The 57,671-nt window shown below is 45.0% G+C and carries 53 protein-coding genes, 2 tRNA genes and 2 pseudogenes (1 of these 57 running past the window's edge); 8 read left to right on the top strand and 49 right to left on the bottom strand.

Annotation, left to right across the window (positions count from 1 at the left end):
- From DW743_RS18485 to DW743_RS12030, 29 genes and pseudogenes are all read right to left on the bottom strand, one after another.
- Positions 1 to 263 (bottom strand): annotated as a pseudogene (locus DW743_RS18485) (hypothetical protein); the annotation flags it as partial.
- A gap of 111 nt (positions 264 to 374) precedes the next feature.
- Complete coding sequence (locus DW743_RS18490; protein WP_243004577.1) at positions 375 to 1,163, bottom strand: hypothetical protein; 789 nt, start codon at positions 1,161 to 1,163, stop codon at positions 375 to 377.
- A gap of 23 nt (positions 1,164 to 1,186) precedes the next feature.
- On the bottom strand, positions 1,187 to 1,570 hold the full coding sequence (gene gloA2, locus DW743_RS11895) for an SMU1112c/YaeR family gloxylase I-like metalloprotein (RefSeq protein WP_117761656.1): 384 nt from the start codon (positions 1,568 to 1,570) through the stop codon (positions 1,187 to 1,189).
- A gap of 144 nt (positions 1,571 to 1,714) precedes the next feature.
- Entirely contained in the window at positions 1,715 to 2,044 is a 330-nt protein-coding gene (locus DW743_RS11900) for a hypothetical protein (protein ID WP_117761657.1), read from the bottom strand.
- 77 nt (positions 2,045 to 2,121) lie between these two features.
- Positions 2,122 to 2,628, bottom strand: a complete 507-nt coding sequence (locus DW743_RS11905; RefSeq protein ID WP_117761658.1) for a dTDP-4-dehydrorhamnose 3,5-epimerase family protein — start codon at positions 2,626 to 2,628, stop codon at positions 2,122 to 2,124.
- 74 nt (positions 2,629 to 2,702) lie between these two features.
- Positions 2,703 to 3,452 carry an AraC family transcriptional regulator gene (locus tag DW743_RS11910; RefSeq protein WP_243004578.1) on the bottom strand — a complete coding sequence of 250 codons (750 nt, stop codon included), beginning with the start codon at positions 3,450 to 3,452 and terminating at the stop codon, positions 2,703 to 2,705.
- A gap of 379 nt (positions 3,453 to 3,831) precedes the next feature.
- Positions 3,832 to 4,377 (bottom strand): annotated as a pseudogene (locus tag DW743_RS11920) (nucleotidyltransferase); the annotation flags it as partial.
- 150 nt (positions 4,378 to 4,527) lie between these two features.
- Positions 4,528 to 5,367 carry a hypothetical protein gene (locus DW743_RS11925; protein WP_117761661.1) on the bottom strand — a complete coding sequence of 280 codons (840 nt, stop codon included), beginning with the start codon at positions 5,365 to 5,367 and terminating at the stop codon, positions 4,528 to 4,530.
- A 60-nt stretch (positions 5,368 to 5,427) separates the two neighbouring features.
- Positions 5,428 to 6,354 carry an ATP-grasp fold amidoligase family protein gene (locus DW743_RS11930; RefSeq protein ID WP_117761662.1) on the bottom strand — a complete coding sequence of 309 codons (927 nt, stop codon included), beginning with the start codon at positions 6,352 to 6,354 and terminating at the stop codon, positions 5,428 to 5,430.
- Positions 6,355 to 6,385: 31 nt separating this feature from the next.
- Positions 6,386 to 7,699, bottom strand: a complete 1,314-nt coding sequence (locus DW743_RS11935; RefSeq protein ID WP_117761663.1) for a flippase — start codon at positions 7,697 to 7,699, stop codon at positions 6,386 to 6,388.
- A gap of 13 nt (positions 7,700 to 7,712) precedes the next feature.
- Positions 7,713 to 8,909, bottom strand: coding sequence for an O-antigen ligase family protein (locus DW743_RS11940; RefSeq protein WP_117761664.1), 1,197 nt, complete (start codon positions 8,907 to 8,909; stop codon positions 7,713 to 7,715).
- Complete coding sequence (locus DW743_RS11945) at positions 8,906 to 9,940, bottom strand: glycosyltransferase family 10 domain-containing protein (protein ID WP_117761665.1); 1,035 nt, start codon at positions 9,938 to 9,940, stop codon at positions 8,906 to 8,908. Before DW743_RS11945 ends, DW743_RS11940 begins: the two co-directional genes overlap by 4 nt.
- A gap of 22 nt (positions 9,941 to 9,962) precedes the next feature.
- Positions 9,963 to 10,940 (bottom strand): polysaccharide pyruvyl transferase family protein, encoded by a 978-nt coding sequence (locus DW743_RS11950; protein ID WP_117761666.1) that lies wholly within the window; start codon positions 10,938 to 10,940, stop codon positions 9,963 to 9,965.
- Positions 10,937 to 12,118 (bottom strand): glycosyltransferase family A protein, encoded by a 1,182-nt coding sequence (locus tag DW743_RS11955; protein ID WP_117761667.1) that lies wholly within the window; start codon positions 12,116 to 12,118, stop codon positions 10,937 to 10,939. The genes DW743_RS11950 and DW743_RS11955 overlap by 4 nt, the downstream gene beginning before the upstream one ends.
- Complete coding sequence (locus DW743_RS11960) at positions 12,115 to 12,789, bottom strand: CatB-related O-acetyltransferase (RefSeq protein WP_117761668.1); 675 nt, start codon at positions 12,787 to 12,789, stop codon at positions 12,115 to 12,117. The genes DW743_RS11955 and DW743_RS11960 overlap by 4 nt, the downstream gene beginning before the upstream one ends.
- A 17-nt stretch (positions 12,790 to 12,806) precedes the next feature.
- Positions 12,807 to 13,127, bottom strand: coding sequence for a glycosyltransferase (locus tag DW743_RS11965; RefSeq protein ID WP_243004579.1), 321 nt, complete (start codon positions 13,125 to 13,127; stop codon positions 12,807 to 12,809).
- 31 nt (positions 13,128 to 13,158) lie between these two features.
- Positions 13,159 to 14,058 (bottom strand): glycosyltransferase, encoded by a 900-nt coding sequence (locus DW743_RS11970; RefSeq protein ID WP_117761670.1) that lies wholly within the window; start codon positions 14,056 to 14,058, stop codon positions 13,159 to 13,161.
- Positions 14,039 to 15,217 carry a glycosyltransferase family 4 protein gene (locus DW743_RS11975; protein ID WP_158568565.1) on the bottom strand — a complete coding sequence of 393 codons (1,179 nt, stop codon included), beginning with the start codon at positions 15,215 to 15,217 and terminating at the stop codon, positions 14,039 to 14,041. Before DW743_RS11975 ends, DW743_RS11970 begins: the two co-directional genes overlap by 20 nt.
- Positions 15,217 to 16,005, bottom strand: a complete 789-nt coding sequence (locus tag DW743_RS11980; RefSeq protein ID WP_117761672.1) for a WecB/TagA/CpsF family glycosyltransferase — start codon at positions 16,003 to 16,005, stop codon at positions 15,217 to 15,219. Before DW743_RS11980 ends, DW743_RS11975 begins: the two co-directional genes overlap by 1 nt.
- 27 nt (positions 16,006 to 16,032) lie before the next feature.
- A complete protein-coding gene (locus DW743_RS11985; RefSeq protein WP_117761673.1) occupies positions 16,033 to 17,283 on the bottom strand; it encodes a nucleotide sugar dehydrogenase in 1,251 nt (416 codons plus the stop codon).
- Positions 17,284 to 18,494: 1,211 nt separating this feature from the next.
- The gene (locus tag DW743_RS11990) at positions 18,495 to 19,724 is read right to left on the bottom strand and encodes a peptidase U32 family protein (RefSeq protein ID WP_117761674.1); all 1,230 of its coding nucleotides are present in this window, start codon (positions 19,722 to 19,724) and stop codon (positions 18,495 to 18,497) included.
- Entirely contained in the window at positions 19,721 to 20,386 is a 666-nt protein-coding gene (locus tag DW743_RS11995; protein ID WP_117761675.1) for an O-methyltransferase, read from the bottom strand. Before DW743_RS11995 ends, DW743_RS11990 begins: the two co-directional genes overlap by 4 nt.
- 30 nt (positions 20,387 to 20,416) lie before the next feature.
- Complete coding sequence (locus DW743_RS12000) at positions 20,417 to 20,830, bottom strand: solute-binding protein (protein WP_117761676.1); 414 nt, start codon at positions 20,828 to 20,830, stop codon at positions 20,417 to 20,419.
- Between the two features lie 26 nt (positions 20,831 to 20,856).
- Positions 20,857 to 21,192: a YlbF family regulator gene (locus tag DW743_RS12005; RefSeq protein WP_158568566.1), complete on the bottom strand. Its 336-nt coding sequence runs from the start codon at positions 21,190 to 21,192 to the stop codon at positions 20,857 to 20,859.
- 5 nt (positions 21,193 to 21,197) lie between these two features.
- Entirely contained in the window at positions 21,198 to 22,862 is a 1,665-nt protein-coding gene (locus tag DW743_RS12010; RefSeq protein ID WP_055218756.1) for a ribonuclease J, read from the bottom strand.
- A 178-nt stretch (positions 22,863 to 23,040) separates the two neighbouring features.
- Positions 23,041 to 23,301: a DUF1292 domain-containing protein gene (locus DW743_RS12015; RefSeq protein ID WP_022461718.1), complete on the bottom strand. Its 261-nt coding sequence runs from the start codon at positions 23,299 to 23,301 to the stop codon at positions 23,041 to 23,043.
- 15 nt (positions 23,302 to 23,316) lie between these two features.
- Positions 23,317 to 23,760: a Holliday junction resolvase RuvX gene (gene ruvX, locus DW743_RS12020; RefSeq protein WP_022461717.1), complete on the bottom strand. Its 444-nt coding sequence runs from the start codon at positions 23,758 to 23,760 to the stop codon at positions 23,317 to 23,319.
- Between the two features lie 11 nt (positions 23,761 to 23,771).
- Complete coding sequence (locus DW743_RS12025; protein ID WP_022461716.1) at positions 23,772 to 24,035, bottom strand: IreB family regulatory phosphoprotein; 264 nt, start codon at positions 24,033 to 24,035, stop codon at positions 23,772 to 23,774.
- A gap of 206 nt (positions 24,036 to 24,241) precedes the next feature.
- Positions 24,242 to 24,724, bottom strand: coding sequence for a glycoside hydrolase family 3 N-terminal domain-containing protein (locus DW743_RS12030; RefSeq protein ID WP_243004580.1), 483 nt, complete (start codon positions 24,722 to 24,724; stop codon positions 24,242 to 24,244).
- A 136-nt stretch (positions 24,725 to 24,860) separates the two neighbouring features.
- Here DW743_RS12030 and DW743_RS12035 point away from each other — a divergent pair, with 136 nt between their 5' ends.
- The gene (locus tag DW743_RS12035) at positions 24,861 to 25,103 is read left to right on the top strand and encodes a hypothetical protein (protein WP_055265060.1); all 243 of its coding nucleotides are present in this window, start codon (positions 24,861 to 24,863) and stop codon (positions 25,101 to 25,103) included.
- 225 nt (positions 25,104 to 25,328) lie between these two features.
- On the opposite strand, the gene DW743_RS12045 is transcribed toward DW743_RS12035, so the two are convergent.
- Positions 25,329 to 25,604 (bottom strand): hypothetical protein, encoded by a 276-nt coding sequence (locus DW743_RS12045; RefSeq protein WP_117761680.1) that lies wholly within the window; start codon positions 25,602 to 25,604, stop codon positions 25,329 to 25,331.
- Positions 25,605 to 25,753: 149 nt separating this feature from the next.
- On the opposite strand from DW743_RS12045, the gene DW743_RS12050 reads away from it, so the two are divergent.
- Positions 25,754 to 26,389, top strand: a complete 636-nt coding sequence (locus tag DW743_RS12050) for a helix-turn-helix domain-containing protein (protein WP_117761681.1) — start codon at positions 25,754 to 25,756, stop codon at positions 26,387 to 26,389.
- Positions 26,370 to 27,191, top strand: a complete 822-nt coding sequence (locus tag DW743_RS12055) for a hypothetical protein (protein ID WP_117761682.1) — start codon at positions 26,370 to 26,372, stop codon at positions 27,189 to 27,191. The genes DW743_RS12050 and DW743_RS12055 overlap by 20 nt, the downstream gene beginning before the upstream one ends.
- Positions 27,192 to 27,275: 84 nt before the next feature.
- Here DW743_RS12055 and DW743_RS12060 read toward each other — a convergent pair whose 3' ends face one another.
- From DW743_RS12060 to DW743_RS12070, 3 genes are all read right to left on the bottom strand, one after another.
- A complete protein-coding gene (locus DW743_RS12060; protein ID WP_117761683.1) occupies positions 27,276 to 29,303 on the bottom strand; it encodes a glycoside hydrolase family 31 protein in 2,028 nt (675 codons plus the stop codon).
- Between the two features lie 88 nt (positions 29,304 to 29,391).
- The gene (yicI, locus tag DW743_RS12065) at positions 29,392 to 31,710 is read right to left on the bottom strand and encodes an alpha-xylosidase (protein WP_117761684.1); all 2,319 of its coding nucleotides are present in this window, start codon (positions 31,708 to 31,710) and stop codon (positions 29,392 to 29,394) included.
- Positions 31,711 to 31,986: 276 nt separating this feature from the next.
- A complete protein-coding gene (locus DW743_RS12070) occupies positions 31,987 to 32,937 on the bottom strand; it encodes a phospho-N-acetylmuramoyl-pentapeptide-transferase (protein WP_117761685.1) in 951 nt (316 codons plus the stop codon).
- Between the two features lie 167 nt (positions 32,938 to 33,104).
- Here DW743_RS12070 and DW743_RS12075 point away from each other — a divergent pair, with 167 nt between their 5' ends.
- Both DW743_RS12075 and DW743_RS12080 read left to right on the top strand, forming a co-directional pair.
- The gene (locus DW743_RS12075) at positions 33,105 to 33,980 is read left to right on the top strand and encodes an AraC family transcriptional regulator (RefSeq protein WP_022463035.1); all 876 of its coding nucleotides are present in this window, start codon (positions 33,105 to 33,107) and stop codon (positions 33,978 to 33,980) included.
- 45 nt (positions 33,981 to 34,025) lie between these two features.
- Entirely contained in the window at positions 34,026 to 34,667 is a 642-nt protein-coding gene (locus DW743_RS12080) for an endonuclease III domain-containing protein (RefSeq protein WP_022463034.1), read from the top strand.
- Between the two features lie 90 nt (positions 34,668 to 34,757).
- On the opposite strand, the gene DW743_RS12085 is transcribed toward DW743_RS12080, so the two are convergent.
- The 12 genes from DW743_RS12085 to tadA all read right to left on the bottom strand — a co-directional run bounded on the left by DW743_RS12085 (position 34,758) and on the right by tadA (position 50,357).
- Positions 34,758 to 35,195 (bottom strand): MarR family winged helix-turn-helix transcriptional regulator, encoded by a 438-nt coding sequence (locus DW743_RS12085; RefSeq protein WP_022463033.1) that lies wholly within the window; start codon positions 35,193 to 35,195, stop codon positions 34,758 to 34,760.
- A gap of 163 nt (positions 35,196 to 35,358) precedes the next feature.
- Positions 35,359 to 36,708 (bottom strand): MATE family efflux transporter, encoded by a 1,350-nt coding sequence (locus DW743_RS12090; protein ID WP_022463032.1) that lies wholly within the window; start codon positions 36,706 to 36,708, stop codon positions 35,359 to 35,361.
- Positions 36,692 to 37,156, bottom strand: coding sequence for a MarR family winged helix-turn-helix transcriptional regulator (locus tag DW743_RS12095; RefSeq protein WP_022463031.1), 465 nt, complete (start codon positions 37,154 to 37,156; stop codon positions 36,692 to 36,694). The genes DW743_RS12090 and DW743_RS12095 overlap by 17 nt, the downstream gene beginning before the upstream one ends.
- Before the next feature lie 173 nt (positions 37,157 to 37,329).
- On the bottom strand, positions 37,330 to 39,471 hold the full coding sequence (locus DW743_RS12100) for an ATP-binding protein (protein WP_117761708.1): 2,142 nt from the start codon (positions 39,469 to 39,471) through the stop codon (positions 37,330 to 37,332).
- Between the two features lie 146 nt (positions 39,472 to 39,617).
- On the bottom strand, positions 39,618 to 41,462 hold the full coding sequence (locus tag DW743_RS12105) for an ABC transporter substrate-binding protein (RefSeq protein WP_117761686.1): 1,845 nt from the start codon (positions 41,460 to 41,462) through the stop codon (positions 39,618 to 39,620).
- A gap of 58 nt (positions 41,463 to 41,520) precedes the next feature.
- Entirely contained in the window at positions 41,521 to 44,739 is a 3,219-nt protein-coding gene (locus DW743_RS12110; protein ID WP_117761687.1) for a response regulator, read from the bottom strand.
- A gap of 517 nt (positions 44,740 to 45,256) precedes the next feature.
- Positions 45,257 to 46,042, bottom strand: a complete 786-nt coding sequence (locus tag DW743_RS12115) for a Cof-type HAD-IIB family hydrolase (protein ID WP_022461306.1) — start codon at positions 46,040 to 46,042, stop codon at positions 45,257 to 45,259.
- Between the two features lie 99 nt (positions 46,043 to 46,141).
- A tRNA-Pro gene (locus DW743_RS12120) sits at positions 46,142 to 46,215 on the bottom strand.
- Between the two features lie 236 nt (positions 46,216 to 46,451).
- On the bottom strand, positions 46,452 to 47,747 hold the full coding sequence (locus DW743_RS12125) for a PcsB-like coiled-coil domain-containing protein (protein WP_117761688.1): 1,296 nt from the start codon (positions 47,745 to 47,747) through the stop codon (positions 46,452 to 46,454).
- 190 nt (positions 47,748 to 47,937) lie between these two features.
- Positions 47,938 to 49,371: an RsmF rRNA methyltransferase first C-terminal domain-containing protein gene (locus DW743_RS12130; protein WP_117761689.1), complete on the bottom strand. Its 1,434-nt coding sequence runs from the start codon at positions 49,369 to 49,371 to the stop codon at positions 47,938 to 47,940.
- A gap of 172 nt (positions 49,372 to 49,543) precedes the next feature.
- Positions 49,544 to 49,629: transfer RNA gene (locus DW743_RS12135), tRNA-Ser, on the bottom strand.
- A 179-nt stretch (positions 49,630 to 49,808) separates the two neighbouring features.
- On the bottom strand, positions 49,809 to 50,357 hold the full coding sequence (tadA, locus tag DW743_RS12140; RefSeq protein WP_022461309.1) for a tRNA adenosine(34) deaminase TadA: 549 nt from the start codon (positions 50,355 to 50,357) through the stop codon (positions 49,809 to 49,811).
- 107 nt (positions 50,358 to 50,464) lie between these two features.
- On the opposite strand from tadA, the gene DW743_RS12145 reads away from it, so the two are divergent.
- Complete coding sequence (locus DW743_RS12145) at positions 50,465 to 51,646, top strand: DUF6128 domain-containing protein (RefSeq protein WP_117761690.1); 1,182 nt, start codon at positions 50,465 to 50,467, stop codon at positions 51,644 to 51,646.
- Positions 51,647 to 51,654: 8 nt separating this feature from the next.
- Here DW743_RS12145 and DW743_RS12150 read toward each other — a convergent pair whose 3' ends face one another.
- The 4 genes from DW743_RS12150 to DW743_RS12165 form a co-directional block, all read right to left on the bottom strand.
- Complete coding sequence (locus DW743_RS12150; protein ID WP_022461311.1) at positions 51,655 to 52,350, bottom strand: anaerobic ribonucleoside-triphosphate reductase activating protein; 696 nt, start codon at positions 52,348 to 52,350, stop codon at positions 51,655 to 51,657.
- Positions 52,351 to 52,452: 102 nt separating this feature from the next.
- The gene (trpS, locus tag DW743_RS12155; RefSeq protein WP_022461312.1) at positions 52,453 to 53,538 is read right to left on the bottom strand and encodes a tryptophan--tRNA ligase; all 1,086 of its coding nucleotides are present in this window, start codon (positions 53,536 to 53,538) and stop codon (positions 52,453 to 52,455) included.
- 163 nt (positions 53,539 to 53,701) lie between these two features.
- Entirely contained in the window at positions 53,702 to 54,466 is a 765-nt protein-coding gene (locus DW743_RS12160) for a YlmH family RNA-binding protein (RefSeq protein ID WP_022461313.1), read from the bottom strand.
- A gap of 66 nt (positions 54,467 to 54,532) precedes the next feature.
- Complete coding sequence (locus DW743_RS12165; RefSeq protein ID WP_022461314.1) at positions 54,533 to 56,677, bottom strand: Tex family protein; 2,145 nt, start codon at positions 56,675 to 56,677, stop codon at positions 54,533 to 54,535.
- Positions 56,678 to 56,886: 209 nt separating this feature from the next.
- Between DW743_RS12165 and DW743_RS12170 the strand changes: the two genes are divergently transcribed.
- Positions 56,887 to 57,363: a DUF4190 domain-containing protein gene (locus DW743_RS12170; RefSeq protein ID WP_022461315.1), complete on the top strand. Its 477-nt coding sequence runs from the start codon at positions 56,887 to 56,889 to the stop codon at positions 57,361 to 57,363.
- Between the two features lie 19 nt (positions 57,364 to 57,382).
- Positions 57,383 to 57,671: the start of a DUF975 family protein gene (locus tag DW743_RS12175; RefSeq protein WP_022461316.1), read on the top strand. 530 nt of this gene lie beyond the right edge of the window; 289 of the gene's 819 nt are visible here — the first part of the coding sequence; the start codon lies at positions 57,383 to 57,385; its stop codon lies beyond the right edge, outside the window.

Here is a 57,671-nt window from a genome sequence, read left to right on the forward strand (position 1 = left end):
GGTGCGCGATAGGTGCGTCCAGTTGACGCCGGCAAATCCACACAACCTTTCTGGCGCAGTCTTTTTACCCAGTTGTAGTCATCTACAAGCCTATCCATACCATCTAACTCTCGCAGCCACTCTTCCAGTTCCTTTTCCTTGGCCTTTGCTGCTTTCCCGGCATCTGTGTTTTTCTCTACTGGGTTATTCTCCGTGTAATGCTCGTAGATCAGATCAAGCAGGTTCTCCACTGGCTGGTAATACTCCGGCTCTGTTTTCTTCAAATACTCCTCCAGCATTTCCTTCAATTTTTCTATAATGCTACCATCCTTCCCAACTGAGATTCACATCCTCAGTTACGGCACATATTACCGCGCACTTCTGTACATAGCAACCTATTTTTTGCGGTTTATCGGACATCCCATCTTCTCCTTTACCTCATCCGGCACGTCGATCAGCCCGAACCGATAGAACATCCCGTAGATGTAGGTCATGCCTCGAATATCGCCCAGTGCTTTCGGTCGATCTACCACTTCGCCTTTAATATTCTTCAGTGCCAGCAGCACCGAGCTCCACGCCAGACTTTTGCTGTTTTCCCGGCGGTCGATCCAGAGTTCCTTTGTGTATTGCCCGTTTCTGCCTTTTTTAATTTCGTAAGAAAATGGTAAGCCAGTGTAAGTTTTGAATTTCACACCAGCATAAGCCAAAACTACTCCCCAGAAGTTTTCTTCTGTCGGATCAGCTCTCCACCGCTTCATTGCTCTGTATCTCCTCTGCCGTTCTGCTCCAACACTGATTTTCTCTTTGGATGCAGTACTCGGAAAGTACACGCCTTTTTTATAAGGCAGGTATGAGGTGACGGAGGCTTTGGAGAGTTGAAGATTATTGGCGGTTGAGCGGATTGCATCTTTATAACTCTGTGCTTCTCGGTATTCTTCAAAGGTATCCTGTACCTTCTCTGCCACTTCTGATTCATACACACTTGCTGTGATAAGCAGCTTTCTTACTTTAATAGGATTTAGAACTAGAGCATCGGCGATGGATTGGAGGGAGCAATCCTCCTCATAAAGCGCCACAGCAGCATCCATCTGCTCTTTCAGATTCTTCCCAGCATCGAACTGCGGCTTCGACTTCTTCCGGCCACCACCGGGCTTTCTGGCTTTATATGCTCTTTTCTCTCCCATAGTTCACATTGTCTCTCCATCCCTTACTCATGTAACTCCAGCGGCAGTCCGTCCGGGTCATGGAAGAAAGTCATCTTCTTTCCGGTGTAATCATCCACACGGATCGGCTCACATTCAATTCCGACTGTTGCCAGGTCTTTCACCGTCTGCTCCACGCTCTCCACACAAAATGCAAGGTGACGCAGACCGCAGGCCTCTGGGCGATTCACACGCTTCGGAGGATTTTCCTCAGCGAAAATCTCAAGTTCCGTAAGTTCATTGACACGAAGATCCAGCTTCCAATCCTTGCGCTCCGGGCGATAATTTTCTCGGATAACAGAGAATCCCAGCTTGTTCACATAGAAATCCTTTGCGGCTTCGTAGTCAGATACGATAATTGCGATGTGGTGTATTTTAGATAAGTTCATTTTGTGTCACGCTCCATTTCTTTTATTCGCATTTCATTCCCATTTTATTTTCGTTTTAAACTATGTAACAGCCTTCGAAAAACACCGTGTGAACTCCTGGAGTTCAATTTGTCCACACGGCATTTATTTTTTTTGGTTCTTGTTTTATTTCAGTTTTTCAAGGATCTCATCTGCGCTCATGCCGCTGGCTAATAATTTCTTAACCACACTCTCGGCTTCAGCCTTCTTAGCTTCTTCAGCGGCTTTAGCATCTGCCTTTGTCTTTTTCGTTTCCAGCGTTGCCACTTCTTTTTCGACCTTCTTCAAAGCTGCCTTTTTTTCTTTCAAGTCTGCTTTAAAAGTGTCAATGTTTGCGGTAATGGAAGTAATCTCATTATTTAGAGACACAATAGTCTCCTGCTTCTCTATAATCTGAGATGCAAAATCAGTGGTCATAGCTTTGGGCTTATTCTTGCTACCTTTGGTTCTGGGCATAATCAATCAGCCTTTCTATTATGTATTGTGGTTTAAGTATAACACTGTAGAAAACAGATGGCAATATGCTGGGAATATTATAGTTCCAGCTTCACAGCATTCCTGTCTTTCTCTGAAACAATGTACTCCCTGGCAGGCCAGCTCTCGCTTTCCCAGACAAAATCCGAATCATACCGTACAGCTTTGGCAGCTTCACCGCAGAAATCATTATCTACACACCACTGCATCAAGGTATCATCTTCCAATGTCAGGTATCCATGAGCAAAGCCTCGTGGTATATACATCTGCTTTCGATTTTCAAAAGACAGCACCGCACTGTAAGCATGACCATAGGTTTCCCCCGGGCGCAGATCCACAGCCACATTGAAAATCGAACCATGCAGGCAGGACACCAGCTTCGCCTGTGCGTGTTCCCCTTCCTGAAAATGCATACCACGCAGCGTGAACGCTTTCTTGCTGTATCCCTGGTTGATCTGTCGAACAGTGAAATTTATAGATTGGTCGTATGGCACGGCAAGATATCCTCTGAAGTCTTCAAAGGCCGGGGCTGTGAGTATTATTGGCTTCGCCTGTCTTGTATTCATCGTTGCACCTCTTTCTTTATTTTCGTTTCAAACTATATGCTTTTTAGGAAAACACAGGGTGTTCTCCCCTGTGTTCACCACTGCTTCCGATATTCTCTTGGACTGATTCCCTCTACTTTTCGGAACATCCGACTAAAATAGTTTGCATCTCCCATGCCGACCGCAACACCAACTTCATCCACAGTCATATCTGTGAAGCGAAGCAGCTGCTTGGCTCTGGTGATCCGCTTTGAGATCAGATAGTTATTGACTGTTGTTCCGTAAGTCTCTTTGAAGATTTTGGATAGATAGAACTTGTTAATAAAGAACTTTTCTGCCAACTCTTCCAGCATAATTTTCTCTGTAAAGTGTTCGTCCAGATATTCCTTCACGGCTGCCAGTTCCATTCTCTTCCGGCTCACCGTCACGCTCTCTGGATGCCAGGACTGTTCCATCAGTAAGGTGAGTAAAGTCCCCAGTTTCTCATTAATTCGCATATCCCGGATATAATCGGAAGATGATGCCAGATTGTAGAGGTCACTGAGCAGACTGGTAAACGAAGCTATGTCATCCGGATGGAACACAGGCCGACCGCCTCGCTCTTTGTACTTCTCATATACAGCCGGAAGGGACGGTGCATAGAAATGGCACCATTGGAGAGACCAGAGATTGTCAGAAGTCGAATGGCTATATGCTTTCCGACAATCAATGAACACGCAGTCTCCCTGGCCTAGCTGATAAGTCTGCTCCTCGTAGGAAAGTTCTCCCTCGCCAGACAAAACAATAAAGCAAAGAAACGACACCAAATCCTCTCTCTGGGATACATGTGGGTGAACAGCCTGCAAAGAGCCGACCTCCTGCAGATGCAAAAGAGACGTTCTAGCAAAGGTTGATGGGGTGTAAATGATTCGAGAGGAGCTTACTGAAGAAGACTGTGGGTTGAATAGTTCTTGGTCCATAAGTTGCTCATTTCCAACATCACTTTTTCCTTTGCTTATATCCAACTGGTGGAACTGCATCCTTGGGAATATGCCACGGCGATCCTTTTCCATCTTGATTGCAGTTTGGAATTTTACCTTCCCTGCACCACTTGGAAACTGTAGCCTATGTCACGCCGTATTTTTCAGCAAATTCTCGTGTTCCAATTGCTTCACTCATTTATGTAGCCCTCAAATTGATGCATTCAAATATTACGCTGTTAATCTTTCAAGCAAAACTCTTCTATTACAGATCTGCAAATAAATCAGCTTTGTACACGCCGTCCTCCAGCATCTTCTTGAAGCTGTCCTTTACTGCTGCAACATCCTCATGGTAGGTCATGCCGTACCATGTATCATTGGTCTTCAGAACCTTCACGGACATTTTTCCCTGCTCCAGCAGATCACCGATGAAGATAGGAATCAGATACTCTGCTTTCAGCGGATTTTCAGGTACTTCCTTCTTGAAAAACTCTTTGAAGCCCTGCTCCAGAATATCCAAGAACTCTGGAGTTAATCCCCACATACTCATGGAAACCAGAGAATTTACATCAACAGCCACACCGTCTGTTTCTGCTCCAGTTGCAGTCTTTACAATATTCTTGGTTTCCATAACCTCAGTCAGGTTGTTCTGTTCGTCCATCTTGCAGATGCCACGAGTCACACCACCATTGTCGGACAAAGTGTTCTTCAACACAAAACCTGCCATACAGGACTTACCGCCATTCACCAGATACTCATGAACAGCCTTGAAGCCTTCTTTGCCATAGTAATCGTCTGCATTGATCACAATATTCAGCTATAACCTCCACTCGCAGCGAATTGTCTTCCATCACAGGAGATGTCACTGTGAAACAAATCCCTGAATTTGGAGTTTCAAAATCGGATATCTCATAGCACACATTAATTGTAATTTTTCACCTCAAAATGCGAAAAAATCAACTCACCCAAGCTTTTTTCTGGATTTGCTTATAAAATTGACAATCAATAGTTTCATACCACGAAACCATCCAACTGTTCTTAATAAAAAAATTCTTTTTGAATACCCCCCCATCGGAGCATTTTTCATCAGATGTTCAAAAATTTGCTTATCGCATGTTAATATATATGGAAAATTAAATCCGTAACAAGTTTCCCCATGCTTTGAATTCGAAAATGGTATTGAAATAACAAAATTATTGTTGTTTACCAAATCTGCCTGTTGTTTATCCCATTCACACAAAGCCGGATATAAATATATCACTGTAGTTGAGGTAATGGTCCTTACTATATTTATATATTTATAATTTTCCTCTGCTGCTTTCCTAACTACGGGTTGACGGCTAATTTGATCAGCAATATCAAACTGCCCAGAAACACAATAGGCCATTTTAGCATTCAATTTTTGGGCTACTAAGGTTGCCATATAACCACCAGATGAATTTCCAACTGTGGTAACCCGCATATTTTCAGTTTCGGTTCTCAAAAATTCAATAACTTTTTCTACCGAATCAATTTTTTGATTTATTCCATTGATGTACCATTGCTTCCACATATCTCTTACAAAAATCATTTTTCCATATTTTGTAAGAATACTTTTAGATTTTGCAATATTTTCCCATTCAAACTTATTTTTCTCAATGGTATCTTCTAACTGATCCTGTGTATTGGGATAATATATGTTATTGCTCGAAAAAAAAATAATACACTCATCTTTTTCTCCAAGCGAGTTATATAAAATTTTATAATTATCTTGTTCTAGAGCCTTTTTTAATCGATTTGAATCCCTTATATCTCCAAACACTTACTTTCTCACCTTCCTAGTCCTCGGTAAAATGAAATCGCCTTAAACCTATATAATCTTTTAATTTTTAGGAAGTGTTAATAATTTTCCAAGCATTGTATCTGCATCTTCCTTTCCTCCTGGAGGAACAAATTTAAAATCAGAATCCAATCCTGCTGCCGGTGTAAATGTTAATTCGCCAAAGTAAATTTTTTCGCCAATAATATAAAGATCCACCCGCACAAACGGAAAGTTCTTGGATAGTTTCTCCGCCAAATCGAATGCCTGATCTATCATTTTAGGTTTTTCAATTACAAGATCCGGGTATAAAAACCTCTCTTTCGTATATGGCAATTTATTCCACTTTCGATCGAGGAAGAAAAATTTAGGATGCTGACCATCTTTTCGATCAACACAAACCATAACTGAACTAGCTTTTCCATTCATGCAATAGAACTTATAGTCCACAGGAAGTTCTCCTGACTCAGTTCCTAAATACTTTTCTACAATAATACATGGTTTCACATCTTTATACTGCATTTCTGCAAAACGCTTATAATAATCTTGTTTAAACCATTTCCTTGCGTTTTCAATAACCTGTTCTTCATCTAATTCATTTTTATCTTTGCACACTAAATTGCATCTACAACCAACATTGAGTTTCATTGCAAATTGATTAGGTAGATCTTTTAAGCAAATTTCTTCTGGACTTTCATAGTAACGAATCAAATCATTCAGATATTCTCCAAAGCCATTATCTAAAAGCCATTGCCGAACCAAAAACTTATCCGCACATTTTTTTACAGTATCATTTTTCCAATAAGTATGATATTTTAACCACAGCACTTTATCATTAATAGTTACCGGATTATTCTCATCCCATTTTTTCCCAAATGTAACGTGATATAAAATCCGTGTATTAAGTTTCGGTGATATACAGGTTGCATACTTTGCTGTCGTATACAATCCCCACCATCCTAAATCTTTTACCTTCCGAATAATATTCATATTAAACCATCCTTATTTTTAATTTTAGAATTTATCTGCTAATAGCTCTTTTTATTGTGTCAACAAAGTCTGGAAAGCGTTTAAACGATTCAAAATAAATTTTTACAAATCCTCTCGTTTTTTTCCAAAAAAGCGGAGCAATTAGTGAAACCACAATTTGAGAAATCAATGTAGTAACTGCTGCTCCAACAATTCCCCACCATTGGATAAAGAAAAAGTTTAAAACAAGATTTACACCAGCACCAACAAACACCATATATTTTGTATACTTGTTATACCCTTCTGCTACAATCCATATTCCTCTTGCTGTACCTATTATTGCAAATCCAGTTGACCATATTAGAATGCTTAACGGATAAACCGCATCTAAATATTTTTTTCCGTATAAAATTAAAACAGCTATTTTTCCTAGAAGCATCATCGCAATAGATACTACCACAAATAAAATTGTAACCGCTAACAGTAGCTCTTCAAAAAGACGTATATAACCATCATAATCTTTCTGCCTTTTTTTCATTATGATGGGACCTGCCGAATTGATCAAAGCTGTCGGAACAAATTCCCATAATGCGGCCACCGTAGTAGCAGCAGTGTAGATACCCACTGAAGTATGATCCATCATTTTACCAATCATTATTTTATCTATCTGCATATAAAACGTAACTGCAATACCAGAAATAATGAAATGATAACTATTTAGTAATAAGCATTTTCCATCTAAACAGTTGAACTTTAATTTTATGTTTTTATTTCTTTCTCTTTGAAAAAAGAAAAGAACGACTGCACCACAAACAAAATATTGAATCGAATACGAAAAAGCGAAATAATATACTGATGCCTTTGCTGCCAAAAGAGAAACTCGCCATACTGCAACCACAGTTAACGCTATCATAGTTGCAATCGAAACAAATTTCATCTTCAATTCCATCTGGAACCAATATGTAAGTACTTCATATGTCTGCATAATAATTGCAATCGACTGAAGCAATGTCACAATATAAAGTTCAATATTTCCCGGCTCAATAACTCGAATAATCCCCATCACCATGAATACAGAAGCGATAGAAGTCAAAAGTCTAAGCACTAATGCTGAGCCAAGATATGTTCCTTGTTTTTCAGGTGCTTTCAGCATTTCATTAATAATAACACTATCCATCCCAAGACGGCTTATTATTGTAAAGAATGAAATTATTGAAGCTCCATAATTAATCAATCCATAATTGGATGGTCCTAAATATCTAGCAGATAACGCACCAACTACAAGGGACAATAACATACTATAGATTTGTTGTGCCATCATCCATCCTGAATTACTAAAAAAAGCGCGAGACTTATTTGATGCCATTTTATCTCCTTTCTTAGTCTAGCAAAGTCATTTTCTCTTTTTGTTCAGTAACTGCATAATACGTCAAGACAAAAATAGGGTTAAATAATATTGTATAAAAATTGATATTCGTTATGCCAGTAAAAAAATATAAACCTATAACAAACGTAAGTGCATATGAAACAAAACCTTTATTTTTCAATATATGTTTTACTATATTTATATACATATATATATGTTCGATCAGGCATATAGTGCCTCCCATTATAAGGATGTTCAATATATAGTTGTGCGCATGTGTCCCACCTGGAATCCCCGATGCTCGAACAAATTCATTTGAATCAATAATACCATAACCGATTATGGGAGACTTCTCTATGTATTTAATAGCAGCATTCCAGATAGGAACTCTACCACTTACAGAACTGTCTCGTCCCATAGCGGTCATAAGATTAGAAATATCTCCAGTAAAGAATGAACTATTCTGGAAAAAGACCATCACAAACCATATAATCAACGTAGCCACAATAATTCTTCTCACGCTCAAAAAATCCAATATACGTCTTACTGGTTTTAAATTACTATAATTAATTAGTAAAATAGCCATTACAGCATATATTGAGCAAGCGACAAATGCCATCACCGAGTCTACCAAGTACAATCCTACACATGCAACCACCAAAAAAGCATTATTCCAAAACGTCAATTTTTTATTTTTTTCGTAATCTTGGATTGTCACACTAGCCAACGCAGCCATAACATACCCAAAATGCGAATTCTTATAGCCCAATATCCAATTTGCCTTATATAAGGCGGTCTCATACATTCCCTGCGGAAATACTAGTATAGTTACAAAATTCAATAATATTAGCGCAACCAAAATTAAATTCAAGACTTTCAGAAAGTCACTATATTTTTTCCGTAACCAATAATCAAATATCAAGCACATTGCAAATCCACCAATATAATTCAGCAGTGCATTATTTAGAACATGATGTAATCCTGCCGATATAAATATCGTTATGTATATCAAAACAATCGTATTAATGCACCAATTGGTTTTTCTTTTACAAAAGCTATATAAAAAGATGCTAAAATATATACAAGCTTCAATTGCTATGAGCATTGCTAAATTGCGACTTGATATTTTCAAAATATACTGTATTCCATCACCAATCATCAGTGGAATTAGTGATATAAATATTAAAATAGAACTTATTTTTATTTTCATTTAGCCAACACCCTGACAAACTTATTTTTTGCTTTTTTTAATTTTTTTACTGCCGTCACTTCAAGTTTATTTTGAAAGAAAAAGACATAAAAATCACGCATCTTTTCATATAGTTCGCAATATCTTTCTCCCCAAAAAACCCTATTTCTTCTATATGCCTGTTCTTTCTCTACTGAAAATATATTCACCAAGAATTTTTCCAACTCGCATTGTTTGTTTTCCCATATATTGCTGTATTCTTCATTAAGTGCTGGCTCTGATAACATGGATATATATTTTTCATTGTCCAAATCAACAGCTTTAACCTTTTCGATCATTTCATCAATAGATTCACAATCTGAAAGATTAATAAATGCATTTGGATTAAAGATTTCTTCTATGTGCGGATCTCCCCAATATATAGGAACTGTCTTAGCTGCAAATCCTTCTATAAGTTTTTCTGTATAATAACCAGGGTGTGATGAATTTTCAAAACAAAATGAAAATCTATATTTTCTCATGAATTCAAGTTTATCAGGAATCCCATTAGGCTGACCAATATTATTTCTATATTTTCCACCAGATGAAACAAATTGATACTGTAAAAGTTTCTCAAAGAATTCGTCCCTTATCGGATCAGCATCTTTGTTTGAGACAACCATTCCACAAAATTCTCTATTGATATACTTTTCAGCATTGCCCTGCACATCCATATGTTTCGTTTTCATCTTCCGCCACGCATTACCATAGCGTTCATCTATATAACATATAGGAAATTGCAAATATCTATCACCATAAGTCAATTCTTCAAATCCAATCCCATAATCAGCGAAATTGAAATCTGGGCAAAGATTTTCTTGTGTATAGAAAATTTTTACGGCATTCTTATATTTCATATGGTCTAGTCTTTTTGAGAAATTTGAGTAAAAAACATAATCCGGATTCTCTGAAAACTCGACCTTAAAAAATTTTTTTAGGGTATTTACTATAAAGTTATCTTCTTGATTCCAATGCTCCCAAAAATCCACAAATTTAATTTTAACGATCTTCAACTCAACCCCCTCCTTTTATACCTTATTCCGAAACATAAGTAATTCCAAACTGACCGAGAAACTTTTTTATCGCTTCCGTTGGAAGCTTAATCTCTGTTCCCCATGTATCATTAATTAAGTTATGCAAGTCTGAAAGATTCTTTTGCTCAATAACCGGAATATTATAATCCTTGTTTAATTCTATTGCCCTATTATCAATTCCAAGAATAATCGTTCTTTTTTCATGTTGTAAAGCTCTCATTCCACCATGAAGCCGTGTTCCAACATAATCAATATTTTTAGTATTCTCTAAAAAAGAATCATATCCTTGCAAAGACGGTGAAACAATTTTTATTGATTCAATATTATCCAAAGTTTTCAGATATTCGTAGTCTCTGCTACCTTGCACCCAAAAATAAATGTCTTCATATTCTTTCCGTAAAACATCAATAAGATACTGGTCTCTTTTTCTATCTGGTTTATAATCAGTTAGTGTGAAAATAACATCTTTACCTTTTCTACTTGGAACTTTGCTACACTTTTTACTTGTCAGCCCCCACATTGTTGGACACCCAGTATTGATTACATTGTTTATCCCAACAGATCTTAGCTGTTCCTCTGTAAAGCTATCTCTGACTGAATGCATAAATTCGGATGACAATATTCTTTTATATATGTGAGCTGTATAGGCACCTATATGTTGTCCATACTTCTGTGCCCCCACGCCAACCAGAACACAAGGTTTTAAACTTTGAGCAGTGTATAAATTGATTGGCCATTGTCTAAAATGAAGATATGAGCCTAAATTTCCAACCAACAAATTGCTTCCGCAGATTATCTTTAAGTCAGCTTTTTCACAGTGTTTCATGTGACGATTATAAATCGGCATATGTGTCGAAATTTCAATTATAAATGCCCCATCCATAATCTGTTTAAAAGCAGCTTTCACTCCATCTACAATTATTTGATCGCCCAAGTTATCTGTTGATAAGCCCGGCTCAAAAAGCATTATCTTCTTCATTTTTTATACTTCTTCCTTTTCTGTATAATTGCTATATGTACATCCTCAATAATTAATTTAAAACATGTTTTTAGCAATAGTCGAGTATTCCCATAGATTCTGTGGTAATAAATATAATGATTTTCTTCATCATTTCCTTGTGACTTACTTGCTTCGATTTCTGTATCATAAAGGAATATGTCGTTTCCCTGTACGTCATATATAATATTCTGTTCTTGAGGTCTCATTTGAAGCGCAAAAGTTTTAATGACTTTATACGGTAAAACTCTAGATGACAGTAAATATTTTCTATTCTTTACCTGTCTAATTTTTTTTCCATATATATCAACTGTCAATTCACCATCGTGTAATCTAAAAAACTTTTCCAGCCCTTGTCTCTCATAAAAAATGTCGTACTTGATTGCATCATTTGAATTAAAATCTGGCAATCTAAGCGTTTCTATATTTCCAAACATCATTGGTACTTGAAAATTAGAAACACTTACAACACTATGTTCTCCGGCTTCACTAAAACAAGTCGTATAGCTGTTATAGGGATACACAAAATATTTATTCTGTGTCACGCAGTACTTGTTATGGTATTTAAGCCACGACTTTGTCCAATTTGTCATAAAATCCGGAAAATCATCCGCTCTATCAAATTCTTTATTCTCCTCATACCATCTTTTAAAATCTTTCCATTGACTCTTAAGCCATACCTGACCCCATGATTGCGCCATTTGCAAGAAATATACATCGTACATACTAGGACAAGGTGTAAATGGTAGTCCCGCATTATGATTCCATAAATGTGTATACAGGGAAATTCCTGCAATATTATTATTCTCTATATACTTATTCACCGTCATTAAAACATACATATAAAAAGAGGGCGCAACAACTAGATCATCTTCCAATACCACTAAAGCATCATAAAAATCTAAAAAGTCCCCACATTTTAATATATGCTTCCTTAAGCCCAATCGTTCAGGATATGTATATATTTTTTTTCTTCCGTGTAGCCATTTAAAACTGTTTGCAGCATTTTCAACATCTTTAGTTCCTGAATTATCAATACTAATCAACAAATCAACATCATCTGTCGGAAAAGTTGCTGCATTTATCGAATTTAACAGCCTAAGTAAATTATTAGCTCTGTTATATCCTATTGTTAAAATTCCAATCTTGTAATCACTCATCTTTTTTCCTTTTCAAACTGTTCAAGCATTTGTTCTACATTTTCAAATAATTTCGCATTCTTTTTAATGATTGATTCATCATATTCCCACCATTTAATTTTTTTAAATCTTTCAATTATCTCTGGTGAGAAACGCCATTTAATCAGCTTTGCAGGAACCCCGCCCACTATTGAATATGGTTCAACATCTTTTACAATAAGTGCATCCGCTGCTACCACAGCACCATCTCCAATATGAACTCCAGCCATAATTTTGGCACCGTTACCAATCCAAACATCATTTCCTATAAATACTTGATAGTGTTTCTCATTATCAATATAATCATGTTCTTCATATTTTGTTATGTCTACATAGCTTTCTCCAATTTGATTCTTTTTTGCATAGAAAAATGGGTGCATCGCTGCAAACTCAATCGGATGTTTTCCCGTTATTGTCCTCACATATGGTCCTATACAACAGTATTTTCCTATTTGACAGTGCTCAATATGACTTTCATATGCCACATATGAAGCAAATCCTATCTGACAATCTTTTACAACTGCATTTTTTCCAATAAAATTGGAACCTTCAAACACATCTTTAGAATCCACTATCGCACTCTTCGCACTTCGAAGCTTTTCTTTATTTTTTAATTTTACAAAAGTTGCTTTTATAATATTCAGTATATTCATTTACCTTCTCCACAGTTCTATCTTAATTTACTCTGGATTTTCGTTTGTAGAATTTCCATTTTAGCCTCATTTTCGTAGTATTTTCTTACTCTCACCAAGGATGCTTCAGCCATCTTCTTTCTTGTTTCTTCGTCAATATATATTCTATATACCGAATTTTTCAAATCATTTACAATTTCTTCACTAGAAGAAGCATCAACTTTAAAAGCGTTAGTGGTATCTGTTAAAACTCCCGGACCTCCTGCATTTATGCATATAATTGGAAGACCATGTGCCATCGCTTCTAAAACCACTAAGCATCCCGAATCGTGGAAGGATGTATTTAAACACACATGCATTTCACCGTAAGCTTTCTGTAATTCTTCTCTTTTAACATTTCCATGAAATACAATTTGCCCCCCCTCCGATCAGATTTGCCAATTTTTGTAGCTTATCCAATTCAGGACCTGATCCATAATAATGTAATTCAATATTTTTTCCCTCACCTATCAATTCTCCCACGGCTTTAATTGCAAAATCAAATCCCTTCCAATACAAAGAACGACCTGCCATTAAGACTTTTAATGGTTCATGATTTTTTCTATCTGAAACTTTCAAGCTTATTTCATCTGCTGAAATACTTATTGCCTGGTTAACTACAACTTTTTCACTATACTTACAAGGAATCAATTTTTTTGTTTCTTCAGTTGTTACAAAAATCACTGTGGCTTTTTTGCAACAGCTATTAAACCAGTTTGAATGTGTGGCCATTTTAGCAACGAGATTTCGCACACATTCCTTTAATCTATCCTTTTTTTCAAATCCTTTTTCAACAGACTGTGGTGTCTTTTCACCCCCTCCAACAGGCCCTATAATCAATGGTGCATTTAATTTATACAGTTCAATTTTTTGCACAAAGCTTGCCCAAGATACATGATGACAATAATAAAATTCGATTTTTTTCTCTAGTTCTTTTCCTAAAATCACACACTGCTTTTGAAAATATCTATAGCGTACTAGCATACCAATACGACCTTTAATTTTCCACAATGTATTTGGAATCGATACATAAACAAATGACAAATCATCTTTTAATCTTGTATCATCATGTTCTTCAAACCATTTCTCTATCTCTTGTTTCGTTTTATCTATCGTCAACACATATGTTCTGTATCCATAATTTGCTGTTGCTACGGCACTACTCCACCCCAAATACTGTTCTGATCCAGCATATGGAGAACAGTTAAATGCTGATATTAGAACATTTTTCTTATATTCTTTCTGCTGCATTATATATCTCCATTAATTTATTATAGTTTTCTTCCTTGGTATATCTTTTCTGATATATTCCATAAGTCTTTTCACACAATCCGTAGCACATATTCGCCGACTGAATCAGTTCATCCACTGATTCGGCATTAAATTTATATCCTGTAATACCATTTTCAACAACAGCTCCAGCATTTCCCAAGGCCGAGCAAAGCACAGGTGTTCCCACACTAAATGCTTCAACAATACTCATTGGAAATCCCTCATACCATCGTGTTGGTAATATCAATGCACGACTTATTGCTATCAGCTTTCGTGCTTCAATATTAGAAACAAAGCCCTTCATTTCAATATTTACTTTATGATTAGTAAGAAATTTTTTGCACCATTCCTCCATAGGACCAGTTCCACATACAATCAATTTAGGTGCTCTTTCTCCCAATTTTTCCCACGCATTAAAAAGAGTATCAATACCTTTCAACTTATCCAGCCGACCGACAAACACAAATTGATTTTTTCGTTGATCCTCTGGAATATATTTTCCTATACTTTCAACAAAATTAGGTTTAACAAATACTTTATCGGATTTAACTTGCTTCAATTCTAATAGTTTATTCCTATTAAAATCAGTTAAACAAATATAACTTATTTTTCCGTATATTCCAGTCATTCGATGAAACCAAGTGCTCAACACGCAAGCCAACGTTTGAGCCTTGCTTCCTCTGTAGCAACTATGTTTCACAGCACATTTTAACCCATGCTCAACACAGTCCTCACAAATATGTCCGTCTCTATAAAAAGTTGCACCGGGACACAATAAACGAAAATTGTGAATAGTTTGTACTACAGGTACCTTCATAGCTTTTGCTGCATAATAAACCGCAGGACTAACCAGATTTAATGTGTTGTGAACATGAACAACTTCTATGTTCTCCTTCTTTATCAACTGTTTGATTTCTTTGTAACTTTTCGGATTAAACACTGTTGTTACTGGAAGAAAAAGTTTTCTCAATTTTGACATTCTTTTTAATTCTGCATTATTCCTAGTATACAAAATCACCTTATGTCCATGCTCTTCCAGCATTCTCTTTTCATTTTCCACAACAGTATCTTCGCCACCAGGGATCTGATAATAGTTATGTACAATCAATATATTTTGTTTTTTTGATTTTGTACCCATCATTTTCCCCTTATCATGGCATTCCAAATAAATTTTGTATTTGTATGCCAGTATCTTCTAAATAGCCGCTTTGGATCTTGCAGAAGTCTATATACCCACTCCAAATTGCTTTTCTGCATCCACTCTGGTGCCCGATCAATATTTCCTGCATGGTAGTCAAATCCGGCTCCAACACCCACCATTAATCCATTGATTTTTCCCTGATGGGCGGCCATCCACTTTTCTTGTTTTGGCGCACCAAGTCCAACCCACACAAAATCCGGATTGGTTTCATTGATTCTCTCGACAATTGCTTTATCCTCTTCTTCTGTCATTGATCGAAAAGGCGGACTATACATTCCTGCAATTTGAATTCCAGGATATGTCTCCATCAGCACTGAGTAAAGTTTTTCGAGTGTTTCATCGGTTGATCCATAGAAATAATGCCGGTAACCTTTTGATGCAGAAATTTTGAAAATTTCACCCATCAAACTGGGCCCGGTAGTACGTTTCATATTTTTAAATCCACGCTTTTGACCAACTGAAGAAAGTGGTCCACCATCCGGGATAGCCATAATTCCACCATTCTGAACCTTCCGATATGCCTCTTCTTCATATGCAGTAACAGTGGTATGTACATTGGACACGCAAATATAATCACCAGCCAAGGCCTTAATATTATTATTCAGATATGCCAACAGCCACTCCATATCAATAGCTGCAATATCCACTCCTAAAATATTACAAGTTGGGATTTCGGCTTTCTTCACAGTGCGATGAAAATCCTTATTATATGTCGCTGTGTTCATTTTCACCCTCCCTTTATCTATAATTTCTTAGTCACGCTGGAAAATATCGCGTGTGTAAACCTTATTCTTCACGTCATCCAAGCTCTTGTCATAGCGGTTTGCGATGATGGCATGGCTCATTTCTTTGAACTTAGCCAGATCATTCACAACAACAGAGCCAAAGAATGTCTCACCATCTTTCAGAGTCGGCTCATAGATGACCACAGTTGCGCCCTTCGCCTTGATGCGCTTCATGACACCCTGAATAGAACTCTGGCGGAAGTTGTCGCTGTTGCTCTTCATAGTCAGGCGGTAAACGCCGATAGTCACAGATTTTTCCTGTTCCTTGTCGTACTCGTTGTCCTCGTCATAGCCGTAGTAGCCAGCCAGCTTCAGGACACGATCAGCGATAAAGTCTTTACGAGTTCTATTACTTTCGACAATCGCCTCAATTAGATTCTCCGGCACGTCTGCGTAGTTCGCCAGCAGCTGCTTGGTATCCTTCGGCAGACAGTATCCGCCGTAGCCGAAGCTGGGGTTGTTGTAGTGACTACCAATACGCGGATCAAGGCAAACACCATTGATGATTTGCTGAGTATTCAGTCCCTTGCTCTCTGCATAGGTGTCCAGTTCATTAAAGTAAGCAACACGCAGAGCCAGATATGTATTGGCGAACAATTTAACTGCCTCTGCCTCGGTGAAGCCCATGAACAAGGTATCAATGTTCTCTTTGATTGCACCTTCCTGCAGCAGACCAGCAAACTCATGGGCTGCTTCTACCAACCGCTCATCACTTAAATCAGTGCCAACGATGATACGAGAAGGATACAGGTTATCATAGAGAGCCTTGGACTCACGCAGAAACTCCGGGCTGAAGATGATGTTTTTGCTGTTGAATTTTTCACGAACAGATGCAGTGTAGCCCACAGGAATGGTGGACTTGATGACCATAATGGCATCCGGGTTGTACTCCATGACCAGCTTGATCACAGCCTCAACCGCAGATGTGTCGAAGTGCTGCGTGTGGCTGTCGTAGTTCGTAGGAGCCGCAATTACAACAAAGTCTGCATCAGAGTATGCAGCCTTTGCATCCAGAGTTGCGGTCAGGTTCAATTCTTTTTCTGCGAGATACTTCTCGATATAGTCATCCTGAATCGGGGACTTACGGTTGTTGATCATGTCCACCTTCTCCGGGATAATATCCACAGCAGTCACCTGACGGTGCTGGCTGAGAAGCGTAGCAATCGACAAACCAACATAACCGGTACCGGCAACCGCAATTTTATAGTCCTTTTTCATAATCCTATATCCTCCTGAAATTCATCTTACTTATATGGAAGGCTCATATCGAGCCAATCAATTTATATAAAACAGCGTGTTCATCATCCACATCGGATGATTTATCACACTGTAGTTATCATTTTTCTCACAGTGGCCATCTTCCGACCACCACTGAATCTTTTATGTAGACCTGCCATGGGCTACTCACTTATTTCGCTTCAACTGAAACTTTATGGTAAACATCTTCATACCAACTCACCAACAAAGTGCTGTGTCTTATTGTCATAACTCGCTGTCGCACTTCTCTATTTTTCAAAGTGCTGCCCCTTATTGTCATAACCTTCGCACCAGCTTACTTTGTTAAAACTGTACAAGTTCATACTGTTTCTTTGTTGCAACATGAAACAATCATCTCCCCCTCACTACCTCTAATTCCCCGGAAAAATGCAGTTATCATGTCCGTCTTTTCTCTGCAATAAACTTTTCCAGAAAAATAGATTTTGGGCTTTTCAACACTTTCAACCTCCACCTCTAATTCTTCGGAAAAATGAGGGTTTCATGTCCGCACCTTGCTCTGCAATAAAACAGGCTCGTAATAGGGGTATTTTGCATGAGTTTTATACGCCACCGTAGACCATCATGCCGCCACTGAAAGTTTGAGGTAGACATTTATTCTGTGCTGCAACGTATTTTTTAGTGCATTTTATATATTTTATTGAGTGTTTTTCAAAAGTATGTTGTTTAACTTAACAAAAATTTTCATTAAATGATTTTTTCACTTCATTCTCATGCAATATTTCCAGTTAATTAGAGGTATACATATCTCTACACGAAACCTCGTTTATCTGTATCAGGATGTAGTGAAAAGCTCACTTATTGCCCAAAACCATGTTTTTAGAACTCCACCCTTGACCATTCTATTTTTCCGGAGAATTAGACCTAGACATTGCCAGTTATATACATTCCGTTTATAATGATACTTACCATATTTTTGTGACTTATGGCCTATTAAAACAGCATTTAGCCTTAGTCCAATAATATCATGTACATTCTAGCTTATTTGCTCCAGTTTGTAAACATTATGAAGCAACTTTCTTCACAGAATGTCGAACTTTTTCCTATTTGTTTCTTTTATCATTACCATTGCTTTACATAATCTCTATTCGCACAAAAAAGGATTAGCAACCTTTCGAAAATGACACGTTCCTAATCCCTTTTATTTTCCTATCCTATTCCATTTCTTTCCTTCTCAAAATATCAAACCTATCCAATTCCACGCCAAGATCAATCCACAATTTCTGCTTCGGATGCGGAGCACTCTCCATCTGGTTCCCTTCATCATCCCAGATCCCCTTCACCGTAACGCGGACATTCTCCCCATCCGGTTTCATCACTTCAATCTCTTCCCCAACCGAAAACTTATTCCTCTGCTCAATCGCATATCTGCTTTTTTCATTCTTCTCCCCAACAATCCCCAGATACGTATACTCCTTCACATACGTATTACTATCATAAATCTGGCTCTCATGATCCGGCTTCCCATAGAAAAATCCCGTAGTAAACTGCCTGTACGTACAGTTCGAGATCTGATCCCGATACCACTCCATATTCTCCTCATACTTCTTAGGGCTCTCCAGATAATCATCAATTGCCTTCCGATACGTCCTTGCCACCGTCGCCACATACAGCGCCGTCTTCATTCTTCCTTCAATCTTATAACTGTCAATCCCCGCATCCAACAAATCCGGGATATGCTCAATCATACAAAGATCTTTCGAGTTAAAGATATACGTCCCTCTCTCATTCTCATACACCGGCAGATACTCCCCCGGTCTGGACTCTTCCACGACCGCATACTTCCACCGGCACGGATGGGTGCAGGCGCCCTGGTTCGCATCTCTTCCCGTGAAATAATTGGACAGCAGACATCTTCCCGAGTACGAAATACACATCGCCCCATGAATAAACGTCTCGATCTCCATCTCCTCCGGAATGTACTCCCGAATCTCTTTGATCTCCGCCAGCGACAGCTCCCTCGCCGTCACGACGCGCTTCGCACCCTGCTCATACCAGAACTGATACGTCCCATAGTTCGTATTATTCGCCTGTGTACTGATATGCCGCTCAATCTCCGGGCACACTTCCATGGCGATGCGATAGACTCCCGGATCGGAAATAATCAGTGCATCCGGCCCGATCTCTTTCAATTCGGCAAAGTAAGCCCGCACACCCTCCAGATCCTGATTATGTGCCAGAATATTCGCGGTGACATACACTTTCACTCCATGCGCATGCGCAAACTCCACGCCTTCTTTCATATCTTCCATCGAAAAGTTCTTCGCCTTCGCGCGGAGTCCGAAGACTTCTCCGCCGATATATACGGCATCTGCGCCGAAGATCACTGCTACTTTTAATACTTCCAGACTGCTGGCTGGAACCAGTAATTCCGGTTTTCTCATGTTGTTTCCTCTCTCTTCTCATGGCTTTTCATCGTGATCGCGATTCCATCTCCCAGCGGCACGACCGATGTCAGCAGCCCTTCATTGTGTGTCAGTTCAAATAAGTATTCCCGCATCCGTTTGTGGATCGTGCGGTTCCGGCGTTCCACGGCGAAGCGGGATTCGATGACGTCGCCGTCCTGCAGCACGTTGTCGGTGATCAGTACGCCGTTCTTATCAAGGACACGCAGGACTTCCGGCAGGAAGTGGATGTACTGTCCCTTAGCGGCGTCCATAAAGATAAAATCGTATGGGCCGTCCAGGGTTTTTAAGACTTCTGCAGCGTCTCCCGGGATCAGCGTGATGCGGTCGGCGAAGCCGGATTTTTCGAAGTTCTCCCGTGCGATCGGGATGCGTTTTTCGTAATTTTCTATTGTGGTAATCTCTGCGTCCGCTTCACCGTACTGTGCCATGAAAACAGCAGAGAATCCTACGGCAGTTCCTACCTCCAGGATTCTCTTTGGCTGTTTCATCTTTAAGAATACTTTTAAAAAGCTCTGCATTTCACGGCGAATGATCGGCACTTTTGTCTGTTTGGCCGTCCGCTCCAGATTTTCCAGAAACGGGGTGTGGCCGGTGTCCAGGGAATTGATGTAGGTTACCATTCGTTCGTCTATTATCATGTAAGATTCCTCTTGTTTTGCAAACGTGCGTTATTCCGCAGACGGCTGTCCTTCGGTGTTGATGCCCGCCAGAATTTCCAGCATTTCATCGACGGTCTGTGCGGTGTTCAGCACGTAGGAACCGTCCTTGATGCCGCCGTAGTAGCCGGACAGGCGGTACTGGACTTCGAAAACCAGAAGGCTTTCGTCGATCAGTCCGTTGTCTTTCAGGAGTTCGCCAAGTTCTTTCGCCTCCATGCCGGAACGCACCTGTACGGTGACTTCCTTTCCTTTTCCTCTGGATGCGACTGGCTCCTCAGCAAACACGTCATGTCCAAACTGATATGAAGTTTTCGCTGCCAGAATGATCACAAGAATCACGCAGACGTAAATGAGCAGGCGCACGGTTCCTTTCGCACCTGTCAGCGCTGCGCGGTATCCGGCATCCCTTTTCTTTTCGGACATGGGCGCTCTCCTTTTGATTTTCGGTTTTAGATTTCCGGTACTCCGATGCGGATTGCCTCTGAAATGCAGTCCTGCACCTTCTGTACCATCTTACAGACCTCGAGTTCCGCTTCAAGATAGGCGTTTGCTTTCTCGCTTTTGCGGAGTGCGTAGGAATCCCGCTCGAGGGAATCTACGGCGTCGTAGAGGTCTACGTTTTCTGACTGCTGCAGTCGATAATTGCGGATTCGATAGTCATCGACCCGGCTTTTTAAGTCCGGGTCTTTTTCGAGTTCCTGTTCCATACATAAGTAATTCTGATATGCCCTGCTCTCCCGCATTTCTTCGATGAGCGCGTTCAGGCACTCTGTTACTTTGTCCATGGTATTTATGCCTCCATGATGATCGGAAGGATCATCGGTCTTCTCTTTGTTTTCTTCCATACATAATCGCCGAGGGCATCTTTGATCGTGGATTTGATCTTGCCCCAGTCGGAGATATTTTTGGAAAGGCAGCCATCCAGCGCCTCTTCTACAACTTCTCTTGCCTCGCCCATCAAATCCTCGGATTCGCGTACATAGACGAAACCGCGGGATACGATGTCCGGGCCGGCCAGAAGCTGGTTCGTTCTCTTTTCGAGAGTCAGTACAACGACCATGATTCCGTCCTCGGACAGATGCTGGCGGTCACGCAGGACGATATTTCCTACATCACCAACGCCGAGTCCGTCGACCATGATGGCTCCGGTGTGGACTTTGCCAGTTACTGCTGCGCCGTCCTCATCGAGTTCCATGACATCACCGGAATACATGAGGAAGATGTTCTCTTTCGGGATGCCGAGACTCTGTGCTACTTCTGCGTGTGCTTTTAAGTGGCGGTACTCGCCGTGTACCGGGATCGCGTATTTCGGTTTTACCAGGGAGTAGATCAGTTTGATTTCCTCCTGGCAGGCATGTCCGGATACGTGAACGTCCTGGAATACGACGTTGGCACCCTGTGCAGACAGTTCGTTGATGACGTTCGAAACGGCTTTTTCATTTCCCGGGATTGGGTGGGAACTGAAGATCACGGTGTCGCCCGGCAGGATCGAGATCTTTTTGTGCAGGTGTGCCGCCATACGGGACAGTGCTGCCATGGACTCGCCCTGGCTTCCGGTGGTGATCAGGACAAGCTGCTCGCCGGTGTAGTTTTTCATCTGCTCCACATCGATCAGGGTATTTTCCGGGATATTGATGTAGCCCAGCTCCTGCGCGATGGAGATGATGTTGACCATGCTGCGGCCTTCGATGACAACTTTACGGCCGTATTTATAAGCAGAGTTGATGATCTGCTGCACACGGTCGACGTTCGATGCGAAGGTTGCGATGATGATTCGGGAATTCTGATGCTCGGCAAACAGGCCGTCGATCGTCTTTCCTACGGTCCGCTCGGACATGGTAAAGCCAGGCCGCTCTGCATTGGTACTGTCGCACATCAGTGCCAGAACGCCTTTCTTTCCGATCTCTGCGAATCTCTGCAGGTCGATGACATCACCAAAGACTGGTGTGTAGTCGACTTTGAAGTCTCCGGTGTGGACGATGATGCCAGCCGGGGAGTAGATGGCCAGTGCTGCTGCATCTGCAATACTGTGGTTTGTTTTGATAAACTCAATGCGGAATGCGCCCAGGTTGATGGACTGTCCGTGTTTGATGATTTTCCGTTTTGTGGTACGGAGCAGGTTGTGCTCCTTTAATTTGTTTTCGATCAGGCCGATGGTCAGTTTGGTGGCGTAGACCGGCACGTTGACTTCTTTTAAGATGTAAGGCAGGGCTCCGATATGGTCCTCGTGGCCGTGGGTGATGACGAAGCCTTTGACTTTGTCGATGTTTTCTTTCAGATATGTTACATCCGGGATGACCAGGTCGATACCGAGCATGTCGTCTTCCGGGAATGCAAGTCCGCAGTCTACGACGATGATACTGTCCTCATACTCGAAAACGGTGATGTTCATACCGATCTGTTCCAGACCGCCAAGCGGTATAATTTTTAATTTACTTCCATTATTCTTTTTCAAATAGCACCTCCGCGCATGTTTTCCAAACGATTCCGTTACCGGTACGGCTTCACGCACGCATCCCCTGAGCGTCACTTCAGGCTGATGGAGCATGTCCCGCACCTGCAGGATTTGCCCTTTAAAGCGCTGTCCCGGTCCCGCTTCGTCTGCGTCCCGGTATGGCTTCAAAACGGCTGGTTCAATAGGTGATGTCTGCCTCGTCATCCAACATGGAAGCAAATACGCCGGAAACGGCATCGAATTCGGTGTCGTCTTCTACCATAACATACTCTGCCTCTGCGTCGGTGTCGGTGGAGATATCCTTCAGAATATAGGCATTTGCCTCGTCGTCCTTCGAATCGGATACCAGAATGTAGTTGACTCCGTTGATTCTGGTCTGCTCCTCCACGTAAAATTCCTCTTTGCCGCCATCATCTGTTACAAATGTTATTTTTTCCATACAATATTCCTTTGTTTAGTTTTCCTGTGATTCCTTCTGATGGGAAAGATAGTCCAGATATCCCTGCAGGATAAAAACAGCTGCAATCATATCTACGTACTCCTTGCGGTTTTCCCTGCGGATTCCGGTTTCCATCATGGTGCGGTCTGCTTCGACCGTTGTCAGCCGCTCGTCCCACATGACAACGGGCAGACCTGTCCGTCTCTCCAGCATTTCTTTGAACTCGAGAGATTTTTCGGCCCGCTCTCCGATGTCGTTGTTCATATGTTTCGGGAAGCCGAGTACGATTTTTTCCACGCCGTACTCTTTTGCTATCTCTTCAATCCGGGCCAGCGTCTGACGCAGCTTATTCTCCGATTTTCTGCGGACAATTTCGATTCCCTGCGCAGTAAGACCCAGGGCGTCGCTGACTGCCACCCCTACTGTTTTTGAGCCGTAATCTAATCCCATTATTCTCATAGTAATTACGCTCACTTCCAGGATTCATTTTTGATGTACTCTTTTAACAGTTCCTCTACCAGCTCGTCACGCTCTACTTTCATGATCAGACTTCTGGCTCCCTTAAAGCTTGTGATGTACGTCGGGTCGCCTGACATGATATAGCCTACGATCTGGTTGACTGGATTATACCCTTTTTCTACCATGGCGTTGTAAACGGTTTCGAGTACCTCTTTTACCTGAATCTCCGGCTCTGTTTTTACTTTAAAATATTGTGTGTTACTTAATCCTGACATTCTTTTCACGTCCTCGTATTTATTGATATCATTTATATTCTAATACATGTTATGGGAAATTTCAATCGTGAAATTGCCCAACTATTTGAATGTTACAGTTCACTGCATCTCAGCGAACTGTAACATTCAAAGCCCGCATGGAAAATTTTGCTTTGCGAAGTGGCGGCAGCTATTTCTGATGTTATTTTATCCCTGAAAACGCCGCATTATTCATATGAATTGGAAGTAAAAATCATTTCCAGAATTCTCTGGGCACAGGCGGTCAGGTCTTTTTCCTCGAGATACTGGTCATTTTCGGCACTCAGCGCATCCAGGATTTCGCGGCGGTCGGTGTCGGTTCCCGGCATCACAAGATCGTTTCCGGCAGCGATGCATTTTGCGGCAGAGGAGCCTCCGTCGGCGTTTGTTGTGGTCCAGTCTGTCATGATGATGCCGGCAAAGCCCCATTCCTTTCTTGCAGCGGTTGTGCACAGACCGTAGCTGTTGGCGGTGTGGACACCGTTTACCTTGTTGTAGGAGGTCATGATCGCCTTTGGCTGGGATTCTTTGATTGCAATTTCGAAGCCCTTCAGATAGATCTCACGCAGAGCGCGCTCGGAGACGATGCTCGATACGCCGCGGCGGTTTTCTTCCTGATTGTTGCAGGCGTAATGTTTGATGGTCGTTCCGACCCCGTGCTGTCTCTGCACACCGCGTGTGAGAGCTGCTGCGATGATTCTGACCAGAATTTCGATTGAATTTTCTCCCGCCCTGTTCTATACTAATGTAAACAAATGTAGCTGTTTTTTATTCCAGATAACTACAAAATCGGAGGTATCACGCTTTATGCATATGACACAAATTCAATCTGTCTTAAACGAGAAAAAAATCACGTTTTCCTATACGGAAGAGGACAACTGCGGAAGCATCGACTTTGAGCACCGCGGTCTGCGGTATCATATCTGGGAATTTGCAGACGATGTGGAGCCGGTCGGCGTGGAGACCAATCTGCGGTATGCAGGGCGCGATGAGGAAATCGAAGGCGATTACGATACGATTCTCGCAGAACATTTAAAGAAAGAATTTTAAGCGATTTCATTTCATTTTTGGGAAAAGATGTGTATTTTATGACGCCAGTTCTTCAACCACAGCTCGAAAAAGGTCACGCTGGAACAGTATGAAATGCTTCCAGAAGAGAAACGCTTCGAAGTTTTTGACGGTGTCATCTACGACATGGCAAGCCCTTCGCAGGTTCATCAGGCACTATCCATGCAGCTTTCTACACTCATCAATACTTACATTCTTCGCAAAAAATCATATATTTTCTAACGCTGCCAGAAACAGCTCATAGAAGTCATCTTCCCCTTCAGGCGCCGGGGAATTTTCTCCGCCGCCATTGGTGCTGCGTTTGATTTCTGCGTAAAATTCTTCACCTGCCATGGCAAGATCCATTTCATAGATGGAAACGCCATAGGCATGGCAGATTTCGCAGAATGCGTGGATTGGATTCGGATTTTCCCTTGTCTGAAGCAGTTTTTCACGCAGAATGGGGTCTGCCTTTGCTTTTTTCTGCCAAGCTTTTGCCTGCACTGCAGGGAAGTTCTTTCATCGCCATGATTGCTGTTCTCAGACATCTGCGAGCCGTAACTTTTCTCAATCAGTTCGTTTTTTGTCAATAAATGATTTCTTGACGCTTTCAGATCTCTGTGATACAGTAATGGCAGAAACGAGGTGATTGCATGAAAAACACATTTGAGCAGCAGATTTACGAGATCTTTGGAACAACAGATCCAAAGGAGCTGCGCAGGCTTTCCAAGGACGCGGAACAATACCAGCAGTTAGCCAAAAAAGAAGCCCTGCGCCATGCAGCTGGAAGAAAACCTGCTTTTTCGCTGCCGCAAATCATTCAGATGGCTGCCATGCAGCAGCAGGGAAAAAGTATTGCCGAGATCGCGCGCACCTTTCAGGTCAGCAGGCAGACAGTATACAATCAAATTGCCCGTGCTCACTGTTTCAGCACGGATCCCGATGTCAAAACGCGGATGTGTTTTCTTTACCGCGATCAGCTTTGCACAACGATTGATATCGACTTCCGTCATGAGAAAATTGCAATCCAGAATTACACAAAAAAAATTCCGCTTCGTGCCTTTGGCGTTGTGGAGCATCCGACCTGGGATGATTTTACCTGGTTTCTGGAAAGCCGCTGTTTTCCCCAAACACGCGATCATGCCAAAGATATTTTAAAAGAAATGGGACTTCCCTTTTATGATCCGCTGCTTATCATTGAAAAAACAGATGGGCGAATGGCCGGTGACGAGCAATGGATCCTGATTCTGAAGAATAAGGAGGCACGCCATGGAACAGATCCGTCTTGATCATCAGCTGCCTGTCAAAAAAACAGATCACACCTCAAAAGGGGACCAGCTCAAGTGGAAAATCGGTAATATCTGGTACAAATCCGACTATATGGGATATGAGGGACTCTCGGAGACACTGGTGTCTCATTTACTGCAAAAAAGCACTCTTTCCCACCCGTTTGTCCTGTATCAGCCTGTTCGGATTGCATACCGCGGCACTCTCCGCAGTGGCTGTTCCAGTCCTGATTTTCTAAAAACAAATCAGATGCTGATCCCATTGGAAAAACTGTACCGCCAGAATACCGGAGACAGTCTGGCAATCACGCTTGCTGCTTTTTCAGAACCGGCGGAACGCATTCGTTTTCTGGCAGATCAGATGGAACACATGACGGGAATTCAGAATTTCGGTGCATATCTGACCGCTATGCTGGAAATTGATGCCTTCTTTCTAAACGAAGACCGGCACACCAACAACATCGCTGTTCTATATGATACAGAAACAGAGCAATATTCTCCAAGTCCTCTATTCGATCAGGGTTTATGCCTGTTTGCAGACATTAGCAATGACTATCCTCTGGATCTGCCGATGGATGTCTGTATAGAACGCATCGAAGCCAAACCTTTCAGCTCTGATTTTGATACACAGCTGGATGCTGCGGAGGAATTATACGGTATCCAGCTTCACTTTTCCTTTACTGCAAAAGATGTCTGCACGGAACTGGCTTCTCTGGCCGATTACTATCCTCTGGAAATCCGCCAGCGTGTTGAGCAGATCATACGCCGACAGATGCGCAAATATGGATATCTGATGCGCAGTTAGAGTCGAAAAGAAAACAGTACAGAAAAGTCCCCACGCTGTGTGTGTCTTCTGTACTGTTTTCTTTTTTGACCTTTTTACACGATCTTATGCCATTTTCTTAAATACCGGAATCGAATCGATTGGTGCGGCGGCAAGAACGGTCTGTCCGCCTTCGTACACTTTTCCGTCTCTGGTGTCTTCCCAGCGTCCTTCCGGAAGATATACTTCACGCTCAAACTCGTTCAGATGGAAAATCGGCGCTACCAGGTATTCGCTTCCGAACATATACTGATCCTGCAGCTCCCAGCATTTTTTGTCATCCGGGAACTCGTAGAACATGGTACGGATCAGCGGAGAACCGTTTTCGGATGCTTCGTCATACAGCTGTTTGATGTAATCGTGCATGCTGATGCGGATGTCGTAATATTTTTTCATGATCCGGTAATTTTCTTCTCCATAGCTCCACAGTTCATTGGACTGGCCGGTATACAGGTAGCCGCCGCCAAAATCACGGTCATCGAGCGGTGGAATGTTGTGCGGTCCGCGGTCGCCGTGCATACGGAAAACAGCAGAGTAAACGGCAAACTCATACCAGCGGATCAGAAGCTGCTGGAAATCCGGGTCGTTGACATCATCTGTCATAAAGCCGCCGATATCGGTTGTCCACCATGGAATGCCGGCAAGACCCATATTAAGGCCGGCCTGGAGCTGATCATAGAAGGCTTCAAAGGTACTCGGCACATCGCCGGACCATACAACATTTCCGTATTTCTGGCTTCCGGCCCAGGCGCAGCGAAGCAGGTTTACAATATTTTCTTCTCCTTCTGCTTTCATGCCGTCATAGAAGACACGGCTGTACAGCTGCGGATAGATATTGCTGCAGGAAAGAGCAGGTCCGTCGATATAGCGGTAATGATCGAAATCGTAAACGCCGAAATCCGGTTCTGAGTTGTCCAGCCAGAAGGCATCGATTCCAAAATCATAATAGTTTTTCTTGCAGACTTCCCAGACGTATTTTCTGGTTTCCGGGTTGAACACATCGATTTCCACGCAGTCCCCCTGGAAATCATACGTCTGCAGGGCGCCGCGCTCTGTTTTAATCAGCAGGCCGCGGTCCAGCATCGGCCAGAAATTCTCGCTCTTCCGGTCTACGCTTGGCCATACGGAAACGATAACTTTGATTCCCATGGAATGCAGTTCGTCCACCATGGCTTTTGGATCCGGCCAGTATTTTTCATCGAATTTCCAGTCGCCCTGTACGGTCCAGTGGAAGAAATCGATGACAATCTGATCGATTTTGATGCCTTCCTTCTGGTAGCGGCGTGCCACTTCAAGCACTTCCTCCTGCGTACGGTAGCGCAGCTTGCACTGCCACAGGCCCATACGGTCCTCCGGGAATTTCGGCGCGCGGCCGGTCACTGCGGTGTAATTTTCCAGGATCTCTTTCGGTGTATCGGCTGCGGTCAGCCAGTAGTCCATATCTTTGGTCGAGCGTGCAGTCCATTCTGTGTAGTTCTTTCCGAAGGTTACCTGTCCGACAGCCGGATTGTTCCACAGCATACCATATCCTAAGCTGGATACGGCGAATGGTACGCTGATCTGGGAGTTCCGCTGCGCCAGCTCCAGGGTGCATCCCTTCAGATCCATGTATTTCTGCTGATACTGGCCCATTCCGAAAATTTTCTCTTCGTCGTTGCTCTCAAATTTCAGGTTCAGGCTGTATTCGCTTCCGCCGATCACACCTTTCCACTCACGGTTGACCGTTTTTAAGCAGCGGCTCTCTTTGCTGATCGTTCCGTCGTAGCAACGGTGATATTCTCTTAAAATTTCCTGATCTTCTTTGTAGAAGGTGATAACTCCTGCAAAGTTGACTACAGCACAGATTTTTCCATTGGTGATCGATGCGCTGGTTCTTTTTCCCATCGATCCGTCGATTTCCAGATGATCGACCGCAAACTGCTCTGCTTTTGCCTCTGTTTTTTCCGGCACTTCGGTCAGCGCCCAGTCCTTTCCGGAAAATCCCGGAAGCATCGTTGCGCGGACACGTAAGGAATCTTTTCCCCACGGCTCAATCCGCAGTGTTTCTCCGTTTGCCTGTGCAATTAACACACCATTTTTTGTCTGAAAACGCATTGTTTTATTCTCCTTTTTTGAAAAGAGAGGTCACAGAAAAATTTGCTTTTCCGTGCCTCTCCCTCCCTATATTCTTACATTCCGATGCTTATGCAACAACAACTTCGTTCGCATCTGCTGCCAGCACAGCCTCTTTCTTCTCGTTTCCGACGAATACTTCTACTTTCAGTTCGGTATGTGCGCCTTCTACGGATACTTTCACTGCATCGCCGTCTTTGACTGCTTTCACGGTGAATACGGTGTTTCCGTGGATATCCGAAACCTTTGTCTCAGCTGCGTCTTTTAACTGATATACGCATACGTTTGCATGGTCCGCGTAGTCATAATCCGGTTTGGTGTCGCAGTTTCCTCTGACTACGATGCTGTTTTCTCTTACATACAGCGGCATGGAGAAGTAGTCATAGGTTCCCTGGAACCATCTGCCGCCTTCTTTTGTCTCGCCGGTCAGAAGTTCTGTCCAGGTGCCTTCCGGCAGATAGTACTGTGCTACCTTGTCCTCACGGAAGACAGGTGCTACCAGAAGGGCATCACCCAGCATGTACTGCTGATCCAGATACGGAACGGCCGGGTCGTTCATGAACTCGAATACCATCGGGCGCATTACCGGGGTTCCTTCCTCGTGTGCCTCTACAGATTTCTGGAAAATGTACGGCATCAGCGAGCATTTCAGGTTGGTGAAGAATTTTACTACGTCGCAGGACTCTTCGTCGAACAGCCACGGCACACGGTAGCTTGTGGATCCGTGCAGACGGCTGTGGGTAGACATCAGTCCAAATGCGCACCATCTCTTGTACAGATCCGGTGTTGCGGTGCTCTCGAATCCGGAGATATCATGGCTCCAGAAGGAGAAGCCGCTCATGGCGAAGGAAAGGCCGCCGCGCAGCGTTTCTGCCATGGACGGATAGTTTGCAGAGCAGTCGCCGCCCCAGTGTACCGGGAATTTCTGGCTTCCTGCTGTTGCACTTCTTGCAAACAGAACTGCCTCGTTCTCGCCTTTTACTTCTTTTAACAGGTTGAATACTGCCTGGTTGTACAGGTATGTATAGTAGTTGTGCATTGCCTGCGGATCGCTTCCGTCGTGGTATACAACATCAACCGGGATTCTCTCGCCGAAGTCGGTCTTGAAGCAGTCTACACCGCAGTCCAGAACAGTTCTCAGTTTATCGGTATACCATTTAACCGCATCCGGGTTGGTAAAGTCCACAAGGCCCATACCTGCCTGCCAGTTGTCGGTCTGCCATACGCCTTTTCCGTCTGCTCTCTGCAGCAGATAGCCGTTTGCTGCACCCTCTTTGAAGAATGCGGTTCCCTGTGCAATATACGGGTTGATCCATGCACAGATGTGAAGACCTTTGTCGTGATATTTCTTTAAGGTTGCGCGGATATCCGGGAAGCATTTCTTGTCCCACTCAAAATCGCACCAGTGGAATTCGTGCATCCAGAAGCAGTCGAAGTGGAAAACGCTCAGCGGAATATTTCTCTTTTCCATTCCCTCGATGAAGGATGTGGTGGTCTCTTCGTCGTAGTTGGTGGTGAAGGATGTGGACAGCCACAGACCAAAGGACCATGCCGGAGGAAGTGCCGGACGGCCGGTCAGTGCGGTGTACTCGTTCATGATCTTCTTCGGTGACGGGCCGTGGAACAGATAATATTTGATTCTCTCGCCCGGTACGGAGAAGCCGACATACTCAACTTTTTCACTTGCTACTTCGAAGGAAACGTTGTCGGTACTGTCAACGAGAATACCGTAGCCGTTGTTTGTCATGTAGAACGGTACGCATTTGTAGCCGATTTCGGATGCCGTACCGCCGTCCTCGTTCCAGGTGTCTACAACCTGTCCGTTTTTTACGAATGGAGTAAATCTCTCGCCAAGGCCGTATACGCACTCGCCGACGCCAAGGGAGAGCTCGCTTACCATATATGGCTGATATTTTTCGGTCATGTAATTCTGGGCTGGCAGCATGGTGCTCTGCTGACGGTCCCATCTGATATAGGAAAGGTTGCGGAAGCCGCTTCCGGTCAGAACTTTTCCATCTGCCTCGAAGGTGTAAGCAAAGACACCTTTTCTCTGTACGCGGACCTGTACGCTTCCGGTATCAAGAACTGCCTCATCCTCGTTGATCGTTACAGTTACGTCCTCGTATACGCTCTCTGTTTTGTCGAAGGACGGAACTTTGTTGTCGTAGGCTTCGTAGTGCCATGCCTCCATGGAGATGGTGTCCGGTGTATGTGCTACGAACTCAACGGTGATGGTCGGCAGGTTCAGGGTCATACCTCTGTGCTCGATCGGGCGGGTGGTAGCCAGGATACGCATACCGCCTGGGATCTGCTCTACTTCATAAGCCTGCATTGCATGGGATGCATTTGCTTTTTCACTCGGAAGCCAGTAACCTTCTGTGAATTTCATCTTTTCATTACCTCCTGATTGGATGAGCCTGAAACAGATAGCTGAAAGCACTTTCTTTTCATCAATCTTTACAGAATTATTGTTTCGGGCTGACGTTTTTTGGTAATTTTATACTACCACACTCTTGCTTTCGAAAACAGGGCGGATTCTGTGAAAAAATACGGCGATATTATCTTTTTCTATCTTTTTGGTGTATTCGGGGGCTGGGATGCAAAACGGGAGTGTGCCCCGCAGACGTCTGCAAAAGACACACTCCCGTTTCTCTTCTGTTTTTTCTTATGCTGCAATCAGATACGCAATGACGGCCAGCAGGATCTGCAGGATCACAAAGCGGATCACAACCTGACTGTCGGACCACTTGTATTTCAGGCGGACATGGTCATGCAGCGGTGTTCTTGTATTTTTGAGGATTGCGATTTTCAGGAAACGGAGTAAAAATACTTTGACAAGACCGATTCCTCCGTCGACGATCATCACGCCTGCCATCAGCAGATATAAAAACGGATGGCGGGACTGCATGGCAAGGATGGCGATGTAGAAACCAAGTGCTCTCGAACCGGCGTCTCCCATCAGCATGCTGCTCGGCGAGGTGTTGAAATACAGGTACGCGAGAAGCGCTGCCACGAACAGGTAATTGGCTACGGTGAAGCTTCCAAGGACATCGTGGAAAATCATACTGAACGCGAAGATAACCACGCAGGAAAGGCTCGCGCAGAGTCCGTCGACACCGTCGGAACAGTTTGTAACGTTGATCGAAATCCAGATCAGGATGATGCCGAGGATTATGTAGACCACTTTCGGAATGGTAAGGGACATGCTTCCGAAGCAGATCGTGGTGGAATTGTAATTCACAAAGGTGATGACGGTCACAATGGAGATGACGAGGTCAATCGCGCCTTTTTTGTAATCGCTCCACGGGGTTTCGGATGCATCATCGAGGTAGCCGCTCAGCATGATGCAGACGAGCAGGATCGCGTAGATCACATACTCGGCGCCAAGAGGCAGGAACAATACGCTTCCGATCAGGAAACAGATGACGATCACGAGGCCGACGCCGCGCAGTTTTCCGCGGGAGAGGCCGCCGTTTACGGCAAATTCTCTGCCGTGATCGCTCGGCAGAAAGGAAAATGGATGCTTTAACGCCAGAAAGGTCAGCAGAAAGGTGACCACGATTCCCAGCATGGCGATCTGGCCGGGATTTAAAAAGTTACTCCATACTTGATACATACGTTTTCTTCCTTCACTTTTCTTTAGATTGAGTTTGCACGAAGCCGTATGTGACGTGGCTTTGTGTTCATTTATTATAACAACTTCATGCAAAAATTGCTATACCCAATTCGGGGGTTTCGTGATAAGATAGTGATACACTAAGTTGAACAAAAAAGGAGTTTTTTATGCCACGCAAAGATCATCTGCCGCGCCAGACACGCCAGGAACACATCACGCTGCAGCCGAACCGCAGCATCGAATTTCGTGTAACCGACGATTTCGGCAGTTTTTCGCCGCCGCACTGGCACGACGCGCTGGAAATTATTTATATTCTGGAGGGTTCCTCCATTGTCACGCTCTCGGACCGCACCAAGACCGTCCTTCCGGGTCAATTTCTGCTGATCAATTCCGGGCGTATCCACACGGCGCGCTGTCCGTCCACGGGAAACCGCTCGATTCTGATGCAGATTCCGGATGCGTTCCTTGCGAACTATCTGCCTGATCCGTCACAGCTCTGGTTCTCGATTGACTACGACAGTACGAATCCGGAAGTGCAGAAAAATATCAGCCAGTTCCGGCGTCTTCTGCTTTCGATGATGCAGCTTCATGAGGAAATGCCCGACGGCTATCTGCTGACATTCCAGCGGGAGCTTTTTACGTTTCTCGATCTGCTCTACACGAAATTTTCTGAGAAGAGCCCGCTTGCGCACCACCCGATGAGCTCCCGGACGCAGACACGGCTCGATACGATTCTGACGTACACGCAGGAAAATTACCAGCGGCCGATTACGCTGAAGGAGGCTGCCGATGTTGTCTCGCTGCAGCCGGAATATTTCTGCCGGTTCTTCCGCCAGAACATGGAAACGACGTATCTGGAATACTTGAATTCCTACCGTCTTTCCCGCATCTACCGCGACCTGATCGCCACGGATCTGCCGGTCGGCACGCTCGCGGAAAAGCATGGTTTTACAAACGATAAGCTGTTTCACCGCCTCTTCCGCGAGCGGTTTCACACGACGCCGCTGCAGCTTCGGAAGGCAGCACGCGAGAAAGGATCCTGATAGCTTTCGCTGTTTTAATATCTTTGAGAATGGGAGTTTAACACGATGACAAAAGAAGAACTGGCGCTTGCCGTCATTGAACGTTTGAAACAAGAATATCCTGACGCCGACTGTACGCTTGACTATGACCAGGCGTGGAAGCTGCTCGTCAGTGTCCGCCTGGCCGCACAGTGCACCGATGCGCGGGTCAATGTTGTGGTGGAGGATCTCTACGCAAAGTATCCTGATATCGATGCGCTGGCAAACGCGACACCGGAGGAAATCGAGGAAATTGTGCGGCCGTGCGGTCTTGGAAAGAGCAAGGCACGCGACATCAACGCCTGCATGCGCATGCTGCGCGACGAGTACCACAGCCAGGTGCCGGATGACTTTAACGCACTTTTGAAGCTCCCGGGCGTGGGACGGAAAAGTGCGAACCTGATTATGGGCGATGTATTCAAAAAGCCTGCGATTGTGACGGATACGCACTGCATCCGGCTGTGCAACCGCATCGGGCTCGTGCATGACTGCAAGGATCCGAAGAAGGTGGAGATGGCACTCTGGAAAATTGTGCCGCCGGAAGAAGGAAGCTCGCTCTGCCACCGGTTTGTGGAGCACGGACGCGAGGTCTGTACTGCGCGGACGACACCGCACTGTGAACGGTGTGTGCTCGCGGATATCTGTGAGAAGAACGGCGTAGAAAAATAGCATTTTTTTATGCGTTTCCATGCGAAAAAGGCTTTTGCATACCGGACAGATTTTTCTGATTCTGTCCCGGCTGCAAAAGCCTTTTTGTTTCTATTTTTTATATGACCGAAAGAAGTCCGTCAGCGCTTTCAGCGTTTTCCCGAGCACCTGCACTTCCTCTTCTCCGAGTTCCGCCATCACGGCATCCGTCATCTGCTCGTGGAATTTTGCGTGATGATGGAATGCCTGCCGTCCCTTTCCGGTCAGGTGGATGTAGACGATCCGGCGGTCCTTCTCGCTGCGCTCCCGCTCGGTGTAGCCTTTTTTCACCAGACTGTTCATCGACGTTGTCAGCGATCCGACCGTGATGTCGAGCTTTGCCGCGATCGATGACATATTGCCGCCCTCCAGGCCGACGGCTTCTATGATGTGCATATCGTTGTTCGTCAGATCCTTGAAATCCTCGGTGATGATCGCCTCTTCTTCCAGTTTTTGTATCTCGTGAAACAGATGGACCAGTGTCTCATTGATGATTTCTCTGTTATCCACTCCTCTTCCCCTTTCCGTCTGTTCTGTCCCTTCTGAACAGGGTTCCGCTCTTTCTGTCTGTATTGTATCAAAAAAGTTCCAGACAAACAATACCAAAAACTGCCTGGGAGACCGCGGATCGCTCCGTGCCGTTTCCCAGGCAGTTCTGTTATGTTTGATTCAATTACATCTGCCCTTTTTTCTTTAACCGTGCAAAGCAGATCATGAAAAAGCAGATGCCGTATACGGTTGTGATCGGGGTGGACATGCCGACGAAGGTCAGGTTCGTATTCGGCAGGTGTGAGAAGAACAGCGCCAGCGGAATACGGATCAGGCAGGCGGAGGTGATTCCCTGGATCATAACCGGGATGCTGATGCCGCGGCCGTTGAAGTATCCGATGCTGCTGAACAGCACACAGGTCAGAATACATTCCGGTGCGAAACCGCGCAGGTAAGCGGCGCTCTGCTCGATAACGGCCGGATCGCTCGTGAAGATTCTGGAGATGACACTTCCACCGAAGAAACCGATGCAGAAAATCACAACTCCAAGAGAGCAGCCCGTTGCGATTGCGGTGAGGAAGCCCTTCCACGCGCGGTCTTTCTTTCCGGCTCCGGTGTTCTGTGCCACGAATGCTGACACAGACTGCATCACAGAGGACGGGATCAGCATGATGAACGAGGTCAGCTTCTGCGCCACACCGTATCCGGCGGACGGCATAAGGCCCATGCCGTTGATGATCGAGTTGATCACAAGGAAGGAAATCTGTACGGTCGTCTCCTGCAGCGCGATCGGCACACCGACGTTCAGGACTTTCTTCAGCTCGTCGCGGTCGATGCGGCAGTCTTCTTTTTTGAATTCAATCGGCAGATTGCCTTTTTTCAACACACCCATGGAAGCGATGACAGAAATAAGCTGCGCCAGAACCGTCGCAAGCGCTGCTCCCGCAACGTCCAGTTTCAGCGCACCGACGAAGAACAGATCTCCGGCAATATTGGCTGCGCAGGCGATGCCGACGAATAAAAGCGGCAGATTTGCATTACCGATTCCGCGAAGCACGCTGCTGATGACGTTGTACGCGATGATGATCAGAATACCGCCGGAACAGATCCGCAGGTAGAGGACGGTTTTGTCAAAAGACTCCGCCGGGACCTGTAAAATATTGGCGATCGGGCCTGCGAACAGCTCCAGAATCACCGTCATGACGACACCGATGATGGCGAACAGAACAATCGAGGTTCCCACGGTTTTGCCGGCCTTATCCGGCTTGCCCTCGCCGATGTGCTGGCCGATCATAACGGTCGAACCCATCGCAAGGCTGGTGATGATAAGTGTTACCATCTGCATGAAGTTGCTTCCGGTTCCGACAGCGGAAATACTCGACGCATCGCCGAACCAGCCGACCACGAGAAGGTCGACCGCACCGTAAGCCGCCTGCAGAATCAGCGCGCCGAGCACCGGCAGCGCAAAGCGGATCAGGGACTGGAAAATCGGTCCCTCTACAAACGATACTTCTTTCTTATTTTCTTTTGCCATTGTTTTTCACTCCTTTTATTCCCGGCATCGTTTCCTGCATCCGTGTGATTGCATGCACAAATTCGTCCACCACCGCGTCGTCCAGATCTGGCAGGCGGGATGCCCATTCCCCGTGAAAGTGCGTCACGCGGAGTTCCACAAACTCTTTTCCCTCTTCGGTCAGTGTCAGGTTGATCACGCGCTTATCTTTTTCATCCGCCTGTTTCACGAGAAGATTTCTCTCCTCCAGTTCCTGCACCAGCTTGGTGATGCTCGGCAGCGTTGTGTTCATATAGCTGCTGATGTCGCTGACGCGGCAGAAGCCCTGCTTTTTCTGAATCTCATTCACCGCATCCAGCACATGCACCTGCCGCGGCTTCATACCGTCCGGCAGGTCCGGGAGCTTCTCGATCAGACGCTTTGCATCAAAACACGCATCCAGGAACTGCTTTAATTTTTCCTGTGTCATGGAAAAGGTTCCTTTCTGTTTAAAAATTAGTTATCTTTAGTAATTACTTTTGATAAGTATAGCAGGAAATGAAAAAATGTCAAGAGGGAACTGATGCTAAAAAAGAGCTGATTGAAAGTTCTGGCAATGCCAGATTCTTTCATCAGCTCTTTTCCATATCCATTTGTCACTGTTCAATGAGCTGCATTTCGGTGCCCCCCGCCGGATTTTATGCTTCTGATCGTCTTTTCCAGTACCTTCATCTCAACCGGTTTTGAAACATGGGCATTCATACCGGCTGCCAGAGAATGCTGAATATCCTCAGAAAACGCATTGGCGGTCATAGCAATGATTGGAATTGTCTTTGCCAGTTCATGGGAGCTTCTTCGGATTGCTTTTGTTGCCTCATAACCATTCATAACCGGCATCTGCACATCCATCAGGATCATGTCATAATCCCCCGGAGCAGACTGCTCAAATGCCTCTAAGACCCTTTTACCATTTTCACAGATTGTACACTCTGCACCCTCAATCTTTAACAATTCCATCAGGATTTCTGCATTCAGCTCATTGTCCTCTGCACACAGAAACCTCATTTCTTTCAGGACATTGCCAGCCGGTTCATCCTTTTCTGCCTGTTCTGCTGAAGAAACAAATCTATCTTCTGCTATTCTCAGATCTATAAGAACCTCAAAACAGCTTCCCTGGCCCAGTTCACTCTCCACATCAATGGTGCCTCCCATTGCTTCAACCAGATTTTTAGTAATAGCCATTCCAAGACCAGTTCCCTGTATCTTATTCGTCATAGAACTTTCAGCACGAGTAAAAGCATCAAAAATTGTATCTTTGAAATCTGCCGACATTCCCATGCCATTATCGCTGACTAAGAAACGGTACTTTGCGTAGACAGATGATTTTGTCTCACATTCTTCTACCAGAAACTGAATTTTTCCACCTTCCTGCGTGTACTTCACTGCATTAGAAACCAAGTTGCTGAAAATCTGCATCAGATGAACCTGATCTCCGTTCACCCACTCGTGCCGGATGTTTTCTTTTATGATTGTAAGAGTCTGATTTTTTTCGTCTATCTGTGAATGGAATATGGTATTGAGTTCTGTAATAAAATCCAAGATGGAAAAATCGGTATACTTAAAAACTGTTTTTCCTGCCTCAATTTTGCTCATATCCAGAACATCATTAATGATTCCTAACAGATGCTGTGATGAAATGTCTATTTTATCTGCATACTCTATTACTTTCGCTTTATTACCGGCATCATGTCTGATCAATGATGTCATGCCGATAATTGCATTCATTGGTGTACGAATATCATGTGACATATTGGACAGGAAATCTGTTTTCGCCTTATTTGCATTTTCAGCGGTCTGCAAGGCTTCCGTTGTAATGTTCTTTGCTTTTTTCAGTTTTTTATTGGACTCCTCCATTTCCTTCATTGCCTGCGTCTGAATCTCATTATTTCTTTTTTCGTATTCAGCTTTTTGCTCAGCAAGACTGCGTCTGGAAATACTGTAGAATAATCCGGCAAAAAGCAAAAGTATAAAACCTGCCATGAGTATTGTTTCAAACACTATTGTTTTCTGATAATCTCTCAGTACATTATCTACAACACTTTTTTCTACAATACAAATCAGCATGGTGTTATTATTTTCTATCGGACAGTATCCCAGATAGTAAGGTTTGTCACTTTCCACAAGTTCTACCCCCTGTTCTCTGCCATCCAGCTTTTTTTGAAGAGAATCAGCCTCTTCCTCAGTGATAGCCTGATCTCCTTTTAAATGCTTTAACAAGAAATAGTTCCTGAAAAATTTATCTTCTTTCTGATTTGTATAAGTAATATTTCCGTCGTTATCCAGCATAAACAGATACGCATTCCCGTTATAGCTTTTCACACTTAACATGGAATCTAATTTTGAATGATCATACAAGGTTCCAATTGCCGTATAAGTTTCCCCCTTAATCGTATATTCCTGACATGGAATTGCAACCAGATAACCATCTTTTTTCTTCTGGTTGTAATCAAGAGTAACCAATTTTCCAATATTATATCCGTTCCTCAAATCCAACAAAAGTTTACTTGGCATGTCAACCCGAAGTTTTGTTCCATCAGTGGTTATTGCCTTTCCATTTTCCTGGAGAAATATAAGTGTACTTTCAGATTCTTTCTGCCATGCCTCAAAGAACTTCTTGTTTCTATCCAGTTCAATAGATCTCACTCCCTCTTGAGTAAGAAAATCCTCAAGCATATGCAGCCGACTGTAGTATCCATTCACCTGCAGATCATAGGTCTGCTGTATCTGTTCAACAACTGCTCCCATACTGCTTTTCCCGTTTTCTGCGATATAGCTGTTCATCCTGTTCAAAAGGAGCTTTACAAAAATTAAGTTTAAAAAGATAAGAATTAAAAAGAACAATGGTACTATCATCTTTTTTCTTTTTGTTTTCGCCTGTTCTGTTCCCACTTTTATTTTTCAACCTCTATATAATCTTCCGGTGCTGACGGCTGCTGTCCGTTTTCCATTGCTGCGGTCCATGCACTTGATAATGTTGTGTTACCAAGCTGCCTGATCTCACATTCCGGATTTATTTTTTTCAAAACAGACATTGTGGTTTCTGTAAGAAGAATAGAGCACTCCTTGTCTTTGTCTATTTTTTTCTTATTTACTTCTATGTCCTTTAATGAGAATCCGTTTTCCTCCTGCCTAACGATTATTTTCATACCGGATGCAATTGGTAATTCATATTTATTGGTTATATGGAATTTCTCATCAGAATCAGCAAGATATTTCTCCGCAAGTTCATAAATCTCTTTGCCATTGATTTTTGCCAGGTATAATGGTGTATCTAAACTCTTTGCTGTCATCAGACCAACCCGGCTGCAGGTACACTCCCCTTTGTAAATGGAGGAAGTAAAATAATAATATGGTGCCAAAGCCAGCTGAGCATCCTTTTCTTCTCTAATCGTAGTTAACATAGAAGATGCCGCATCACGACCGTTTTTATCATTTAGCGAAATGGAATATTCATTTTCAAAATTAACTGTGGTTTCTTCTTTTGAATCCTTACTGTTCATTGTGCTGCGAAAAGCATCATAAGCCTGTGTTTCATCCATTTCCCCTGACAATAATCCGTGAACAGCCTCAAGACTGGCATAAAATGATTTTTGAGCAGAATATCGGATATAAACAGAATTATTATTAATTTCATCTTCCAGTCCAGGTACATCTTCCATCATGTTTGGAACATCTACATTTAATGAAATTACACCCTTTCCATCTGCGATCAATGTTTGTCCTTCTTTTGAAATCATACACTCCAGGACATCGAATGCCAGGTCCAGTTTTTCCTGATCTTTTTCCAGTTCTTTGTTAAATGCAATATTCAGAGAAGGGGTCATATTTATAAAAGCTTCATCCGAAATCTGTGAAAAAAACGGTATACGAGTTAATTCTGCATCCATCTGTTCCTGAAATTCCTGCATAAGTGCCGGATAACCATGAAACATTGCTGCTTTTCCCTCAAGGAACATCTGCGTTGCAGTATTAATATCGACGCTGATATCATCACTTGTAAAATGTGAGTCCTTCAAAAATGTATTGGTTTCTGAAAAAATACGTTTCCATAACGCATCATCAAACGCGATATCCCCTGATGCACTTTCAGCTGAGCTTCTCCATTCGATTCCATCCAGACTCATGAATTCCCCAATTGCACCTGTCTGAATCACCTCATGAGCAGACCAGTCTTCTGCAAGATCCAGGGAATACGGTTTTATACCATTATCATAAAATTGCTGGCATGCCTGTGCATATTCCTTATAGTTTTTCGGTATCTTGATTCCATACTGTTCAAACAATGTCTTGTTGGCAATAATCGTCTGCGGTATACCGCAGATAGGAAGCCACTGAATCTCATTTTTTGAATTTTTATAATATTGCAATGCATAGGAGTAATACCTGGAAACCACGTCATAAGAAGCAAAATCCATTAGATATGGCTCCAGATCCTGTGCATCTTTTCCAGAAAATCGACGTACGGTTATGATATCCGGCAGTTCACCATGTTCCTCAAAATAGCTGTATAAATCGGTATCATTGTTACCGGTAATAAACTCAATATCCTGATCTGGAAACTGCTCATGGATATAGGGTACAATATTTTTCATTAAACGATTTTCCCACAGATACACGGTAAGGTGATCGTCATTTTTAGATACTGCTTTTTGAGATTGTCCACAGCCAGACAAAACAGTAATTGTTAAAAGCACACCTGGCAGTAATGCTATCAGACATTGTTTTGCCTTTTTCATCCTCGTATTTTCCTCATTCTTTCCTGATAAAATCATTAATTCAATAATTGGGAAACAATTACAGCCAGTTTTCCAGAACATCATTCAGCTTATTCATATCCAGCGGTTTCGCGATATGTCCATTCATGCCTGTATTTTTTGCCAGCTGTACATCTTCTGCAAAAGCATTTGCTGTCATGGCAACAATCGGTAGTTTTCCCTGTTCACCCGGAAGGCTCCTGATTGCTGCGGTTGCCTCATAACCATTCATGACGGGCATTTGGATATCCATAAAAATAAGGTCATACAAGCCTTTCGGAGAAGCTTCTACTTTTTCAACTGCAATTTTTCCATTTTCTGCCGTTTCCACTTCCGCCCCGGTCATCTGCAGAATTTCAACAGCAATTTCTCTGTTTAACTCATTATCCTCGACCAGCAGAATTCTTTTTCCTGTGTAATCTGCTTCAGACAGCTCATCCAGATAATTTCTTGCTGTTTTTTCTTTTCTGCCAGAAGTAAACTGCCGCAATGTAGCCGTCAAACGGGAACGGAACAGCGGTTTTGCAATAAAAGCATCTACGCCTGCAGCCTTTGCTTCTTCTTCGATCTCACTGAATTCATAAGATGTCAGTACAATAATGGTAATCTCTTTCCCTATCCGTTTCCGGATCTGTCTGGCTGTTTCAATTCCGTCCATATCCGGCATTTTCCAATCTAAAATAACAGCAAAGTAATCATTTTTTAGCTCATGATGTGCATAACAGCGCTCAACGGCTTCTCTGCCGGAGAGAACCCATTCGCCTGTAATCCCAATCTCCTTCAATGTGGCAACTGTACTTTCACAGCATGTCTTATCATCATCCACAACCAGAACAGGTAGATTCATCAGATTTCTGTCCTGTTCTTTTTCTTTTTCCTGAAGTTCCAGATAAATTGTTACTGTAATTTTAGTTCCCTTATGTAAGGTGCTTTCCACTTTAATATTACCATTCATCAGGTTCACAATATTTCTGCTGATTGCCATTCCCAGACCTGTTCCCTGGACTCTGGTTGTCCGATGGTCATCTGCGCGGCTGAAAGGATCAAACATGATTTTCTGGAATTCCGGTGACATACCGATCCCATTATCCTCAATCGTAAATTCATAGCATCCAAGTTCCGAAAATCCATTTGGCTTTTCCTCTATGGAAAAAGTAATATTCCCGCCATCCGGTGTATACTTGACCGCATTACTCATCAGATTCACAAATACCTGCTGGATTCTCAGGCTGTCACCACAGACACTCTCATGTTCAATGTGATTAATGTGTATATCTAAATTGTGTTTATGTTCATCAATCACCGGTTTTGTGAGTGTTATAAGATTATCCACCAGATCTGGCAGATTGAAATCCTCCTGTGCCAGCGTCATTTTTCCACTTTCAATACGTGCCATATCCAGCACTTCATTAATCAGCCCCAGCAGATGACGGCTTGATTTTGTAATTTTGCTGAGACATTCAATGACTCTGTCCTGGCTCTCAATATTTGCTCCTGCAATTGCTGTCAGGCCGACAATGGCATTCATCGGTGTCCGGATATCGTGTGACATATTGGAAAGGAATTCTGTTTTCGCACGGTTTGCATTTTCTGCAGACCGGTAAGCCTCTTTCAGTGCCTGACGGGATTCAATCTCTGCTTTCTTCTCCTGTGTCACATCCATGGATGCCAGCAATACCTTTTCCAGCTTTCCATTCTTCCATTCCAAAGGAATATAAGAAGCGATCTTATAAGTCTTTTCATCCAGGCTGCAGTACTCAAACTTATAAATATCATTTTCACTTTTCAGATTCTTCCGGATATTTTCCGGTGCGATCAGGATGTCCATAGTTTCCAATGGTTCCAGTGTCTTATACTTTTCAAGAACCTGCATCTGAAAATCATGATAGAATCCCAAAGGTTTATATAGCATCTGTCCATTCAGGTTATAGAATTCATATCTGTCATTTTCCAGATCACAGACAACAAAGCGGTCAACCAGACGCACAATACTCTGAATTATCTGCTCCATGGAAGCATTATCCGCTGCCATCTGCAGATGCCGTGCGCTCTCTACCTTTGTCTCTGTGATATCACGCAGAAAGATCATGGCATATTCTGAATCCTCTATTTCGCCACGTATGACCACATTGCGGACCCATCGTTCTTCTCCATTCAGAGTGATACGGCACTCTAAAGCCAATTCGGTTTCCAGACCCTTCAGCCTTTCTGCAATATAACCACGGTCGTAAAAAGAGGATACCGCCTTCTTATCTGTCTCCACAACATAGGAATCCACAAAATGACGGATCAGTTCATCCCATGTATGACTCTGTTCAAAGACTGTCATCAGGGACGGTTCAACCTTAAAGGTATCAAAAGTATTCGCTTCCAGATTTACATAATACTCACACAGGTCTGCTTTCGTAAAAGCCCGGTGGAAAGCAGCAGATTTTTGTGCCTGCATGGCCTCTTTTTTTTCCGCATCAATATTAATAAAAATCCCGGCAATCCTGCTGGCAGAACCATCCAGACGGCGTATTACTTCTGCCGATGCCCGAAACCACTGGTATTGATTATCCTTCATTCTCATACGATACTCTACCTGGTATTTTATCTGGTTCGTCTTATCCTTAATTGCCGCCTGAAGCTGCACCATTACTCTTTCTTTATCCTGTGGATGCAGAAGATCTGACCAGGATTCCAGTTTATTCGGAAAGTCCAGAGTGTCATGATAGCCAAGCATTTTTCGGAATTCATGACTCCAGTTTGCATTCACAATCTCACTGTTTTCGTCACAGTCAAAATACCAGAAGCCGGAACAGATAGCCTCATTGAGCAGTGTCAAATTTACATGATCCCAGTTGACCTGTACGGACATAACCCAGATCTGTCTGCCCGCCTCATCTGTCGCATCCTCTTTACAAAGCCGTACATTTTTCACTGTACCGTCTGCTGTAAGGATCTGTGCTTCCCCTGTTCCGTGAAGCTGCAAAAAATGGTCTCGCTCCTGTCTATCTTCCTCGTCATAAAAGAAGTTTCTCAATGAGCCTTTTGTCTGTTCCATGAAAGTATCGAATGTATATCCTGTACTATGCAACAGCAGATTATTCACAGACAAAATAGACAGGTTTTGGTCATAAGATCCTGTCATTATACCTACCCCGCCATTATTTTCCAGTGTTTTCTGTACGGCCTGTGACATAGCCTGTGACATAGCCTGTGTCTGTCCCGTTACAGCCTCACCTAAAGAATATATTTTGTCTTCATACTTTTCCATTTTATAAAAATCCTCTCTCTGTTTTATGCTTCATTATCCTGCTTTTATCTGTATACAGAGAACCTGTCCCTGCCAGTTTTACATTTACGTTATAATATCCTACAAAACGTGAAAAACAGGTATACGGATTTGAGAAGTTGCAGCCACTACACACAATATTCATACAAAATTCTCTTTATGTTTTCAATTTTCATAGGCTTTGCCAAGTGAGCATTCATTCCTGCTGCCAGACACTTACTCCGATCGTTCCTGCTGTAAAACGGTATCTGAGGCTTTTTTTATTTATCTGATTTTTTTCTGTTTCCATGGAACTTCTGAACGCTCACCTCCTGGTATCATTACAAATATACATAAAAACTCATTTTTATATTACCACGAAATTTTTTACTTTGCAATGCACATACCTTTTCAGACGCTGCTTTTCTTGTTTCCTTTTTCAGAAAATTGCAACCAAAGGGGCGCACCTGAAAATTTCTTTTCAAATGCGCCCCTTCGCTTTCTTTTTTCTGTTTTTCTATCAGATCAATCCGTAATGCTCCATCGCCTTTGCCACGCCGTCCCGCTCGACGGTATCGGTTACGTACTCTGTGTACGGATCCAGAACCTCATCATGTTTTCCAAGCGCAATGGTGTGTGCGCCGCACCGGAACATGGTAAGGTCGTTGCTGCTGTCGCCAAATACGTATGCATCTTCTTTCTCCAGCTGAAACTGTTTCAGCGCATAGTCCACAGCTGTTCCTTTGCTGCAGCCGTGCGGAACGATTTCGTATACACCGCCGCGGCGATCCATGATATCAAACTCCTGCTCAAATTCACGGTACATACGTTCTATATCAGACTGTGCATCGGTTACGATACAAAATTTATCGTAAATGATTCCTTTTGTCTCCGCTGTCTCCGCGAGTCCGATTCCGACAGCAGCGAAATAGGCACGGGTCTGCTCGACCTCCCGAAAACGGGATACCTCCGACGAAAAATAAACATTATCCGTTCCCTCCAGAATCATGCCGATCCTGCACGCCTTTAAAATAACCGGGATTTCCTCACAGCGCTTTTTCGGAATCGTCTGATGCATCAGAATTTCGCCGTCCCGGCGCAGATAGGTCCCGCAGCCGCACAGAAATCCGGAAAACGGAAGCTTTTTCAGCTCCTCGGGCAGCTCCGACCAGGTGCGGCCGGTATTAATAAACGTAAGATTTCCTTTTTCCGCTGTCTTTTTCAATGCATCGAGCGCGCTCTGCGGAATTTCTTTTGTAATCTCACTCAGTAACGTTCCATCAATATCAAAAAATAATGCTTTCACAAAAATTTCCTCCTCGTGTACTGTTTCCTGTTCTCTTTCTGACATACGAAAAAATGCCGAAGCTCTTGATTGTCAAGGCTTTCGGCATTTTCATTCCAGTCGAAGCGACGGGATTCGAACCCACGACCTCTGCGTCCCGAACGCAGCGCTCTACCAAACTGAGCCACGCTTCGATTTTATTTGTTTTCTGAACTCTCGTCCGTCAACAATAGCTATTATATATGATGTCTATAGGAATGTCAACACCTTTTTTGAATTTTTTTTAATTTTTTTTATTATTGCTTCAAAAGGTACATTTTACACAGGTTTGCGGCCTTTTTGGTGTTATTTTAGAATGACAGTTTCTGAGAAAGTCAAAAAAAGAGATATGCCGGAAGTTCTGTTCCGGCATATCTCTTATCTTTGTTTCTCAGCTCAGCTGATATACATCTGCATACTGCACGCCGAAGCTCAGCGCCTCGGAATGGCTGCTGCAGAAGATGTCTACGTGGCCGTAAGCGGTTCCGCGGTCTTCTACCGTGTAAACCTGGCCGTTGATCATCAGTTTCGTTCCGAATGGTACACCGCCCATGGCGATCGTTCTGCCGGCGGTCGGTGTGGTTCCGCTCGCGGTGGATCCGCCGGACCACTGTCCGGTACAGATGGAACAGGAGCAATAGCCTGTCAGTTTAAATCTTCCAAGGTATGTTCCGCTGGAGGAGCTGCTGGAAGTATCTGACGCGGATGGACTCCCCGTTGTCGTGGAGGATGCGCTGCTGTCCGAAGAACTGCTTCCGGAGCTGCTGCTTGTATCGGTATCTGCTTTCGCTGCGGCATTTGCTGCTTCTGCGGCTGCGACTCTTGCGGCCTCGGCTGCCTGTTTTCTGGCGGCCTCAGCCTCAGCTTCTGCGGCAGCCTGCTGTGCGGCGGCTGCTGCGGCTGCTTCCTCTTCTGCTTTCTTCTGCGCTGCAATCTCCTCTTCTTTCGCCTGACGGATCAGGTCATTGATTGCATCTGCTTTGCTGTTGATTTCATCTACCAGTGCACTCTCGCTGGATTTTGCATCGTCCAGCTCTGCGGAGTAGGTACGGAGTTCCTGATAAGCTGCTGCGTACAGCTCCTGAATGGCTTCCTGCTGATCGCTGCTCTGCTGCTGCAGTTCTACGATCGCTGCCTGCTCTTCCTGCACCTGTGTTTCTTTTTCTTTTACCTGGTCTACCGTGTCCTCATACTCCTGCATAAGATCGCGGTCGAAATCGGAAATTTTCTGTATGTATTCTGCCCGGCTGATCAGCTCTGAAATGCTTTTGGAAGAAAAGAGCATTGCCATGTATCCGTTTCCGGAGGAATTTTCATACATATACTGGATACGGAGCTTCATCGCCTCGTACTGCTCTTCTTCTTTTGCTTTTGCATCTTCCAGATCTGCCTGAATCTGTACCAGTTCGTTCTGCTTCGCATCATACTGATCCTGAAGCTCCTGCAGACGGTTCTGCAGATCGTCCAGCTGCTGGTTCAGTTCGGAAAGATATTCTTCTGATTGTCCCTTTTTGGAATTGAGTTCGTCAATCCTGCTCTGTATGCTGTCAAGCTGAGACTGTGCGGCAGCCTGTTCTGCCTGAGCATTTGAAATTTTCTCCTTTGTACTGGCACCATAGCATGGCAGAACGGTTGCTGCCGTAAGCACTGTGGCCAAAACCAGGCTGAATAATTTCTTTTTTTTCATGTCGTACACCTCATACTTATTACGTTCTGTTGCTGATTGTCACTCCAAGTTACTGCGGAAAATGGGCCTTTTTTCCCGCCGTACTTTGCCATTATAACACAAGTATGTCTGAAATGAAAGTCTTTTTTAATTTCTGTTAATAACTTTGTAATATTTCGACGTTTTTCCTGCAAAAACTGGCATGATTTTTCTACTTTCTCCATCCAACAGGGTACTTATTTTTCAAGGTTCCATTGACCAGTTTGCCCCATCCAAGGCCGAATCCATCGACGCAGACCAGCTTCCAGCCCGACGGCGATGCGGTCTCTCCCGGCTCTACGGAAATTGTCTCACCGTGGAGATATTTTTCGGTACGCTCGTCATCTGCCTTTAAATTCATGTAATCTTTGAACTTGTCCGCGGAGAGTGTCACGGCAAACGGCTGTGACGGCTCGAAACGGTCTTTTTTCAGTTCACCGAGATACAGACCGTTCCGCAGGAAATGAAGATTCCGCACGCCATCCGGCAGGGACGGGGAATGGTATACTTTTCCGGCGCGGACTTCCAGTTCCTCAACCGGGATCGGTGCTGTCATCCGGGACAGGAAATCGGAAAGGATCTGTTTTTCTGCTTTCGACGGACCCGGTGCTTCCGTTCCGCGGTCTTTTTTCCGGTTTTTCTGTTTTTTGTTTTTCTTTTCGATCGGTTTTTCTTCTGTCTCATAAGGAATGGCTTCGCCTTTTTTGCGGAACAGGGCAAGGTAATGGCCCTCGCCGTTCATTTTATGCGGCCAGATGCGCACGGTCTTTTCGATCTCCGGATCGCCGTTTCCCCAGACTGGATTGCCTTTTGAAAAACCTTCGTAGCCTTCCATCTCGATCAGTTCCATTTCCGGGAAGTTTTCCAGAAGGAAAGAAACGGTTCCCTCGTCCTCCTGCGGGGCGAAGGTACATGTCGAATACATCATGAGGCCGCCCGGACGCAGCATTTTGACAGCATTCGAGGTGATCTCGCGCTGCAGATCCGCAAAGAAATCCGGCCGCTCCGGGGTCCAGGTGCCGATGACTGCCTCGTCTTTCCGGAACATGCCCTCGCCGGAGCACGGTGTATCCACGAGGATTTTATCGAAGAAGCCCGGGAATACGTCTGCAAGGCCTGCCGGTGTCTCATTGGTGACAAGCACGTTTTCGCTTCCGAACAGCTCCAGATTGCGCAGCAGTGCTTTGGCGCGGGCGTTGCTGATGTCATTGGCGACGAGAAGGCCGGTTCCTTTCAGGCGCGCATTCAGCTCGGTTGCCTTGCCGCCCGGTGCGGCGCAGAGATCGAGCACACGCTCACCCGGTTCGATCGGGAGGCGGGACGCCGGGGTCATGGCGCTTGGCTCCTGCAGATAGAAGACGCCTGCCGCATACAGCGGAGACTGGCCCATGCGCATGCCGTCCGGCACGAAATAGCCGTTTGGAATCCACGGAATTTTCTTCCACGTTCCCGGAACAAGCGGCGGGAAATCTTCGGTCCGGCATTTTTTTGTATTCACACGCAGCCCGGCTGTGCGGGGTGCGTCGTAGGAAGTTAAAAATGCATCAAATTCATCGCCCAGCATGTCCTGCATGCGGGTCAGAAATTCCTGTGGTAACTGCGCCATGTATTGTCTCTCCTTTTTATTTTGCTTTGTTGTGCATCGGTCCCTTTTCGTGAACTGGCGATGTTTTTTCTGTCTTTGTTTCTTTTGTTTTGCATCTATTTCATAATTTCTCACAGAAAAAGAGACAGCTTTTTCGATTTTTCAATCTTTTTGCTGTCTCTTTTTTGCATAGCGGAGAAGAAGGGATTTGAACCCTTGCGCCGTTTCCGACCTACTGGTGTTCGAAGCCAGACCCTTCAGCCTCTTGGGTACTTCTCCGTATTTTGTCAAATACATCATATATTATAGTGCTTTTTTCGGGATTCGTCAATGATTTTTTCGATGGTTTCCGATAGAAATACGGGGATTGTATTTTTTACGGAAATATTCGAAAGTGCAACTTACTCAAACAAATAATCTTCCTCAGGCAGCATCCCATCCCGATGCTGCCTCTCCTTTTATTCTTTCCCTTCTTCCGCCCTCTTCCTCTCTTCTTTTTTCTTCTTTTTCACCACCCGCAGTCTCCTGAAAAACGCACTCAGCATCTCCGAGCACTCTTCTTTCAGCACGCCGCGCTCGACCTTCACCTGATGGTTAAACTCGTGCATTTCCAGCATATTTAAGATCGATCCCGCGCAGCCCGCCTTCGGGTTCATGCTGCCGATGACGACTTCGCTGACTCTCGCCTGTACGATCGCACCGGCGCACATCTGGCACGGTTCCAGGGTGACATACAACGTACAGCCCTCCAGCCGCCAGTCGCCGAGCTTTTTGCTGGCTTTCCGGATCGCATTCAGTTCCGCGTGGGACAGCGTGTTTTTATCCGTATTTCTGCGGTTATACCCCCGCGCAATCACCTTTCCCTCGTACACAATCACACAGCCGATCGGCACTTCCATCAGCTTTTCCGCTTTCTTCGCCTGCGTAATCGCCTGGCGCATGAAGCGTTCCCGTTCTTTCCGGTGCGTTTTTTCCTCCGGCGTTTCCAGCTTTGTTTCTTCTTCCATTGTGCACTTCCTTTCTTCTCTGCGTATATTTTCTGTCCTTCCCGCATATCGTGAACTGTAGCGCAGTATCTTTTTCTACTCTTTTTACTTCTATGCAGGAGGTTTTTATGTCTGATTACCGGCGTTTCATTGCCTATCTATACGAATACCCGAACAACCGCAAGGGCGGATGCTGCGGCTTTGTCCGCGTGGAGTCGCAGAACGGCTTCTGCCGCATGGACTTCCAGATCAAATCGCCGTCTCTTCCGCCGGAGACCTCGGTCACGGTCTACGGATTTATCCGCCGGTCAGGGCGGATGTACGGCATTCCGCTCGGAAATCTCCTTGCGGGGCGCTCTTCTACGAGCGGAAAACTCTTCACGCACTCCGATGCCATTGGGCAGACGGATGTCACGCTCGACGAGCTTGGCGGTCTGATCCTGCTCTGCCGCCAGACCGGCGTCATCGCCACCCAGTGGGACGATCTTCCGATTCAGCCGGAGTTTTTCGCTCCCACGCTCCCGCAGGAGCCCAAAACCTCCGAAGACAATGGTACCAGACCGACCGAAGAGAAAACTGCCGAAACACCCGAACCTCTGGATCCCGCCGTACCTGCGCAGTCCCTGCCATCATCAGACGCTTCCAAAGCACAGTTCGATGAACTTTCCACAGAATTCAGCAGCAATTCCGAACCTTATCCACAAAATTCCAGCCCGGAATCCACCGTCTCCACAGAATCCACATCAACTGACACGGTAAACACCGTTCCTGCAGACAGGATCACGCAATCATCCGCCAACACACTCCATCCCGCATCCGCGGAATCTGTGAAAACCGCAGAAAGCTATCCCTCTGCCAACCCGGAACCGCCGCAGCCCATCCCGGATTCTGCCGCCCAGCCGCTACATATGACTTCCGCCGATTTTCCCGCCGCAGCAGCCGTGCCGCCGTCCCGGGCTGCTCTCTATCTCCAGCTTCAGGACCAGTTCCCGGAGTTCCATCCGTTCCCAGATGATGATCTGACCGACTGCCTGCGCCTCTCACTCGACGATCTTCCACAGCTCCGCGCCGCCGTTCTTTCGGTGGATGCGAACCGCTTCGTCCTCCATGGCTCCTCGTCCTATCGCCATCTGCTCCTCGCCCGGAACCGCGACCAGCAGGAACTCTGGTATTTCGGCGTCCCCGGCGTCTACACGCCGAATGAGCAGTTCATGGCAAGCCTCTTCGGCTTTTTCCACTTCAAGCAGGCGATGCGCCCCTCCGAGCTCGCGCCCGATGCCCGCTTCGGCTACTGGTACCGCACGCTTTAAAGCGTTTTTTAATCCACGCCGCGGATCTCCACCGTCTCAATCTTTCCGCGCAGGATCTCGCAGAACTGTTCGAGCTGTTCCCTCGCATACCCCGAGAACCTCGGATCAATCACATAATCCGATTCCCGATAATTCTGCAGGAAGTACCGTTTTGCCCCGGAAAGCCACTTTCCGATCGCTTCGATCTCTTCCCTTCCATGCAGCTCTTTGCAGAGCGTTGTCCGGAACTCATAGTCCACCATGCCGCTCTTTAAAAACTCGACCGACTCATTGATCCGCATCACATCGATCTTTTTCACGCCCGCCGTCTCGCCGTACCGGGACGGCGCGTTTTTGATGTCCATGGCGACGTAGTCGATTTTCTTCTCTTCCACCAGCTTTTTCAAAATCTCCGGCCGGTATCCATTCGTATCGAGCTTCACAAGATATCCCAGTTCCTTAATTTTCGTCACGAACCGCTCCAGATCCGGATCCAGCGTCGGCTCACCGCCCGTCACGCAGACGCCGTCCAGCACGCCGCGCCGCTTTTCAAGCACTGCAAAAATCTCCTCCTCCGGAATCACCGGCTCCCATTCGGGATGCTGCACGAGATTTCCGTTCTGGCAGAACGGGCAGCGGAAATTACATCCGCCCGAAAACAGTGTGCACGCCACCTTGCCCGGGTAATCCAGCAGCGTCAGCTTTTGAAATCCATGTATGACCATATGCTATCCTCTCCGACCGCAGGACTTCGAACTTTCGTCCGCCCTGCAACAGAAAAAGCGGAACCATAATGTCCGCTTTTTCCATTCATCTTCTATTGGTAATTATTTGCCGTAACGCTCTGCCTGGGAACGGATCAGGTCCAGATCATCAAAATAGTTGATTTTCATGGCTGCTTTGACATCCGCCAGTGTCTGAGCGGCAACTTTTTCTGCCTCTTCGCTGCCTTTTTTCAGCATCTCATAGATCGCCGGAATGTCTTTTTCCAGCTCTTTTCTGCGATTGCGGATCGGCTCTAAGGTCTCCTGCAGTACATTGTTCAGGAACTTCTTCACTTTGACATCGCCAAGGCCGCCTCTCTGGTAATGTGCTTTCAGCTCGTCGAGATTTGCGTAATCCGGCAGATAGCGCTCGAAGTGCTCCGGCTGGCAGAATGCATCGAGATAGGTAAATACGGTATTTCCCTCGATCTTGCCCGGATCGGTGATCTTGATGTGATCCGGGTCGGTGTACATGCTCATGACTTTTTTCTTGATCTCATCCGGCTCCTCGGACAGGTAAATGCAGTTTCCGAGCGATTTACTCATCTTCGCTTTTCCATCGATACCCGGCAGACGTCTGCAGGAATCATTCTCCGGCAGCATAATCTTCGGCTGCACAAGTGCTTCGCCATAAACTGTATTGAATTTGTGGACGATCTCCTGTGTCTGCTCGATCATCGGCATCTGATCTTCTCCAACCGGAACGGTCGTTGCCTTGAATGCAGTGATATCGGCTGCCTGGCTGATCGGGTAGGTGAAGAATCCAACCGGGATGCTCGCCTCAAAGTTTCTCATCTGGATCTCCGATTTTACGGTTGGGTTTCTCTGCAGTCTGGAAACCGTAACGAGATTCATATAATAGAAAGAAAGCTCGCACAGTTCCGGAATCTGAGACTGAATAAAGATGGTGCTCTTTTCCGGATCAAGTCCGCAGGAAAGGTAATCCAGTGCTACCTCCAGAATGTTCTGGCGCACCTTCTCCGGGTTGTCCGCATTGTCGGTCAGCGCCTGTGCGTCTGCAATCATGATGTAAATTTTATCGAATTCACCGGAGTTCTGCAGCTCTACGCGGCGGCGCAGTGAACCAACGTAATGTCCTACATGCAGCTTGCCGGTCGGTCGGTCACCGGTCAGTATAATTTTTCCCATTTTTCTTCCTGCCTTCCTGATACGTAATCTTCGCAGTCCGCTTCTGTATGAAAAATTTCATGAAAATTCTCATAACTGCGGACCTTCTACATACCCTCTATAATACCGTCTTTTTACAAACACTGTCAATGGTCTTTTCCGGTAAAATTCCTCAAAATATCTATTATGAGACAAATCGTTCAACAGCCACGTACAGCCTTCCCTTTTTCGTCTGATTCTGCACGCCAACATAGCGGAATTTTCCCATATGGCGCACGGTCACGAGATCGTCCTCTTTTAATGACGCGCTCGGCGACGTCACCAGTTTTCCATTAATAAACACCTGGCCGCCCTCGATCAGCGGCACCATTTTGCTCCGCGAACTGCTGAACGCCAGCGACAGCACCGCATCGAGCCGCACGGAAGCGACGGAGCCTTCTTTCCGCTCGGTTTTCGGCTCCGTCAGCTCCTCCGGCAGTCCCGCCTCGACTTCACAGTACACGCTCGTATGGCGCACTTTTTTCAGCTCCGCACAGATGTAGTCCGCCATATCCGCCATACAGATCAGATACGCCTGGTTTCCATCGATCAGAATGTCTCCCAGCTTATACCGCTCCACGCCGAGATTCATCAGTGATCCTAAGAAATCACGGTGTGACAGCGCATCCGCAAATTTTTCATTCAGCGGGCTGATGCGCACGACTGCTATCGGAAGCATCGACGCATCACCGTCCTCTGCATAGGATGGCAGAAACAGCGCCGCTTTCCGCTCTGCCGCCTCGTATCCGCCGGACAGCACGTAACGCACGCCCGGGATTTTATTTACCGTACGGTAGAACAGATCCTGCTCCGCCAGCGTCAGAAACTCCGTGTGTGACGGAACATCCCTGTGATAACACTGCTCTGCCAGATCCTGAATCCGTCCTACCAGCACTTCTTCCTCATTCATGGTAATCCCCCTTTGATACACCGCGGGCTGCCCCTGTTTTCTTTCGGGCAGCCCACGTATCACACTTTATTTATCCAGCAGCATCGACAGCCCGATCCGCTTCTTCGCCAGATCAAGGCTGATGACCTTCACTTCCACGATATCGCCGACGCTCACAGCCTCCAGCGGATGCTTGATGAAGCGTTTCGTCATCTGGGAAATGTGGACGAGTCCGTCCTGATGCACGCCGATATCGACGAATGCACCGAAGTCAATGACGTTGCGCACGGTTCCCTTTAAGATCATGCCGACCTTCAGGTCCTTCATATCGAGCACGTCGGTGCGCAGGATCGGGCGCGGCATCTCGTCACGCGGGTCACGGCCAGGCTTCTGCAGCTCTTTGATGATATCGCGCAGCGTAATCTCGCCGACACCGATCTCCTCTGCCATCTTTTTGTAATCTTTGATGAAGAACGCCGTCGGTCCCTCGCTGATCTGCTCTGTCTTCATATTTAACTTTGCAAACAGCTTCTCGACTGCCTCGTAGCTCTCCGGATGAACGCTTGTGCCGTCCAGCGGATTTTTGCCGCCGGTGATGCGCATAAAGCCCGCGCACTGCTCAAACGCCTTCGGTCCGAGTTTTGCCACTTTCAGGAGCTCTTTTCTGCTCTCGAAACGGCCGTTCTCCTCGCGGTATGCCACGATGTTTTTTGCTATCACCTTGCTGACACCGGAAATGTATTCCAGCAGCGACGCGGATGCCGTGTTCAGATCGACACCGACTTTATTCACGCAGTCCTCAACGACACCGCCGAGCGCCTCGCCGAGCTTCTTCTGGTTCATATCGTGCTGATACTGGCCGACACCGATGGATTTCGGATCGATTTTGACAAGCTCTGCCAGCGGATCCTGCACACGGCGTGCGATGGAAGCGGCGCTTCGCTGTCCGACATCAAAGTTTGGAAATTCCTCGGTTGCCAGCTTGCTTGCGGAGTAAACGGACGCTCCTGCCTCGTTTGTGATCACATACGCAACCTTCTCCGGGATCTCTTTTAAGATCTCGACGATGATCTGCTCGGACTCACGGCTTGCAGTTCCGTTTCCGACAGAAATCAGGGTGACGCCGTATTTGTGGATCAGATCTTTTACGGTCGCTTTTGCTGCTGCAATCTTCTTCTCGTTCGTCGGCGCGGTCGGGTAAACCACGGTGGTGTCGAGCACTTTTCCGGTCGCATCGACAACGGCCAGCTTGCATCCCGTACGGAACGCCGGGTCCCATCCAAGGACAACCTGGCCTGCGATCGGCGGCTGCATCAGAAGCTGCTCAAGGTTCTTTCCAAAGACCTTGATCGCACCATCCTCTGCCTTTTCGGTGAGCTGATTTCTGACCTCACGCTCGATGGCCGGAGCGATCAGACGGTTGTAGGCATCCTCGATGGTCGCCTGCAGAACCGGCTTTGTCTGCGGATTCTCTTTGGTGATGATTTTTTTCTCGAGATAACGCAGGATTTCTTCCGTCGGCGCCTCAATTTTGACGTTCAGGAATTTTTCTTTCTCACCGCGGTTCAGTGCCAGCACACGGTGTCCGGCAATTTTCGATACCGGCTCGGAAAACTCATAGTAATTCTCGTAAACGGACTCTGCTTTCTCATCCTTTGCTGTCGAGACGATCAGGCCCTTCGCCTCGGTTCTGCGGCGGATCTCCATACGGTAATCGGCCTCATCGGAAATGCTCTCGGCGATGATGTCGCAGGCACCAGCAATGGCGTCTTTTGCCGTTTTGACTTCCTTTTCTTCTGAAACAAAAGCCTCTGCCTCTTTTTCGAGCGGCTCTTTTGTCATCTGCAGAAGAATGATATTCGCCAGCGGCTCCAGTCCTTTTTCTTTTGCGATCGTCGCACGCGTCCGGCGTTTCGGGCGGTACGGGCGGTATAAATCCTCTACAACCACGAGAGTTGCGGCCTCTTCGATGGATTTTTTCAGTTCTGCGGTCAGCTTGCCCTGCTCCTCGATGCTCGCCAGGACAACGGCCTTGCGGTCATTTAAACTGCGCAGGTACATCAAACGATCGTACAGATTTCGCAGTATCTCATCGTTTAAGGAACCTGTTGCTTCTTTTCGATATCGTGAAATAAAAGGGATCGTGTTTCCCTCGTCAATCAGTTTCACTGCAGCTTCTACCTGCCACGGTTTGACGTTCAGCTCGGCTGCCAATACCTGATTCATATCCATAGGTAAATTCCTCCTGTTGTCTCTTCCAAAACACGCTGTTCCTTCTCTGTTTTTCCCGCATAAAAAGCGGGACCCTTGGCGGAACAGCCACTCTATTACCTTATCAATAGGTCTTGTTTTTGTCAACCTTACATGATAAAATCTTTACTATAGCTTTTTTGACAGACTGCGTGTGAAACCGCGCTTTTTTGCAGAAGAAAGGACATTTTATGACACCAGAAAATTACGATCCAAACACCAATGAGTCCGGAGATTCCTATCAGTCCTCCCATCCGTACGGCGTGCCTGAGGGCCAGCGTCCCGGACCGTATCAGCATTACCAGCAGCAGCCTCCCGTACAGCCGCCGCGCAGGACGGGTTCGCAGGCCCTTGCGGCCGCTTCGATGGTCATGGCGATCTGCTCCTTTTTGTTCATGCTCAACATGGGTTCCCTGTTTTTCGGCTCGCTCGGCGTGATCTTCGCCCTTTTAAGCCGCGGCGCAGGACGCATGAGCGGCACGGCAAAAGCCGGTCTTGCGGGCTGTACCATCGGCATAATTGTCGGTATCTGCATGTATGCTTTCCTGCTTTTCAACATGGTCAGCGGCGGCAGCACCAACCTGCTTGAGCGGTATTACAATCAGTACATGCAGGAATACCAGATGACACCGGATAACGGAACAACCACCGACGGAAATACCATCTAGGTACCAGAAAGGATTTTTCATGAACGGACAAAAACAGAAATTTTCAGAACTGAAAAAGCAGGCCCGTGAGGCCATGGCAGGCCGATGCGGCACGCTGGTGGGCGCAACCGCGATCAACCTGTTTCTCACCTTCTCCTGCTCCCTCATCCCGACGCTGATTTTTTCAGGCACAACGCTGTACGATATCATTTTCCTGAATCTGACGCTGTTCCTGTTTTCCCTGCTCCTCAGCCTCTTCCAGGCAGGCTACTTAAAACTCTGCCTCTCGACGCTGCGCGGGGAACCGATTTCCGTCGGTGATATGCTCT

The sequence above is a fragment of the Blautia sp. AM28-27 genome (genome assembly GCF_003480905.1).
Taxonomy (GTDB): Bacteria; Bacillota; Clostridia; order Lachnospirales; family Lachnospiraceae; genus Fusicatenibacter; species Fusicatenibacter saccharivorans.

Excerpts from the sequence above, each read along its gene's own strand:
- ruvX (WP_022461717.1), bottom strand. The coding sequence starts at position 23,760 with ATGAGAATAATGGGATTAGATTACGGCTCAAAAACAGTAGGGGTGGCA.
- DW743_RS11905 (WP_117761658.1), bottom strand. The coding sequence starts at position 2,628 with ATGAATACAAGACAGGCGAAGCCAATAATACTCACAGCCCCGGCCTTT.
- DW743_RS11955 (WP_117761667.1), bottom strand. The coding sequence starts at position 12,118 with ATGAGTGATTACAAGATTGGAATTTTAACAATAGGATATAACAGAGCT.
- DW743_RS12095 (WP_022463031.1), bottom strand. The coding sequence starts at position 37,156 with ATGACACAGGAAAAATTAAAGCAGTTCCTGGATGCGTGTTTTGATGCA.
- DW743_RS12015 (WP_022461718.1), bottom strand. The coding sequence starts at position 23,301 with ATGGAAAAAATAACATTTGTAACAGATGATGGCGGCAAAGAGGAATTT.
- DW743_RS11965 (WP_243004579.1), bottom strand. The coding sequence starts at position 13,127 with ATGCATGTGTGTTTAAATACATCCTTCCACGATTCGGGATGCTTAGTG.
- DW743_RS12130 (WP_117761689.1), bottom strand. The coding sequence starts at position 49,371 with ATGGCGCAGTTACCACAGGAATTTCTGACCCGCATGCAGGACATGCTG.
- DW743_RS12000 (WP_117761676.1), bottom strand. The coding sequence starts at position 20,830 with ATGTCCGAAAAGAAAAGGGATGCCGGATACCGCGCAGCGCTGACAGGT.
- DW743_RS12050 (WP_117761681.1), top strand. The coding sequence starts at position 25,754 with ATGAAAAACACATTTGAGCAGCAGATTTACGAGATCTTTGGAACAACA.
- DW743_RS12110 (WP_117761687.1), bottom strand. The coding sequence starts at position 44,739 with ATGGAAAAGTATGAAGACAAAATATATTCTTTAGGTGAGGCTGTAACG.
- DW743_RS12100 (WP_117761708.1), bottom strand. The coding sequence starts at position 39,471 with ATGGGAGCAGTTGTTGAACAGATACAGCAGACCTATGATCTGCAGGTG.
- DW743_RS12145 (WP_117761690.1), top strand. The coding sequence starts at position 50,465 with ATGTCTGATTACCGGCGTTTCATTGCCTATCTATACGAATACCCGAAC.
- trpS (WP_022461312.1), bottom strand. The coding sequence starts at position 53,538 with ATGGGAAAAATTATACTGACCGGTGACCGACCGACCGGCAAGCTGCAT.
- DW743_RS11900 (WP_117761657.1), bottom strand. The coding sequence starts at position 2,044 with ATGCCCAGAACCAAAGGTAGCAAGAATAAGCCCAAAGCTATGACCACT.
- DW743_RS11970 (WP_117761670.1), bottom strand. The coding sequence starts at position 14,058 with ATGCAGCAGAAAGAATATAAGAAAAATGTTCTAATATCAGCATTTAAC.
- DW743_RS11975 (WP_158568565.1), bottom strand. The coding sequence starts at position 15,217 with ATGGGTACAAAATCAAAAAAACAAAATATATTGATTGTACATAACTAT.
- tadA (WP_022461309.1), bottom strand. The coding sequence starts at position 50,357 with ATGGAAGAAGAAACAAAGCTGGAAACGCCGGAGGAAAAAACGCACCGG.
- DW743_RS11985 (WP_117761673.1), bottom strand. The coding sequence starts at position 17,283 with ATGAAAAAGGACTATAAAATTGCGGTTGCCGGTACCGGTTATGTTGGT.
- DW743_RS18490 (WP_243004577.1), bottom strand. The coding sequence starts at position 1,163 with ATGGGAGAGAAAAGAGCATATAAAGCCAGAAAGCCCGGTGGTGGCCGG.
- DW743_RS11990 (WP_117761674.1), bottom strand. The coding sequence starts at position 19,724 with ATGAGAAAACCGGAATTACTGGTTCCAGCCAGCAGTCTGGAAGTATTA.
- DW743_RS12165 (WP_022461314.1), bottom strand. The coding sequence starts at position 56,677 with ATGGATATGAATCAGGTATTGGCAGCCGAGCTGAACGTCAAACCGTGG.
- DW743_RS12070 (WP_117761685.1), bottom strand. The coding sequence starts at position 32,937 with ATGTATCAAGTATGGAGTAACTTTTTAAATCCCGGCCAGATCGCCATG.
- yicI (WP_117761684.1), bottom strand. The coding sequence starts at position 31,710 with ATGAAATTCACAGAAGGTTACTGGCTTCCGAGTGAAAAAGCAAATGCA.
- DW743_RS11995 (WP_117761675.1), bottom strand. The coding sequence starts at position 20,386 with ATGATAATAGACGAACGAATGGTAACCTACATCAATTCCCTGGACACC.
- DW743_RS12160 (WP_022461313.1), bottom strand. The coding sequence starts at position 54,466 with ATGAATGAGGAAGAAGTGCTGGTAGGACGGATTCAGGATCTGGCAGAG.
- DW743_RS12090 (WP_022463032.1), bottom strand. The coding sequence starts at position 36,708 with ATGGCAAAAGAAAATAAGAAAGAAGTATCGTTTGTAGAGGGACCGATT.
- DW743_RS11935 (WP_117761663.1), bottom strand. The coding sequence starts at position 7,699 with ATGGCATCAAATAAGTCTCGCGCTTTTTTTAGTAATTCAGGATGGATG.
- DW743_RS12060 (WP_117761683.1), bottom strand. The coding sequence starts at position 29,303 with ATGCGTTTTCAGACAAAAAATGGTGTGTTAATTGCACAGGCAAACGGA.
- DW743_RS12170 (WP_022461315.1), top strand. The coding sequence starts at position 56,887 with ATGACACCAGAAAATTACGATCCAAACACCAATGAGTCCGGAGATTCC.
- DW743_RS12150 (WP_022461311.1), bottom strand. The coding sequence starts at position 52,350 with ATGGTCATACATGGATTTCAAAAGCTGACGCTGCTGGATTACCCGGGC.
- DW743_RS12105 (WP_117761686.1), bottom strand. The coding sequence starts at position 41,462 with ATGAAAAAGGCAAAACAATGTCTGATAGCATTACTGCCAGGTGTGCTT.
- DW743_RS12005 (WP_158568566.1), bottom strand. The coding sequence starts at position 21,192 with ATGGACAAAGTAACAGAGTGCCTGAACGCGCTCATCGAAGAAATGCGG.
- gloA2 (WP_117761656.1), bottom strand. The coding sequence starts at position 1,570 with ATGAACTTATCTAAAATACACCACATCGCAATTATCGTATCTGACTAC.
- DW743_RS12035 (WP_055265060.1), top strand. The coding sequence starts at position 24,861 with ATGCATATGACACAAATTCAATCTGTCTTAAACGAGAAAAAAATCACG.
- DW743_RS11960 (WP_117761668.1), bottom strand. The coding sequence starts at position 12,789 with ATGAATATACTGAATATTATAAAAGCAACTTTTGTAAAATTAAAAAAT.
- DW743_RS12075 (WP_022463035.1), top strand. The coding sequence starts at position 33,105 with ATGCCACGCAAAGATCATCTGCCGCGCCAGACACGCCAGGAACACATC.
- DW743_RS12125 (WP_117761688.1), bottom strand. The coding sequence starts at position 47,747 with ATGAAAAAAAAGAAATTATTCAGCCTGGTTTTGGCCACAGTGCTTACG.
- DW743_RS12055 (WP_117761682.1), top strand. The coding sequence starts at position 26,370 with ATGGAACAGATCCGTCTTGATCATCAGCTGCCTGTCAAAAAAACAGAT.
- DW743_RS11930 (WP_117761662.1), bottom strand. The coding sequence starts at position 6,354 with ATGAATATTATTCGGAAGGTAAAAGATTTAGGATGGTGGGGATTGTAT.
- DW743_RS11980 (WP_117761672.1), bottom strand. The coding sequence starts at position 16,005 with ATGAACACAGCGACATATAATAAGGATTTTCATCGCACTGTGAAGAAA.
- DW743_RS12080 (WP_022463034.1), top strand. The coding sequence starts at position 34,026 with ATGACAAAAGAAGAACTGGCGCTTGCCGTCATTGAACGTTTGAAACAA.
- DW743_RS12025 (WP_022461716.1), bottom strand. The coding sequence starts at position 24,035 with ATGTCAGGATTAAGTAACACACAATATTTTAAAGTAAAAACAGAGCCG.
- DW743_RS11940 (WP_117761664.1), bottom strand. The coding sequence starts at position 8,909 with ATGAAAATAAAAATAAGTTCTATTTTAATATTTATATCACTAATTCCA.
- DW743_RS11950 (WP_117761666.1), bottom strand. The coding sequence starts at position 10,940 with ATGAAGAAGATAATGCTTTTTGAGCCGGGCTTATCAACAGATAACTTG.